General features: G+C 52.2%; 57 protein-coding genes (2 of these 57 only partly in view). 34 read left to right on the forward strand and 23 right to left on the reverse strand.

Features of this window, described 5'->3' with window-relative positions; all coding sequences use genetic code 11:
* Together ACO0LH_RS13990 and ACO0LH_RS13995 are read right to left on the reverse strand one after the other, a co-directional pair.
* On the reverse strand, positions 1-475 hold the 5' portion of the coding sequence (locus tag ACO0LH_RS13990) for a DUF1045 domain-containing protein (protein ID WP_422941715.1). Its footprint begins 209 nt before the window's first position; the window shows 475 of its 684 coding nt (coding positions 1-475); it begins with the start codon at positions 473-475; its stop codon lies beyond the left edge, outside the window.
* A gap of 22 nt (positions 476-497) precedes the next feature.
* Positions 498-1,382, reverse strand: coding sequence for an amino acid ABC transporter substrate-binding protein (locus ACO0LH_RS13995; protein WP_422941716.1), 885 nt, complete (start codon positions 1,380-1,382; stop codon positions 498-500).
* Positions 1,383-1,632: 250 nt separating this feature from the next.
* Here ACO0LH_RS13995 and ACO0LH_RS14000 point away from each other — a divergent pair, with 250 nt between their 5' ends.
* Entirely contained in the window at positions 1,633-2,793 is a 1,161-nt protein-coding gene (locus tag ACO0LH_RS14000) for an alpha-D-ribose 1-methylphosphonate 5-triphosphate diphosphatase (RefSeq protein WP_422941717.1), read from the forward strand.
* Here the strand turns inward: ACO0LH_RS14000 and ACO0LH_RS14005 are convergent, their stop codons facing one another.
* Positions 2,794-3,633, reverse strand: a complete 840-nt coding sequence (locus ACO0LH_RS14005; RefSeq protein ID WP_422941718.1) for an SIR2 family NAD-dependent protein deacylase — start codon at positions 3,631-3,633, stop codon at positions 2,794-2,796.
* Positions 3,634-3,812: 179 nt separating this feature from the next.
* Here ACO0LH_RS14005 and ACO0LH_RS14010 point away from each other — a divergent pair, with 179 nt between their 5' ends.
* The 8 genes from ACO0LH_RS14010 (at position 3,813) to ACO0LH_RS14045 (ending at position 13,456) form a co-directional block, all read left to right on the forward strand.
* Positions 3,813-5,042, forward strand: a complete 1,230-nt coding sequence (locus ACO0LH_RS14010; RefSeq protein WP_422941719.1) for an ABC transporter substrate-binding protein — start codon at positions 3,813-3,815, stop codon at positions 5,040-5,042.
* A 217-nt stretch (positions 5,043-5,259) separates the two neighbouring features.
* On the forward strand, positions 5,260-5,733 hold the full coding sequence (gene acpS / locus ACO0LH_RS14015) for a holo-ACP synthase (protein ID WP_422941720.1): 474 nt from the start codon (positions 5,260-5,262) through the stop codon (positions 5,731-5,733).
* A complete protein-coding gene (locus tag ACO0LH_RS14020) occupies positions 5,730-5,969 on the forward strand; it encodes an acyl carrier protein (RefSeq protein WP_422941721.1) in 240 nt (79 codons plus the stop codon). Before acpS ends, ACO0LH_RS14020 begins: the two co-directional genes overlap by 4 nt.
* A gap of 1 nt (position 5,970) precedes the next feature.
* A complete protein-coding gene (locus ACO0LH_RS14025) occupies positions 5,971-7,137 on the forward strand; it encodes an acyl-CoA dehydrogenase family protein (RefSeq protein ID WP_422941722.1) in 1,167 nt (388 codons plus the stop codon).
* Positions 7,138-7,148: 11 nt separating this feature from the next.
* A complete protein-coding gene (locus ACO0LH_RS14030; protein WP_422941723.1) occupies positions 7,149-8,060 on the forward strand; it encodes an amino acid--[acyl-carrier-protein] ligase in 912 nt (303 codons plus the stop codon).
* A complete protein-coding gene (locus ACO0LH_RS14035) occupies positions 8,057-9,052 on the forward strand; it encodes a DUF1839 family protein (protein ID WP_422941724.1) in 996 nt (331 codons plus the stop codon). The genes ACO0LH_RS14030 and ACO0LH_RS14035 overlap by 4 nt, the downstream gene beginning before the upstream one ends.
* Positions 9,042-11,621: a glycosyl hydrolase 2 galactose-binding domain-containing protein gene (locus ACO0LH_RS14040; RefSeq protein ID WP_422941725.1), complete on the forward strand. Its 2,580-nt coding sequence runs from the start codon at positions 9,042-9,044 to the stop codon at positions 11,619-11,621. Before ACO0LH_RS14035 ends, ACO0LH_RS14040 begins: the two co-directional genes overlap by 11 nt.
* The gene (locus tag ACO0LH_RS14045) at positions 11,621-13,456 is read left to right on the forward strand and encodes an alpha/beta fold hydrolase (protein ID WP_422941726.1); all 1,836 of its coding nucleotides are present in this window, start codon (positions 11,621-11,623) and stop codon (positions 13,454-13,456) included. Before ACO0LH_RS14040 ends, ACO0LH_RS14045 begins: the two co-directional genes overlap by 1 nt.
* Here ACO0LH_RS14045 and ACO0LH_RS14050 read toward each other — a convergent pair.
* A complete protein-coding gene (locus ACO0LH_RS14050; protein ID WP_422941727.1) occupies positions 13,425-14,708 on the reverse strand; it encodes a lipopolysaccharide biosynthesis protein in 1,284 nt (427 codons plus the stop codon). The genes ACO0LH_RS14045 and ACO0LH_RS14050 overlap by 32 nt on opposite strands.
* A gap of 156 nt (positions 14,709-14,864) precedes the next feature.
* Between ACO0LH_RS14050 and queC the strand changes: the two genes are divergently transcribed.
* The 3 genes from queC to ACO0LH_RS14065 all read left to right on the forward strand — a co-directional run bounded on the left by queC (position 14,865) and on the right by ACO0LH_RS14065 (position 17,859).
* Positions 14,865-15,581: a 7-cyano-7-deazaguanine synthase QueC gene (queC, locus tag ACO0LH_RS14055; protein ID WP_422941728.1), complete on the forward strand. Its 717-nt coding sequence runs from the start codon at positions 14,865-14,867 to the stop codon at positions 15,579-15,581.
* Positions 15,582-15,654: 73 nt separating this feature from the next.
* On the forward strand, positions 15,655-16,398 hold the full coding sequence (locus ACO0LH_RS14060) for a metallophosphoesterase family protein (RefSeq protein WP_422941729.1): 744 nt from the start codon (positions 15,655-15,657) through the stop codon (positions 16,396-16,398).
* Positions 16,399-16,416: 18 nt separating this feature from the next.
* Entirely contained in the window at positions 16,417-17,859 is a 1,443-nt protein-coding gene (locus tag ACO0LH_RS14065) for a protein kinase domain-containing protein (RefSeq protein ID WP_422941730.1), read from the forward strand.
* A 13-nt stretch (positions 17,860-17,872) separates the two neighbouring features.
* On the opposite strand, the gene ACO0LH_RS14070 is transcribed toward ACO0LH_RS14065, so the two are convergent.
* Positions 17,873-18,628, reverse strand: coding sequence for a DUF3108 domain-containing protein (locus ACO0LH_RS14070; protein WP_422941731.1), 756 nt, complete (start codon positions 18,626-18,628; stop codon positions 17,873-17,875).
* A 1-nt stretch (position 18,629) separates the two neighbouring features.
* Positions 18,630-19,772 carry a DUF3108 domain-containing protein gene (locus ACO0LH_RS14075; protein ID WP_422941732.1) on the reverse strand — a complete coding sequence of 381 codons (1,143 nt, stop codon included), beginning with the start codon at positions 19,770-19,772 and terminating at the stop codon, positions 18,630-18,632.
* Between the two features lie 129 nt (positions 19,773-19,901).
* Here ACO0LH_RS14075 and ACO0LH_RS14080 point away from each other — a divergent pair, with 129 nt between their 5' ends.
* Both ACO0LH_RS14080 and ACO0LH_RS14085 read left to right on the forward strand, forming a co-directional pair.
* Positions 19,902-21,212 (forward strand): branched-chain amino acid ABC transporter substrate-binding protein, encoded by a 1,311-nt coding sequence (locus ACO0LH_RS14080; RefSeq protein WP_422941733.1) that lies wholly within the window; start codon positions 19,902-19,904, stop codon positions 21,210-21,212.
* 62 nt (positions 21,213-21,274) lie between these two features.
* Complete coding sequence (locus tag ACO0LH_RS14085) at positions 21,275-22,159, forward strand: PhaM family polyhydroxyalkanoate granule multifunctional regulatory protein (protein ID WP_422941734.1); 885 nt, start codon at positions 21,275-21,277, stop codon at positions 22,157-22,159.
* A gap of 395 nt (positions 22,160-22,554) precedes the next feature.
* On the opposite strand, the gene ACO0LH_RS14090 is transcribed toward ACO0LH_RS14085, so the two are convergent.
* Positions 22,555-23,004: an OsmC family protein gene (locus ACO0LH_RS14090; protein WP_422941735.1), complete on the reverse strand. Its 450-nt coding sequence runs from the start codon at positions 23,002-23,004 to the stop codon at positions 22,555-22,557.
* A 448-nt stretch (positions 23,005-23,452) separates the two neighbouring features.
* Between ACO0LH_RS14090 and ACO0LH_RS14095 the strand changes: the two genes are divergently transcribed.
* A complete protein-coding gene (locus ACO0LH_RS14095; RefSeq protein ID WP_422941736.1) occupies positions 23,453-23,989 on the forward strand; it encodes a hypothetical protein in 537 nt (178 codons plus the stop codon).
* Between the two features lie 68 nt (positions 23,990-24,057).
* On the opposite strand, the gene ACO0LH_RS14100 is transcribed toward ACO0LH_RS14095, so the two are convergent.
* Positions 24,058-24,609, reverse strand: coding sequence for a PadR family transcriptional regulator (locus ACO0LH_RS14100; protein WP_422941737.1), 552 nt, complete (start codon positions 24,607-24,609; stop codon positions 24,058-24,060).
* Positions 24,610-24,776: 167 nt separating this feature from the next.
* Here ACO0LH_RS14100 and ACO0LH_RS14105 point away from each other — a divergent pair, with 167 nt between their 5' ends.
* Together ACO0LH_RS14105 and ACO0LH_RS14110 are read left to right on the forward strand one after the other, a co-directional pair.
* Positions 24,777-26,792 (forward strand): FAD-dependent oxidoreductase, encoded by a 2,016-nt coding sequence (locus ACO0LH_RS14105; protein ID WP_422941738.1) that lies wholly within the window; start codon positions 24,777-24,779, stop codon positions 26,790-26,792.
* A 37-nt stretch (positions 26,793-26,829) separates the two neighbouring features.
* Positions 26,830-27,258: a nuclear transport factor 2 family protein gene (locus ACO0LH_RS14110; RefSeq protein ID WP_422941739.1), complete on the forward strand. Its 429-nt coding sequence runs from the start codon at positions 26,830-26,832 to the stop codon at positions 27,256-27,258.
* A gap of 36 nt (positions 27,259-27,294) precedes the next feature.
* Here the strand turns inward: ACO0LH_RS14110 and ACO0LH_RS14115 are convergent, their stop codons facing one another.
* The 7 genes from ACO0LH_RS14115 to ACO0LH_RS14145 are packed head-to-tail and all read right to left on the reverse strand — an operon-like array spanning position 27,295 to position 33,095.
* Positions 27,295-27,747 carry a nuclear transport factor 2 family protein gene (locus tag ACO0LH_RS14115; protein WP_422941740.1) on the reverse strand — a complete coding sequence of 151 codons (453 nt, stop codon included), beginning with the start codon at positions 27,745-27,747 and terminating at the stop codon, positions 27,295-27,297.
* 6 nt (positions 27,748-27,753) lie between these two features.
* On the reverse strand, positions 27,754-28,521 hold the full coding sequence (locus ACO0LH_RS14120; protein WP_422941741.1) for an SDR family NAD(P)-dependent oxidoreductase: 768 nt from the start codon (positions 28,519-28,521) through the stop codon (positions 27,754-27,756).
* Positions 28,518-29,087: a DUF3833 domain-containing protein gene (locus ACO0LH_RS14125; RefSeq protein ID WP_422941742.1), complete on the reverse strand. Its 570-nt coding sequence runs from the start codon at positions 29,085-29,087 to the stop codon at positions 28,518-28,520. The genes ACO0LH_RS14120 and ACO0LH_RS14125 overlap by 4 nt, the downstream gene beginning before the upstream one ends.
* A gap of 37 nt (positions 29,088-29,124) precedes the next feature.
* Entirely contained in the window at positions 29,125-29,703 is a 579-nt protein-coding gene (locus ACO0LH_RS14130; protein ID WP_422941743.1) for a chalcone isomerase family protein, read from the reverse strand.
* The gene (locus ACO0LH_RS14135) at positions 29,700-30,962 is read right to left on the reverse strand and encodes a class I SAM-dependent methyltransferase (protein WP_422941744.1); all 1,263 of its coding nucleotides are present in this window, start codon (positions 30,960-30,962) and stop codon (positions 29,700-29,702) included. Before ACO0LH_RS14135 ends, ACO0LH_RS14130 begins: the two co-directional genes overlap by 4 nt.
* On the reverse strand, positions 30,959-31,789 hold the full coding sequence (locus tag ACO0LH_RS14140; RefSeq protein ID WP_422941745.1) for a DUF1365 domain-containing protein: 831 nt from the start codon (positions 31,787-31,789) through the stop codon (positions 30,959-30,961). The genes ACO0LH_RS14135 and ACO0LH_RS14140 overlap by 4 nt, the downstream gene beginning before the upstream one ends.
* A 4-nt stretch (positions 31,790-31,793) precedes the next feature.
* Positions 31,794-33,095 carry an NAD(P)/FAD-dependent oxidoreductase gene (locus tag ACO0LH_RS14145; RefSeq protein ID WP_422941746.1) on the reverse strand — a complete coding sequence of 434 codons (1,302 nt, stop codon included), beginning with the start codon at positions 33,093-33,095 and terminating at the stop codon, positions 31,794-31,796.
* Positions 33,096-33,331: 236 nt separating this feature from the next.
* On the opposite strand from ACO0LH_RS14145, the gene ACO0LH_RS14150 reads away from it, so the two are divergent.
* Positions 33,332-33,952, forward strand: coding sequence for a TetR/AcrR family transcriptional regulator (locus ACO0LH_RS14150; protein ID WP_422941747.1), 621 nt, complete (start codon positions 33,332-33,334; stop codon positions 33,950-33,952).
* On the opposite strand, the gene ACO0LH_RS14155 is transcribed toward ACO0LH_RS14150, so the two are convergent.
* The 3 genes from ACO0LH_RS14155 to ACO0LH_RS14165 are packed head-to-tail and all read right to left on the reverse strand — an operon-like array spanning position 33,949 to position 36,890.
* Complete coding sequence (locus ACO0LH_RS14155) at positions 33,949-34,182, reverse strand: DUF2783 domain-containing protein (protein WP_422941748.1); 234 nt, start codon at positions 34,180-34,182, stop codon at positions 33,949-33,951. The two genes, ACO0LH_RS14150 and ACO0LH_RS14155, sit on opposite strands and share 4 nt — an antisense overlap.
* 8 nt (positions 34,183-34,190) lie before the next feature.
* Positions 34,191-35,876 (reverse strand): FAD-dependent oxidoreductase, encoded by a 1,686-nt coding sequence (locus tag ACO0LH_RS14160; protein ID WP_422941749.1) that lies wholly within the window; start codon positions 35,874-35,876, stop codon positions 34,191-34,193.
* A 48-nt stretch (positions 35,877-35,924) separates the two neighbouring features.
* Positions 35,925-36,890 (reverse strand): MBL fold metallo-hydrolase, encoded by a 966-nt coding sequence (locus ACO0LH_RS14165; RefSeq protein ID WP_422941750.1) that lies wholly within the window; start codon positions 36,888-36,890, stop codon positions 35,925-35,927.
* 199 nt (positions 36,891-37,089) lie between these two features.
* Between ACO0LH_RS14165 and ACO0LH_RS14170 the strand changes: the two genes are divergently transcribed.
* Entirely contained in the window at positions 37,090-37,905 is an 816-nt protein-coding gene (locus ACO0LH_RS14170) for an IclR family transcriptional regulator (protein WP_422941751.1), read from the forward strand.
* Positions 37,906-37,914: 9 nt separating this feature from the next.
* On the opposite strand, the gene ACO0LH_RS14175 is transcribed toward ACO0LH_RS14170, so the two are convergent.
* A complete protein-coding gene (locus tag ACO0LH_RS14175; RefSeq protein ID WP_422941752.1) occupies positions 37,915-38,481 on the reverse strand; it encodes a glutathione peroxidase in 567 nt (188 codons plus the stop codon).
* Between the two features lie 287 nt (positions 38,482-38,768).
* Between ACO0LH_RS14175 and ACO0LH_RS14180 the strand changes: the two genes are divergently transcribed.
* From ACO0LH_RS14180 to rfaE2, 15 genes are all read left to right on the forward strand, one after another.
* Positions 38,769-39,779, forward strand: a complete 1,011-nt coding sequence (locus ACO0LH_RS14180; RefSeq protein ID WP_422941753.1) for a sulfate ABC transporter substrate-binding protein — start codon at positions 38,769-38,771, stop codon at positions 39,777-39,779.
* A gap of 32 nt (positions 39,780-39,811) precedes the next feature.
* A complete protein-coding gene (gene ssuE / locus ACO0LH_RS14185) occupies positions 39,812-40,390 on the forward strand; it encodes an NADPH-dependent FMN reductase (RefSeq protein ID WP_422941754.1) in 579 nt (192 codons plus the stop codon).
* A 120-nt stretch (positions 40,391-40,510) separates the two neighbouring features.
* Positions 40,511-41,512 carry a sulfonate ABC transporter substrate-binding protein gene (locus ACO0LH_RS14190; RefSeq protein WP_422941755.1) on the forward strand — a complete coding sequence of 334 codons (1,002 nt, stop codon included), beginning with the start codon at positions 40,511-40,513 and terminating at the stop codon, positions 41,510-41,512.
* 8 nt (positions 41,513-41,520) lie between these two features.
* Positions 41,521-42,501, forward strand: a complete 981-nt coding sequence (locus tag ACO0LH_RS14195; RefSeq protein ID WP_422941756.1) for a sulfonate ABC transporter substrate-binding protein — start codon at positions 41,521-41,523, stop codon at positions 42,499-42,501.
* Between the two features lie 35 nt (positions 42,502-42,536).
* Positions 42,537-43,688: an FMNH2-dependent alkanesulfonate monooxygenase gene (gene ssuD / locus ACO0LH_RS14200; RefSeq protein ID WP_422941757.1), complete on the forward strand. Its 1,152-nt coding sequence runs from the start codon at positions 42,537-42,539 to the stop codon at positions 43,686-43,688.
* Positions 43,689-43,697: 9 nt separating this feature from the next.
* Complete coding sequence (gene ssuC / locus ACO0LH_RS14205; RefSeq protein ID WP_422941758.1) at positions 43,698-44,585, forward strand: aliphatic sulfonate ABC transporter permease SsuC; 888 nt, start codon at positions 43,698-43,700, stop codon at positions 44,583-44,585.
* Positions 44,582-45,496, forward strand: a complete 915-nt coding sequence (locus ACO0LH_RS14210) for an ATP-binding cassette domain-containing protein (protein WP_422941759.1) — start codon at positions 44,582-44,584, stop codon at positions 45,494-45,496. Before ssuC ends, ACO0LH_RS14210 begins: the two co-directional genes overlap by 4 nt.
* Positions 45,497-45,538: 42 nt before the next feature.
* Positions 45,539-45,754 carry a TOBE domain-containing protein gene (locus ACO0LH_RS14215; protein WP_110256421.1) on the forward strand — a complete coding sequence of 72 codons (216 nt, stop codon included), beginning with the start codon at positions 45,539-45,541 and terminating at the stop codon, positions 45,752-45,754.
* An 88-nt stretch (positions 45,755-45,842) separates the two neighbouring features.
* On the forward strand, positions 45,843-46,673 hold the full coding sequence (locus ACO0LH_RS14220) for an EAL domain-containing protein (protein ID WP_422941760.1): 831 nt from the start codon (positions 45,843-45,845) through the stop codon (positions 46,671-46,673).
* Positions 46,674-46,811: 138 nt separating this feature from the next.
* Complete coding sequence (gene cysT / locus ACO0LH_RS14225; protein WP_422941761.1) at positions 46,812-47,666, forward strand: sulfate ABC transporter permease subunit CysT; 855 nt, start codon at positions 46,812-46,814, stop codon at positions 47,664-47,666.
* A complete protein-coding gene (gene cysW, locus ACO0LH_RS14230) occupies positions 47,666-48,559 on the forward strand; it encodes a sulfate ABC transporter permease subunit CysW (protein ID WP_422941762.1) in 894 nt (297 codons plus the stop codon). Before cysT ends, cysW begins: the two co-directional genes overlap by 1 nt.
* A gap of 28 nt (positions 48,560-48,587) precedes the next feature.
* The gene (locus ACO0LH_RS14235) at positions 48,588-49,652 is read left to right on the forward strand and encodes a sulfate/molybdate ABC transporter ATP-binding protein (protein WP_422941763.1); all 1,065 of its coding nucleotides are present in this window, start codon (positions 48,588-48,590) and stop codon (positions 49,650-49,652) included.
* A gap of 27 nt (positions 49,653-49,679) precedes the next feature.
* Positions 49,680-50,612: a CysB family HTH-type transcriptional regulator gene (locus tag ACO0LH_RS14240; RefSeq protein WP_422941764.1), complete on the forward strand. Its 933-nt coding sequence runs from the start codon at positions 49,680-49,682 to the stop codon at positions 50,610-50,612.
* A 101-nt stretch (positions 50,613-50,713) separates the two neighbouring features.
* Positions 50,714-51,577, forward strand: coding sequence for a ferritin-like domain-containing protein (locus tag ACO0LH_RS14245; protein ID WP_422941765.1), 864 nt, complete (start codon positions 50,714-50,716; stop codon positions 51,575-51,577).
* A gap of 307 nt (positions 51,578-51,884) precedes the next feature.
* Positions 51,885-52,364, forward strand: coding sequence for a D-glycero-beta-D-manno-heptose 1-phosphate adenylyltransferase (gene rfaE2 / locus ACO0LH_RS14250; RefSeq protein WP_422941766.1), 480 nt, complete (start codon positions 51,885-51,887; stop codon positions 52,362-52,364).
* Here rfaE2 and ACO0LH_RS14255 read toward each other — a convergent pair.
* The 4 genes from ACO0LH_RS14255 to ACO0LH_RS14270 form a co-directional block, all read right to left on the reverse strand.
* A complete protein-coding gene (locus ACO0LH_RS14255) occupies positions 52,353-54,371 on the reverse strand; it encodes a bifunctional diguanylate cyclase/phosphodiesterase (protein WP_422941767.1) in 2,019 nt (672 codons plus the stop codon). The two genes, rfaE2 and ACO0LH_RS14255, sit on opposite strands and share 12 nt — an antisense overlap.
* The gene (locus ACO0LH_RS14260) at positions 54,352-54,819 is read right to left on the reverse strand and encodes a PAS domain-containing protein (protein ID WP_422941768.1); all 468 of its coding nucleotides are present in this window, start codon (positions 54,817-54,819) and stop codon (positions 54,352-54,354) included. Before ACO0LH_RS14260 ends, ACO0LH_RS14255 begins: the two co-directional genes overlap by 20 nt.
* 136 nt (positions 54,820-54,955) lie before the next feature.
* Entirely contained in the window at positions 54,956-55,426 is a 471-nt protein-coding gene (trmL, locus tag ACO0LH_RS14265) for a tRNA (uridine(34)/cytosine(34)/5-carboxymethylaminomethyluridine(34)-2'-O)-methyltransferase TrmL (RefSeq protein ID WP_422941769.1), read from the reverse strand.
* A gap of 9 nt (positions 55,427-55,435) precedes the next feature.
* On the reverse strand, positions 55,436-56,029 hold the 3' portion of the coding sequence (locus ACO0LH_RS14270; protein ID WP_422941770.1) for a phosphoribosyltransferase family protein. 162 nt of this gene lie beyond the right edge of the window; 594 of the gene's 756 nt are visible here — the last part of the coding sequence; its start codon lies beyond the right edge, outside the window; the stop codon is at positions 55,436-55,438.

Raw genomic sequence — 56,029 nt, forward strand, 5'->3', positions numbered from 1 at the left:
ATTGTTGCAACAAGGCGGCCTGTCTTGGCCCGAGTTGGTGCCGCTGGCGGCGTGCCATGTCGTCCTGGTTCAGCGGTGCACGAAAGCCATCAAACTGCCGCACACAGGCAAATGCCAGATCATTCAGGGATTGCTGGTGTTCTGCCGCGCGCAGGGCAAGAAAATTACCCATCCACTGCACTTGGGGAGAGATGATGTCTATAGCTGCCTGCTGACTGCAAAAGCTCTGCAATGCCAGTCGCAGTTCCTGTTCCGTGCAGCCTTCTGCCAGCCGGAAAGGCGCTTTCAGCGTTGCGTGAAAACCATAACGACGCGCATCTCGTGTCAACTGTCTCTGCGTGTCTGCGTCAATACCGTCTATCGCTGGCTGGCTGACAGCCCGCATGGCTTCGGCATCACGCCCCAACCACTGACAACCAGCCTGCCACCAGGCACTGTCAGTTTCCGGCGCAAAATACAGGGCATAACGCTTCATGCTTCAGAAGAGTCAGCCGTCATCAATCTGCTACCTGGTCGGTAGGGAAACGCAGTGAATCACGCAACAAAAAGCCCATGGACATACCCATGTTGATGCCTTTTGGCGGAATCGGTTTCATGAACCATTTTTCGTAGATGCGATAAATTTCGCCTTCATGGATCATACGCAGCATTTCAGTATCGACGATCTTTTTGAAGGCAGGGTCATCCTTGCGCATCATGATGGAATACGGTTCTATCGACAGCGGGTCACCAACGATATTGAAGCCAGCTGGAGACTTGGATTCGGCGCGCAGGCTATACAGCAATACATCATCCATGGGGAAGGCATCGGCCTTGCCTTCTTCCACCATCTTGAAAGACTCCTGATCGCTATTACCCTCTACCAGCTTGATATTGAGGGAAATCGTATCATTCCTGTCGTTCAGCAGTTTGACGGTGGTGGTGCTTTTGGTCGTGACGACAGTGCGGTTACGCAGTTGTGGCCAGTTCTTGATGCCGCTGTCAGCCTTGACAAGCGCACGCACGCTGGAAAAGAAATGGGGGATGGTGAAAGCGACGCGTTTGCGCCTGTCCGCATTATTGGTGGTGCTACCGCATTCCAGGTCGATCTTGTCTTCCAGCAAGGCGGTAAAACGTGTGGTGGAATCGACCGAATAAAACTGCACTTTCATGTTCGGCATCTTCAGTTCTTTTTTGAGCGCTTCTGCCACTTTGAGGCAGAGGTCAACTGAATATCCTAGCGGCTGCTTGTTTTCATCCGTATAGGAAAACGGGGCAGTTTCGCGTATCCCTATCACCAGCGCCTGGTTTTTGCGGATTTTTGCAATCGTGTCTGCTGCCTGTGCATGGAGAGAAAGCGACAGGCACATCATCGTAGTAATTCCAGCCAATACTTTGCGCATTATATTTCCACCTGTTGTTATTTTGATCAACACCTAGGGATATCACCGAAGCTAACTCAATGTAACAGCCATGGTACAAGACAAAGTATGAAATTCAGTCGTCAGAACGATACAAGATTTCGTTGCAAAGTTTAAATAATGTTACCCGACGTCATCTTTGTGATTTTAAAGGCAATTCTTTTGAGGCGCTTATCACCACGTGAGAAATCATGCTAAGGTGGCAGCTGTGATTTTCTGACTTCGATTTTTTATGAATTTTTCATATTCCGACACTTCCCCATTTGCCATACGCAATGCCCGCATTGTGACTGCTGACAGTGTTTTTAGTGGTTCTTTGATGGCAGACCAAGGGCGCATCACCGTTCTGAGTACCGGTGCCGACGGCTTGGCAGGAGAAGACTGGCAAGGCGATTTCCTCTTGCCTGGCCTGGTGGAAGTGCATACCGATAATCTGGAAAAACACCTGATGCCGCGCCCCAAGGTTAGCTGGCCGGTGATGCCTGCCATTATTGCGCATGACGCACAGATCGCTGCTGCTGGTATTACCACAGTGCTGGATGCCATCTCGGTGGGAGACATCGACCCCGAGAGTGTACGCATGCAAACCCTCAATACCTGCACGCAGGGTTTGCGCGACGCTGCTGATGCCGGCTTTTTGCGGGTCAGCCATTTCCTGCATATGCGACTGGAACTGGCAGAGCCGGATTTGCTACACCTGTTTTCGCCATTTTTACAGGATGATCGCCTGAAACTGGTATCGCTGATGGACCATACACCGGGACAGCGTCAGTGGACAGACCTGGCGCATTACCGCGTCTATGTCACCGGCAAACGTGGCTGGAGCGAACAGAAAGTCGATCAGATGCTGGGGCTTTTGCATGAGCGTCAGCAACGTCATGTGCTTTCCAACCGCCAGCAAGTCATACGCCTGTGCCAGCAGCATAGCCATCCTATCCCGCTGGCTTCGCATGATGACACCACGGCAGAGCATGTGCATGAAGGCGTGGCTGAAGGTGTCAGCATTTCTGAATTTCCGACGAGTTTGCTGGCGGCACAAACGGCAAGGCAGCAAGGTCTGGCGATTGTCATGGGGGCACCCAACCGTGTGCGCAACGGCTCGCACTCCGGCAATGTGTCTGCCAGTGAACTGGCCAGACATGATTTGCTTGATATCCTGTCGTCTGATTATGTCCCGGCCAGTCTGTTACAGGCGGCATTCATGTTAGAGAAAGATGGTTACAGCTTGCCAAAGGCGATCGCCACCGTCAGCCGCACGCCGGCACAAGCGCTGGGTCTGCATGACAGGGGCGAAATTGCTATCGGGCTCCGTGCCGATTTTATCCGTGTACGCATGCTCAAAGACATGCCGGTCGTCGTGGGGGCCTGGCACGCTGGCAGGCAGGTTGCCTGATCAGTCTGTCGTATCCATCAGGGCTTGAATGGCTGTTAATGCCTCCAGCGCACCCATGGCCAGACCCAGGTCCTGCGCGAAAGTGACCTGAGGTTCACGCAAATTGATGCGCAGTAGGCGGCCCCCGTGTTCCAGCACAAGCCGCTGACTGAAATTGCGCACCGTTGGTATGGCGGTACCGGCACCCAGTTCTATCACCAGCGGACGTTTCAGCCTGCCTAACCATTCAGCTTGCCGCCTGGCTTGTTCTTGTTGTCTTCGCTCGTTCCAGTCCCAGTCACCAAACATCAGAATATTTGGCCTGGCCATGCCACCACAATGCGGGCAGGTTGGTGCCGGATTCAATAACTGGCAATTGAGTTCATCCACATCCGGAATGAATTCATCTGCTGGCCATATCGCGTCACGACAAGGCAGCAGGCATTGCAGATAGTGAATCGACCCATGACATTCGTGCATCTGCGTGGCCGCGATGCCAGCCTGTTGAAAATGCCCGTCCACATTGCTGGTAAATACACTCAGGCCATGTGGCATGGCTTGCCCCCAGCGCTTTAGCAGGGCAAACCCATCATGGGCCTGGGTTGTACGATAGAGCGCCAGCCTGTGTCCATAAAATCCCCAGGCTTGCTGTGGGCGGCGGCGAAAGGCTGCCGGACTGGCAATTTCATGAAAAGGGATAGCCTGCTGGGCAAGCGCCGGGTAAGCTTTCCAGAAACCTTCGGTACCCCGAAAATCCGGCAAGCCGGAATCCACGCCCATGCCAGCGCCAGCCGCAATCAGCAGGCCATCTGCCTGGCGTATCAGGTCAACTGCATGGTGAAGTAAGTGCGCTGGCAACATGGGATGGTGGTGGAAGGAAATATATCGCTACTGTGCCATTAGTGGCGAATCAGGGCAAGTGCACCCTATACAGCCACAAGCCTTACTCTTACAGTGCAAAAGCATGAAATCTTTGCAATTGACAGACCATTCTGGTGCAAACTATCGTCTCTACCTATTTTCCTGCAATGGAGTTTCCTATGCTGCGCATTTCTACGCTTTGGGCTGGATTGCCCGGATTGCTCATGTCGGTTTCGCTGATAACGGCAATATCACTTCCGGCGCAGGCAGAAGATGCACCAATCCGGATAGGTATCATAGGCCCGTTTACAGGTAAGTCTTCTACCGATATGGGGGAGAGCATACGTGGTGGCGCACAAGTATTTTTGCAGGACATCAACCAGATCGGCGGCGTCATGGGACGTCGCATAGAGCTGGTAGAACGTGATGACCAGGCCAAGCCGGATATTGGTGTGGCATTGGCCAAAGAACTGGTGGAAAAGGAAAAAGTGGTTGCCGTGGTTGGTTTTGCCAACACTGGCGTGGCTTTGCCGTCGGCCAAGATCTTCCAGGATGGCAAGGTCCCGCTCATCATCAGCGCTGCGACGGGAGCGGCCATCACCAAGCAGTTCATGCCGCCAGCCATGCAAAACAGCTATATCTTCCGGCTGGCTGCCAGTGACAACCTGCAACCGTCGGTGATATTGAATGATGTCATCGACAAGCGCAAACTGACACAAATCGCGGTATTGCACGATGACAGTCCTTACGGGCAGTTTGGTAAAGATAATCTGCTGGCGGAATTGCTGCGTCGCAAAATGACACCTGTCGCTGTGGAAAGTTTTAAAGTCGGTGACCAGGACATGAGCGCACAACTGGCAAAAGCCAAACAGGCTGGGGCGCAAATTGTCGTCCTGTATTGCCTGAGTACCGAAGCGGCAATGGTGGCCAATAACATGAACAAGGCCAGGATGAATATACCCCTGACAGGCTCCTGGACCCTGTCACAACGCAGCTTCATGGAGCTGGCTGGCAATAATGCTGAGGGGGCACGTATGCCTGTGACTTTCATCGAAAACGAATCCAGCAACCGCAGTAGCAGTTTTGTCAGTAACTATCTGCGTATCAACAATGTCAAATCCATTCCTTCAGCCGTCGCGGCCGCGCAAACTTATGACGCTTTGAGAATATTGACACTGGCGCTGATGCAGGCAAATTCTACCGAAGGTGAAAAGATCAGGCTGGCGCTGGAAGACATGAAATACGATGCCACTTCCACCGTCATTTCGCGCTACAAAAAACCCTTCTCTAAAACAGATCACGAAGCAGTCGCCCAGAATATGATCTTCATCGGCGAAATCCGGCGTGGGCATGTTGGTTATGCCTACAAGGAAGACGCCAACAGCAGCCTGATCGTGCGTACCAAGTAAGCAGTTTTTGGGCTGTGATCAAGGCTGTGGAATTGTGACGGGCATGACATAAAATTTCACAATATCATTTGCTTCGTAACCTGAAAACTTAACTAAATTTAACTTAGCTTTTGTTGGCATTCGGCTATGCTATTAGTTTTAAAGCATGTCAAGAATGGCTGATATGGATCGTGCAACTAGCTTACTCCCCTTTTCTATCCGTCAACGTGCGTGGAGAATGAAAGCGCGTTCCATACCGGCATCACAAGAGATCCGGGTAGGCACCGATCTGGTATGGATACCTGACATTCAGGCATCGATTGCCAACTTTGGCGACCGCTATTTGCAGCAATTGTTTTGTCCAGAAGAGTTGTATGATTGTCGTGGTGAGGAAGCCAGCCGCAATGCCAGTCTGGCGGCAAGGTTTGCTGCCAAGGAAGCCCTGATGAAGGTATTACGCCCCTCACGTGATACGGTTTTGAACTGGCAAAATATCCAGGTGCTCAAACGCAGGGATGGCAGCCCGGAACTGGTACTGCTTGCAGAAGCCTACAACCTGGCACGAAAGGCAGGCGTCCAGCAGTTGACGGTCAGTCTAAGTCATGAACACGAATATGCGAGCGCAACAGTGTTGGCAACGTGTCGGAAACCCTTAAAAAATCACCGGTCTTCAATCTCTTTGAAAGAGCGGGATCAGGAAAGTCTATTATGAGCAAAGCACAAATTCGTCAGGTATTAAAAGAGCACGGAAAATTTTCTACAGAAATCGACACTCTCGCTGATGATGCCGACCTGTATGCTGCCGGCATGACTTCACATGCCAGCGTCAACGTCATGCTGGCACTGGAAGATAGCTTCGATCTGGAATTTCCCGACCGTATGCTCAAACGCAGTGTATTTGAAAGCATCAATGCGATTGATGCTGCCATTCAAGAATTGACGGCATGATATGAGCGCCACGTCTGCACTCATCGCGGCTGCCAGGTTGCTTGCCAAAGAGCATGTCGCACCGTATGCCGATGCGATTGATCAGGAGGCACGTTTCCCGCAGGAAGCCGTGACTGCGCTCAAGCAGGCGAAATTACTGAGTGCCTATGTGCCTGCGAACCTTGGTGGTGCCGGTGCCAGCCTCAGCGAACTGGTCGACGTGTGTGAAATTCTGGCGCGTGAGTGTGCGGCCACGGCAATGATCTTTGCGATGCACCAGATACAGGTCATTACCATAGTACGTCATGCGGCAGACAATGCCTGGTATCAAAATTACCTGCGTGAACTGGTTCAGCACCAGTACCTGATCGCTTCGGTGACTTCCGAAGTTGGCGTTGGTGGTGAAATGCGTCGCAGCCAGTGCGCTATCGAACCCGATGGTGACCGCTTTCACCTGATCAAGGACGCCACCACCATTTCTTACGGTGCCCAGGCTGATGATTTGCTGGTAACGGCCAGACGTGCGCCAGACGCGGCAAACAGTGACCAGTCCCTCGTGCTGGTGCGCAAAGCTGACTACACTTTGCAGCAAAAGGGGGGGTGGGACACCATGGGCATGCGTGGTACGTGCAGCCCACCATTTTTAATGACATCGACGGGTGAACTTGCCCAGATCATCGCCATGCCGTTCGGTGATATGTCTGCTCAAACGGTAGTCCCGGTCTCGCATTTATTGTGGGGTGGTTGCTGGATGGGCTGTGCAGCAGCGGCTGTCAACAAGGCCAGGGCCTTTGTACGCGGGCAGGCACGCGCCAATCCCGGCACCGTGCCGCCGACTGCATTGCGGCTGGCAGAACTGGTCAGCATGATGCAAAGCCTGCGCACCTCCGTGCAGGCTTGCCTTACCGAATATGAAGCCCTGGCTGTGGCAGACGATGCCGCCATCGGTACACTGACTTCGATGGCTTATTCACTGAAGATGAATAATCTAAAAATTGATGCAACCCAGGCACTGCCGCTCATCGTTACCAAGGCGCTGTCCATCTGCGGCATACTGGGCTATAAAAACGACAGTAAGTTCAGCATGAGCCGCCATCTGCGTGATGCACATTCAGCTGCCATCATGGTGGGCAATGACCGCATACTGGCCACCAATGCCAATCTTTTGCTGGTGCTGAAAGACGATTAAGAAGGAACAAAATGTCTATCGATTTTTCTCCTGAGCTGCTGACAGACGATCTGGTCGCTGCCGGTCATATTATTCCCGTTGGCGTGCAGGGTATTTTTGGACGCGGACCGGTATTTGAAGATGTCTTGCGCCGCTTCGATGACTATGTCTCGCGTATCGCCATCGACGATGGGGCAACCAGAATGTCCTTTCCGCCCTGCCTTGATCGCAGCGTACTGGAACGCAGTGAATATCTGGATTCTTTCCCGCAACTGGCGGGGACGATTTTCAGCTTTACCGGTAATGAGGCGCAGCACAAGGAGTTGATAGAAAATGTCCACGAAGGACGCCCGTGGACACATTTGCAGACCATGACGGCCGTATGTCTGACCCCAGCAGCCTGTTACCCGGTGTACCCCAGCTTTACCGGCACCATCCCGGCAGAGGGCCGCCTGGTTGACATGCAAAACTGGGTGTTCAGGAATGAACCATCGGCCGAGCCTACACGCATGCAATCATTCCGGGTACGTGAATTTGTCCGTGTCGGCACGCCAGATATGGTGGTCGAATGGCGTGATATGTGGCTGCAACGTGGTCTGAATATTTTACGCTCACTGGGTTTGCCAGCAAATTCCGATGTGGCATCTGATCCCTTTTTTGGACGTGGTGGCCGCATGCTGGCCGCCAACCAGCGCGAGCAGCAACTGAAATTTGAAGTACTGGTGCCGGTGATTTCTCAAGAAAAACCGACGGCAGTATGTTCGTTCAATTACCATCAGGACCATTTCGGCAAGCTGTTTGAGATCCGCCAGCAAAATGGTGAGCTGGCCCATACTGCCTGTCTGGGTTTCGGTCTGGAGCGCATCGTCATGGCCCTATTCAAGACCCACGGCATGCGGCCAGAAAACTGGCCTCAGGCCAACCGCGATATTTTGTGGCCATGAGCCTGCATGCGCTACCTGGTTTGACGGCCAGTGCTTATCAGCCGCATGCTCTGCATGGCGCTGACCGCGCCTGGGCTGAAACCAATTGCTATATCGATGTATGGATAGAAGTATTGCATGCGCAGGGGCTGAACCCGCTGGCTTGCCTGCCCATGGTTTTTGCCAATGATTTCGACGGCGATCAATGGACCTTTTACAAGCCGCCGCATGAAGACCTGTTTGCCCTGTATGGTATCGATGTGAAGGAACTGAATGTCTGGCGTGGCCTGCTCGAAAATGCCAGTACCCAGCTCAGCCGCGGGCGGCTGGTGCTGACAGAAACCGATTCGTTTTACCTGCCCGATACGGCAGGCACGGATTACCGCACAAACCATGTCAAGACTACCATCGCGATACAGGAAATTGATCTGCCCAACCAGCGGCTCGGCTATTTCCATAACAGCAGTTATCATGAATTGCAGGGTGATGATTTTGTGCAGACCTTTCATGTCGGCATGCCTCATGACCCGGCTTTCATGCCCTTGTTTGCCGAGTTCGTGCGCCTTGATCATGTGCAGAAAAGACCCGAACCAGAACTGGCGGCCATTTCTGCCAAACTGCTACAAAAATACCTGACTCGCCGTCCCGTGGTGAACCCCGTGCACTTATTCCAGCCGGTTTTCCTGCGTGATGTCGAGCAACTGAAAAACGAGGGCATGGCTGCCTATCATGCCTATGCGTTTGCCAGCCTGCGCCAACTGGGGGCCGGTTATAGCCTGGGCGCGCATTATCTGCGCTGGTTGCAGGCATCCATGCATGTCGATTTTTCTTTGGCAGCAGCTGAATTTGAGTCCATCTCTGAAATTACCAAAACTCTGCTATTGAAAACTGCCCGTGCTGTGATGGGCAAGAAAGCAGTGGATTTATCGCCGCTGCTCGAACAGTTGGCCGGACATTGGCAACGGGGTATGGATGCGCTGGATTTCAGCACGCAAAAACTGCATGACAAATGAAGCCGGCTATCTTACCGCCATGAATACGCGTATCGCTCTCAATGCAGGCTGGCAAGTCACGCAAGTGGCCAGTGCGCAGTTCGTGTTGCCTTCGGCTTTGCAAGCCGCGAATTTGCCCTGTTTAGCCGCGCAGGTACCCGGTACGATCGCCAGTGCATTGCGCGCGGCAGGGCAGTTTGAATATGGTGCCCATCACTTCGATGATGTCGATATCTGGTTCCAGTGCAGATTGACGATCCCGGCAGATGCTGCCAGCCTGTGCTTTGACGGTCTGGCAACACATGCTGAAATTTACTGGAATGACAGCTTGCTATTGCGCAGCGAAAATATGTTCGTCGCGCATCGGATTGAGCTTGCTGAGCATGTAGTCAGCGGCGACGGGGTATTGAGTCTGCATTTTCTGGCGCTGAATCCTTTGCTTGCACAAAAACGCCCGCGGCCACGCTGGAAAACCCGCCTGGTTGAACAACAGCAAATCCGCTGGATACGTACCAGCCTGCTGGGTCGCATGCCGGGCTGGTCACCACCAGCAGCACCTGTCGGCCCTTACCGACCAATATGGCTGGAAATGCATCGGCCTGTGCGTATCATCAGCCAGCATATCGCCAGCAGACGCGATGGCGATGATGGCCTGGTCGAGGTCGAACTGCTACTGCAAAGTCAGCATCCTGTGTCTGCGGCTAGCCTGTATATTGACGACCTCGCGCAAGAACTGAGCTTGCAGATCCTGCCAGACGGCACACTGAAATCTACAGCTGTATGCCGCATACCGCAAGCCAGGAAATGGTGGCCACATACCCATGGGGAAGCGGCGTTGTACAGCCTGCAATTGCAAACAGAAAGCAATGGTCAGCTTGAAACGATAGCATTGGGGCAAACCGGTTTTCGTGATATCAGGCTTGATCAGAACAATGGTGATTTTCATCTGCATGTGAACCAGCAATCAGTATTTTGCCGTGGAGTATGCTGGACACCTGTCGATGTGTTAAGCCTGCATGCTGACTTGGCAGCGTTGCGCGCGATGTTAACGCTGGTACGCGATGCAGGCATGAACATGCTGCGTGTGGTCGGTACCATGTGTTATGAAGTTCCCGAATTTTATCGCCTGTGTGATGAAATGGGCATCCTGGTCTGGCAGGATTTCATGTTTGCGAATATGGATTACCCGGTCAGCGATGCCGCCTTTGCGACCAGCATCGCGCAGGAGGCACAACAATTTCTGGCACGTACGCAAACATCACCTTGCATGGTAGTTTTGTGTGGCAACAGTGAGATTGAACAACAGGCAGCCATGCTGGGACAGCCTGCTGGATTATGGCGCAATGTTTTTTTTGCCGATACACTGCCAGCCCTGTGTCAAAGCTGGCGGCCGGATGTCATTTACTGGCCATCCAGCCCCAGTGGCGGCGTCATGCCATTCCAGGTCGATACTGGCGTCGCCCATTATTTCGGGGTAGGCGCTTACCTGCGTCCGCTGCAAGATGCACGCCGCAGCGGTGTGCGTTTCACATCCGAGTGCCTGGGCTTTTCCAACATGCCCGATGATGAGCTGATCGACAGCATGCTGAAAAATGGCGAGACAGTCGGCCCGCATCCTGCCTGGAAGCAGGGCATACCGCGTGATAATGGCACTGCCTGGGACTTTGAAGATGTGCGCGATCACTATATGGCCAGCCTGTATCAGCTCGACCCTGTGCATTTGCGTTCAACCGACAGAGAACGTTATCTGATACTGGCCCGTACCAGCACGGGTGAAGTCATGGCCGCCAGCATCAGTGAATGGCGACGTGCGGGCTCAGCCTGCCATGGAGCGCTGGTCTGGTTCTGGCGTGACCTCCGGCCCGGTGCAGGTTGGGGTATTGTTGATGCATATGGCAAGCCCAAGGCTGCTTATTATTATCTGAAGCGTGCCATGGCTGCCTTGACGGTCCTGGTGACGGATGAGGGCCTGAATGGCCTGGCATTGCATGTCGTCAACGATACTGCAAAGGCGTTCAACGGGGAACTTGAGCTAAACCTGTTTCGTCAGGCGGGTACCAGGATTGCCCATGGTCGCATTCACATACAAGTGGATGCACATAGTAATCTTACATTGCAGGACTATGCGCTATTGCCGCATTTCATGGATACCAGCTATGCCTATCGTTTTGGCCCGCCCGGGCATGATGTGGTAGTGGTAAATTTATATCAGGCCGGTAGCGATGCACCTTTGGCAAACGCGTTTCATTTTCCGGAAGGTTTGACGCAGGGCTTGAATTTCACGCGGGAATCCGATCTCGGCCTCAAGGCAATCTGTCGTGTCGATGACGATGGGCGCCATGTATTGCATTTGAGTACGCAAAAACTGGCATTGGCAGTCGCAGTACATATGCCCGGTTTTATACCTGCCGATAATTATTTCCACCTGGCGCCTGGCAGCAGTTATCAGGTGCGTTTGCATGCTACCGGCACGGGGTCTGCACCAGCGCGGGCACAGGCGCATGCACAAGCGCAAAATGCACTTGCCAGCGTAAGGATAGAATTTGCCGATGCGCCCGCTGCCACCATCAACAATCAGGCAGAGCAATAGTGGCCGCGCAACAGTTCCCCAGCAGAGACATACTTTATTCGCCGCAAGCCTTCTGGTTCGGCGATGATGCCTGTCCCATGCTGGGTTGGCATCATCCGGCAAAGATCAGGGATGCCGGTGGCAGCCGCCAGTGCGGTGTCGTGTTATGTCCGCCATTTGGTCATGAATACATGGTCTCGTATCTGGCCTATAAACACCTTGCGGTGCAACTGGCCACAGCCGGTTTTGATGTCTGTTTTTTTGATTACAACAATACCGGTGATTCTGCCAACACCGATGGCGACAGGATCGCGCTATGGCAGGAAAACATATGTCAGGCTGCAAGGCATTTGCGTCAGCTTGCCGGGCTTGAACATATTGTTCTGGCCGGTTTGCGTCTGGGCGGTTTGCTGGCGGCCAGTGTGGCAAAGGATATTGATGCAAAAGCCTTGTTGCTGATGGCGCCTGTTATTTCTGGCCGTGCCTATGCACGGGAGATGATGGTGTTGCGCAGCATGAGTGCGTTGCAAACAGATGTCGAGCCTGATCCAAAACGCCCAGCGGCGCATGTGGTGACGGATGATGAACTGACCGGTTATGAATTCAGTGCCGATACCAGAAACAGTATGGGCAAGCTGGATTTAATGAAGATGCCTGCGCCAGGATTTCCCGTTTATATTCTGGCGCGTGATGACATCAGCGGGCAGGAAGCAAAGCTGGCAAACGCCTGGCACCATCATGACCATGCCCTGCATTTATCGACATCGGCTGGTTATGCAGCCATGATGACTGAAGATGCCCATGAAACCGAAGTGCCATTGGCCGCCTGGCAAGAAATGACAGCCTGGCTGGGGCAGTACTTCCCAATCGTACCAGCAGTCAGCAAAAATGCGTTCACAACGCAGCAACATGCCACCATACAGTTCGCGCAGACAGCGGTGCAAGAGCAGTTACTGGAATTCGAAGGCATGTTCGGCATCGTCAGCCGGGCTGAACATGCTGATGTCAGGCAATATCCAACCGTAATCCTGTGTAATATTGGTGCCAATCATCATGTTGGCAATCATCGTCTGTATGTGACACTGGCTCGCACGCTGGCCAGCCAGGGTTTTCATGTTTTGCGCTTTGATAAATCTGGCATAGGCTATAGCAAAGCCACACCTGACGGTCTGGAAAATGATGTGCATGCCGAGTCAGGTGTTGACGATGTCAGCAGCGCCATGCATTTCATGCAAGCCAGATATCATAGCCCCTCTTTTGTTCTGGCCGGATTGTGCTCAGGAGCCTACCTGTCTTACCTGACTGCGATCAGGGATAGCCGGGTCAGCGGCCTGGTGTTGATGAATCAGTTGACCTATCGCTGGCGTGAAGGTGACAGCATTGATGCACGGCGTAAAAATTCCATCAAATCCACCCATTACTATTTGCATGCGCTGGCAAAATTAGATACCTGGAAACGCCTGTTCAGCGGAAGGGTGGGTTTTCGTCAGATCGCCGGTAATATGCTGCGCCGCATCGTCAGGCGCGTGCAAACACAGTGGCAACTATTGACTACCCATCTGATCAGGAGCAATCTCTTGCTGGGCAGGGTGGCGCGCAGTTTCAGAACCATGGAGGAACGCGGCACCGAGCTTTTGCTGATCTATGATGCCAGCGACACCGCCGTGGATGTGATGACAGAACAACTGGGGCGGCATGCCCGCCTGTTAGGTGACAGCGAACGAATACATCTGGAAATATTCAGTGGCGCTGACCATACGTTTACCCCGCGCTGGGCACAGACCGCCTTGGCCAAACTGATCAGCAGCCATTTGCAAAAACGTTTCAGCTCTGCTTCTGCAAACGCGGTAAAATAAATTTCCAGACCACGATCAGTTCAAAAATTTCGACGATGATCAATGCCAGTATCGCACCCTGCGCGCCCAGGCGCGGTATGCTGACATAGGTAATCAGCATCACCAGGGCCAGCGTGACACTGCCCAGGAAAAACATCTCTTTATAGGCACCGCCACTTGACAGCCATGAAGTGCCAACCCAGCGTGCGGCATTGATGGCGAAATAGCCACCCCACAGCATGACCATGGGATCAAGCCCGCTGTATTTGGCGCTGATGACGTGGGCTTCCAGCCACGGTAAGGCAGCCAGCAAAACCAGCACATAGGCAATCACCACCAGTTCTATGCCAGCAATCGAAAAAAGCGTCAGGCGGCGCAGTCCACTCCAGTTGCTGGCAGCCATCAGGCGGCTGGCTTCTGGCCTGGCCACGCGCGACCAAGCAGCTACTGCCAGCGGTATAGGCATGAGTATCAGGCGCGAGGCGTTCAGGTCGGCAATGGCCGCCACTCCCAGCCAGGCACCTGACAGATACACATAGCTGTAATTTGACAGCCAACCCACAATGGCCCCTGAAACTGCCCAGCGGCCATGACCACTGATGGTTTCCTGATGATCTACCAGGGCTTGACGGATTTCTTCTTCTGCATGGGCTTCAACCTCAGCTTCGGTATGTGCCAGGAAATGCTGACGGCTGACCAGAGTACACAGGAAAGAGGAGATCGCCAGTGCAGTGAAAACTGTCACCAGATCAAAATGCTGACTGAAGTAGAGGGCCGCCAGGCCGCCGGCCACCAGGCAGACATACAATACATCTTGCCGCAGTACCGAAATGATATCGGCCTGGATGAAGCCGACGGTACGGCCATATTCGCGTATACCATTGCCAAATAGATAGGCAAAAAAGGCCGCGCCCAATAGCCAGTACTTGTTGCTGTAATGCGTCGCGGCCGGGAAAAATTCCACAATCGCGAAAGCCAGTGCACCCATGCCCAGCGTCCAGATGACTTGCTTGTACCAGTAGTGACGCAATAATGATTTTCGCGTGTCACCCATCACCGAACTGGCGACCGTGGTCAGCGGGCCGGCGATCCATGAGTCCACCACCAGACCCACCAGCAGGCCACCTGCATATAATTGCACATATAAACCATAGTCATCTTTCGCCACCAGATTCATGAGCAAAATGCCAATGGCAAAATTCAGGGCGCTAAGCAAGCCCTGGTCAATGACTGACAAAATCGAAGACGACAAAAATTTTTTATGGAAACTCATGAGCTTGCGCGGGATAGTGATGGCATATCATGCAGGGATGCGTATCATATGCCAAGACTTTCTGAGATATTTTCAGCTGCACCTTACCATTAAGCCCCTATGATGTACAAAGTTTTGCACACTTTTACAATGCCTTAACCTGAATTTGCGATTTTTATGAATAATTTAACACTCAATGACCGCGCCCTGGTTCTTTTCAGTGGCGGCCAGGATTCTGCCACTTGTCTGGCCTGGGCACTGTCCCGTTATCAGCATGTGGAAACCATAGGCTTTGATTACGGTCAGCGCCATGCCATCGAGTTGAGTGTACGCCCTGTGCTGATAGAAAAAATGCGGGAGTTATCCCCAGAATGGCAAGCGCGCCTTGGCGAAGATCACATGATAGACCTGTCGCTGATTTCGCAGTTGTCGCACACTGCAATGACAGAAGATATCGCTATAGAAATGCAGGAAAACGGTTTGCCCAACACTTTCGTACCGGGCCGTAATCTGATGTTCATGATGACCGCTGCCACTCTGGCTTACCGCCGTGGCCTGAACGTGCTGGTCGGCGGCATGTGCGAAACCGATTTTTCCGGCTATCCCGATTGCCGTGACGACACCATGAAAGCGCTGCAAGTAGCGCTGAACCTGGGTATGAATACACGCCTGAAACTGGAAACACCGCTGATGTGGATCAACAAGGCGCAAACCTGGAAACTGGCAGAACAACTGGGCGGTACGGCCCTGGTGGATCTGATTTGCGCTGACACCCATACCTGTTACCTGGGGCAAAGGGGCGACATGCACCCGTGGGGACATGGCTGCGGCACTTGCCCGGCCTGCGCCTTGCGCGCCCGCGGCTATGAACAATACCGTGCTGGGGAGTATTGATACCGCTTCGACTGTCATGCAGTTGTTAGTTTATTGGCCTACAATGAAGTAAATTGTCTGCTTGAATGCCCTGATGCTAATTGCCATCCTCACTGATTTACACGCAAATCGCGAAGCTGTTACGGCCTGTCTGGCGCATGCCGCGCAAAAAAAAGCTGGCCGTTATGCTTTTCTTGGCGACCTGGTTGGTTACGGCGCAGACCCAGGCTGGGTGATTGATACCGTGATGGATTATGTCAGGCAGGGGGCCTGGGCACTGATTGGCAATCATGATGCGGGTTTGCTGCAGGGTGACGGCCAGAGCATGAACCCGGTTGCACGCCAGGTGGTGGACTGGACCCGTGCACACCTGATGCCAGAACAATCGGCTTTTATCAGCCAGCTTCCCTATCGTATTGAATGGGAAGACTTGCTGTTCGTCCATGCCAATGCCTGGGCTCCGGAAAAATGGGAATATATCGATGGCGTCATGGAAGCCACACGCAGCATGCACGCCACCAAGGCAGCGATCACTTTTTGCGGGCATGTGCATATGCCCACCTTGTTCCATATGAGTCTGACTGGCAAGACCGGTGAGTTCATGCCCACGCCGGAAACCAGTATTCCCTTAAACAGGCAGAGGCGCTGGCTGGTGATACCTGGTTCTTGCGGCCAGCCACGCGACGGCAATCCTGCGGCCTGCTACGCCACTTTTAATACCGAGACACGCGACCTGACCTATTACCGTATTCCTTATGATGCCGAAGCAGCCTGCAAGAAAATCATTGATGCCGGTTTGCACCCCAGCCTGGGGCGGCGGCTGCTGACAGGCAATTGACATAGCCAGGGAACAGCGATGAGCGTAGTCCGTCATCACAGTCTGCAAAGCGGTATGGAATTCGATGGCTACCGCCTCGAAGAAAAACTGCATACCGGTGGCATGGCCGCGCTGTGGCGTATCACCGATTTGCAGCAACGTCATGACTCTGGCGAACAAGCTGGCCAGGACGGGCCTGCGCTGATCATGAAAGTTCCATTACTGTATTCCAGTGAAGACCCGACTGCGATTGTCGCGTTTGAAGTTGAGCAGATGATCATGCCCAAACTCAGGGGCAGGCATGTGCCCCATTATTTTGGTGCTGGTGATTTTGATGCCCAGCCCTATATCGTGATGGAGCATATTGCCGGAGACTCTTTACGCAGCCGTTTTGAGAAAGCACCGCTGCCTATTGATGAAGTCGTCGATATTGGCACCAGGATTGCCCATGCCCTGCAAGACCTGCACAGGCAACACGTGATCCATCTCGATATCAAACCCAGCAATATCATGTTCCGGTCAGATGGTACGGCAGTGCTGATCGATTTCGGCTTGTCACGACATGATCGCCTGCCAGATTTACTGGATGAAGAATTTCGCCTGCCCATGGGCACCGGCCCCTATATCTCGCCAGAGCAAGTGCTGGGAGTGCGCAATGAGCCGCGCAGCGATTTGTTCTCACTTGGTGTACTGTTGTATCACCTGGCAACAGGTGAACGGCCGTTTGGTCACCCGACGACCATTTCGGGCCTGAAAAAACGTTTGTACCGCGACCCCATCCCGCCGCGCAACCATCGTGCTGTTCTGCCTGCCTGGTTACAGGAAATCATCCTGCGCTGTCTTGAGGTCATGCCACAGGCGCGTTTTGATACCGCCGCCCAACTGGCTTTCCTGCTACAAAATCCTGAGCAATTACAACTGACGGCAAGGGCCGACAAGCATACGCAAGATGGATTTTTATCTGTCGTGAAGCGACGCTTTCAGGTCGGCGGTGCCGAACCGGCCTTATTGCACAGCGTGTCTGAACAATTGGCAAAAGCACCGATTATTGTTGCTGCGCTGGATTTGGCCAGTGGCTCTGAAGCATTGGCAGAAAGTCTGCGTCATATCACACGACGCATGTTGCAGACTGAACCGGGTGCGCGCCTGGCCTGCCTGACCATACGCAAGGTCAGCCGCATAGGCATGGATGACAGTTTGATACAGCAAGGTGAAAACATTCATGTCAAACAACTGGTCGATCTCAAGCACTGGGCGCGCCCGCTTGATGTCGATCCTGACAAGATCACCTTCCATGTGCTGGAAGCCCCCGACCCTGCGGCAGCCATCATCGACTATGCACATAACAACAGGGTTGATCACATCATCATCGGTTCACGCGGCAGCTCGGCGCTGCGCCGCTACCTCGGTAGTGTATCGGCACAAGTGGTGGCCGAGGCTGCATGTACGGTCACCGTCGTCAAGGCGCAGGAAAAAGAATAAGGCAAATGCCTTCTTAATTTTTCTTGACGCTTTCCAAAACCTGATCAACAAAATCGCCATCGGCATCACTGAATTTCAATCTGACCGGATACCATTCCAGGCTGGGTGCCAGCCATAACTCCAGTTGCTGGTCTTTGGAATCCGCTGGCGGCGCCTTGGTGATATGGATGACGGCCAGGTCCCCCATCGGGGTCTTGATGTTGGCAGGACCTATGACCTTGAATGTCCAGGGATCGGCATCGCGGCGGCCAGCAACAAACATTTTCCACTCACTGCCAGGCTTGAAATTGTCGCCAGCTGCACGGGCGATGGCAATCAACTGCCAGCTTGCGCTGGTCCTGTCCTGCTCCCCGCCTTTGAGGGTATAGGTTTCAGCAGATGCACTAAAGCGCAGTGTCTTGCTGTCACGCTCAAAACTGGTGGTCGTGGCGGGTTTGTTAAAACGCTTTTCTATGAATTTTTCTGGCGCGAGCCCATATTCATCAATGCTGCCGTGGCTGCTGGCATCGAGAATTTTACCTACCAGCATGGCGCGGGTTTCCGTGACGATACTGTATTTCTGGTCGCTGCCAACTTGCCATTTGACGAAGGCTGAACCACTCAATGGCAGGCCGCTTTGTTTGGCCTTGATGCTATATTGCAGTTCAGCCGAAGGCGGTAATTTAAATGCGTTCTTGACCGCGGCCTCATTCGTCGCTGCCAGACTGCCCGCTGAAGCGCTGATGGCGACAGCGGCCAGCAGAGATGTGATATTGGAAATCATGCGCATATTATCTTCCTGTATTGGTTGAATTGCCGGTATTTGTGCCTGCGATTTTAGTCATGGTCTGCGTAGTAACGGCACCATTGCTTTCGGTATTGCGTATCTGCACCGGGAACCAGTAATACTCAGGTGCCAGCCAGACTTCCAGCCTGGAATTGTAAGAGCCGGGACGCGGCGGTCTCACCACATGCCAGGCCTTGACCATGCCCGACTTGGTGTCGATTTCTTCGAGACCGCTGACGACAAAAGTGAAGGTGTTGAGATCACGTTCTTCTGCTACCTGTAATGTGATTTCCCGCCCTGCCTGGAATTTTTCTGGTTCGGCATAGGCAATTGCCGCCAGTTGCATCAGGACGCTGGCTTTATCCTGCACCCCTTTTTCCACCGCGGCGGTTTTATTTGAAGATGAAAAACTCACGGTTTTCGCTTCATGGTCAAAATGAGTGGCGGTTTCACTGCGGTTGCGCCGGGCTTCGGTACTGATAGCGGGTGTGATTCCGTACAGGCCAATTGTGCCTTCACTTTGCAATTTATACAGGTTCAGCGAAGTCACCAGCAAATTCAGTGCGGCGCTTACAGTCATCTTGTAATGCGTACCCTGCAAATCCCAGATGATTTCACCTTCGCCATAAGTCGGATTGCGGTTATTCTCCGTGCGAACGATACGCATGCTAATTTGCCCCGATGGCGGCGGGCGAAGGACATAGGCTGGCGCTTCGTTGGTGGGGAGCGCAACAGGATCAGCTTGTTGTTCTGGTGCTTGTGCAACTTTTATTTCCGTGGATGCCGCTGCCAGCATCTCGTCTGCTTGTGAGATGGCAGAAGGGTTTTGATACGATGAGCCTTCCAGCGATGCAAGTTCCTGAGTGATAACTGACTTGTCTGCATTTCTCATTATTGATGGCGGCATAGGTATTTTCGAGACCACTTTGGCCTCGCTGTGCTGCTGGCTGGTCTGGATTTCAGGCTGGGCCATGATTTCCCGCAGTTGCACTGCGATGGCAGATTCTTTGATGCGTGGTTTTTCTTCTACCCGACTGGTATCAAGGCCATATAGCACGAGCATATGCAGAACGAGCGCAAACGCAAAGAACAGCAGGCCTTGGCGGCTGATGATAGTGCTGGCAACAGGGATAGCAGAAGAATTCATCACGTTAGTGTAAACGCAGCAGCAAAAATTTGGATGACTGTCGCGTGAATACAAGAGAGTAAAATGCCATTTTTACAGCATGCAACCAGGCTCAGCCTGCAACATGCTGATCAATACAGGAAAGTTCAGATGTTAAAAACCATAAGACTCAAGTGTAGCGGTCTGGCAAAGACTGTGCTCATGGCCGGTATGCTTGGTATTTTAAGCCAGTTACAGGCTGCGGATCCAGGTAGCCTGCCGAAGCCGGGAGGCGCTCCGATACGTATTGGCATGATAGAAGGCATGAGCGGAGCCTTCAGCAATGCGGGTGAAGCCGTGCAAAGGAATTTGCAAATGGCCATAGACAATGTCAATGCCCGTGGTGGCGTGCGTTTGCCGGATGGCCGCCATCCCCTTGTACTGAATATTTTTGACAACAAGCAGGGTGTGGAAGAATCACTGACGGCGTTAAAACACCTGACCGATCAGCATATCCCTTTTGTCGTGCAAGGCAATAGCTCAGCCGTAGCCCTGGCGCTGGTCGATGCCATCAACAAACATAATCAGAGGACGCCGGATAATCGCGTGCTGTTCCTGAATTATTCTGCCGTTGACCCCATGCTGACCAATGAAAAATGCAGTTACTGGCATTTCCGTTTTGATGCCCATGCCGACATGCGCATGCATGTACTGACAGAGGTGATCAGGGATGACAGCCGCGCCAAAAAAGTCTATCTCATCGGTCAGGATTACAGTTTTGGTCGCCAGGTAGCCAAATCAGCACGCAGCATGCTGGCTGAAAAACGCCCCGACATCAGCATAGTTGGTGAGGACCTGCATCCCATAGGCAAAATCAAGGATTTTGCACCCTATGTGGCAAAGATCAAAGCCAGCGGTGCGGATACCGTCATCACCGGTAACTGGGGTAATGACCTGAGCCTGCTTGTAAAGGCTGCCAAAGACGCTGGCTTGAACGTGAAGTTTTACACTTTTTACGGCAATGGCCTGGGTGCGCCTGCTGCCATTGCAGACGCCGGCCTCGGCAAAGTACGTGCCGTGGCAGAATGGCATCCCAATGCCGGTGGTGCTGAAAGCGATTTGTTTTATGCACAGTTTCATCAGCGCTATCCTGAGCCCAGGGATGACTACGTCCATCTGCGCATGCATGTCATGATAGAAATGCTGGCTGCCGCCATGGAAAAAGCCAAAAGCACGGAAGCCGCAACTGTAGCGCATGCGATGGAAGGTGCACGCTACAAAAACGGTTTTCATGACGCCCTCATGCGTAGCGAAGATCATCAGTTGATACAACCGCTGTATGTATCCGTGATGCAAAAAAAGGGTGAAAATGGCGTGCGCTTTGATAATGAAGGCAGCGGCTATGGCTTTAAAACCGAGCGATATTTCGATGCACGATTGACGGCACTGCCGACCTCATGCAAGATGCAGAGAATACCATGATGCAAAAAGTATAAGTACCTTGTACAGGTCAATTTCGGTGTAACAATTTAAGGAGCGATGTCATGAGCAATCCGTTTTCTGGTACTGAAATTCCTGGTATGAATGCCATGGGCGATACCCTTTCCTTCGTCAAGAAACTATGGGGCGGCATGCAGGTACCAGGCATGGTTGCGCCCCCCATGTCGGTTGATGAGCTGGATAAAAAAATCACCGATTTGAAAACGGTTGAATCCTGGCTGACCGTCAACATGAACATGCTGCGTGGCACGATACAGGCGCTGGAGGTGCAACGCGCCACCATCGCTACCCTGCAATCGCTGGGTGAAAGCTTTGCCCAGCATGCGCAGCAGGCGACAGCGATGGCTGAACAGGCTACTTCTTCTTTTTCTTCCGCACCTGCTGCTGCAGCGACACCGGCAGCGAGCGGCAATGCCGACTGGCCCATGCATCCGGCAACCGCCAAGATGGCAGAACCCGAACCTGACCCGGATGAAGAAATCGATGAAGAAACCGACGATATGCCACCAGACGCCAATGCCGCGCAGGCAGAAGTAGAAACTGCGGCAAAGATGACTAATAAGACAGCAGGTAAAACTGTCGAACCATCAGAAGCAAGTACCCAATTCGTCAACCCCGCAGCGTGGTGGGGCTTGTTGCAGGAACAGTTCAAGCAAGCTGTCAGCAAGGCGCTGGAAGGGGAGCAAATCAAGGCAGCGACAGAAACAGTGCCAGAAAAAAAGATGGCAGCAAAGAAAACGGATACCAAGCCAGCAGCACCCAAGTCGACCAGCAAGGCACCCGCGGTAAAAACGGCGAAAGCTGCAAAGCCAGCAAGTAAAGCGAAACCAGCCGCTAGCAGCACATCGGCCAAAGCAGGCACCAAAAAGACAACCCGGCCTGCGGCAAAATCTGTTGCCACGGCTGTAAAGACAAGCAAGGGAAAATGAAGTTACCCGGCGAGAATGCTTAATGAACAGGCATGCACTCAGTCTGTATGCGTACATGCGCGGGCCTTCAGTGAAAACCCCAAAACGAGACCCGGTTGACATCAAAAAGGCATGGGGTTCCGATGTCCCGAAAGCATTTTTACGATCTGTAGTGAGTGTGTGTCAGCGGGGCGAGGACAGCATTCACGGCAACATCAGCGTAGCGCAAAAAGTGAAATGTACTCCGGTACATAAGCATGTTGCGCAGAACACGAGCCCGACCAGACGCGCTTAAGATCGCGAACAGCTTCTTGGTCGTGTTCATTCCTTCCCATGAAGGAAGTACGCTGATGGTTGTAGTCAATGTAACAGGCCTGCCTGAGTAGCTGGCAATGGTCCCTGAATCATTCAGTCTTTCAAGGCGTCGTATCAAGTCGTAGCGTTGCCGTCAGCACGATCTCGGGAACACTGGCAAGTGCCTTCGACAAGGGGCAGTCACGCTTTGCCGCGGCGGCAATTTCCTGAAATTGTTCTTCGCTGATACCCGCCACTGTCGCTTCCATTATCAGGGCGATACGATCGATAACGAAACCTTCGCCTTGTTTGGTTAAACTGACACTTGCTTTGGTATCGATATCGGTAGTTTTCACACCCGCTTTTTCACAGGCAAAAGAAAACGCCATCGTGAAACAGGCCGCATGGGCAGCACCCAGCAATTCTTCCGGATTACTGCCGCGTCTGTCATCTTCAAAGCGGCTGGCAAAGCCATAAGGATAAGCTTTCAGTGCACCGGTTTCGGTGCTGATAGCGCCGACAGCAGTTTTCCCAGAGCCTTCCCAATGTACGCTGGCGATTTTTTCACTCATGATGATTATCCTGTTTTGTTGTTGAAAATAAGGGTAAATGGTTTGCGCATTGCTTTGCGCATGTACAGCAAGTATGTGAGCCGCGCGACCGCAAACCGTATCTAATGGCACGTCAGGCGGTCACGGATTTTTGATGATCTGGTTAGAGACTATGCTTGTACATAGTTCTCATCTGTACGTTGGCACACGGAACAGATAGTGATGGCATGTGAACATATTTTCCGAGGAGCATTATCTCGGGACAACTATCTTTTTATACCGGAAATTTTTCTGGCAAACCTTCCCATTTTCGTACGATAGCGTACAGATCATGGCCAGGCTACGTATTAACATAAGCCATAGTTTAAAAACGCCCGTTTTTCGCACTATTGCCCACTCGGTATGTCTGGATGTAGTGCCTCTTCGCAGATCTAAGTGCCTATATCAACCCATATCACTGGGGAAAAAAATGAATGCGTATCTTCATCATGTATCCGAGATGTTATCAGAGCTATTTTTCGAACTGTTTACAAACCGGTCTAAAACTGAAAAAAATGCCGACATATTGTCTGTAAGAGGCTTATCGTATGAATACCAGCAGCAACCGCATGGTGATCTGCCCAAGCAGCCAGCCGTGGACACCGGTGACTGGCACTTGAAATACATACTCGTCAATGGAGTGACAGGTACTGCTGTTGGCACAGCTGTGGCGGCCTTGACAGAAATGGTTCTGGCCGTAGCCAACGCTTTTCTTGCGGTAAGCAGTCCCTTTATTGCGCCCTTCGTCATTATGGGCTGGGGCGCCAGTATTGGCGCGCTTTTAGGTATAGCGCAAGCGGTCGTGGGGCAAGATGCGGTTAATACATCTGCTGCTCAAGCCGGGGCGAGAAAAGAAGAAAATGAAGATACGCAAGGCTGGTTGTCTGGGTTGATAGATGATGCCATCGCCACAGGGCAGTCGGTACTGTCGGTACCAGCCGACACCGACCAAAAACATTATTCTTAACGCTTGATTCTGAGGGCTTGAATTGATTGAGGCTTGCGCTGGTCTGCCAATGTGGTTTGCTTGCCTGCTTAGTTGTTTGCCTCGATACTTGTATTAGCGCGCAAAACCTGCAAGGCTTCTTTGGTCCACTGGACTCGGTTTTCTTCAAAGCTGATCCCGGCTTTTAAAATCAGGTAGCGTAATTGCGCTTCGCGCGGCAGCGGCAGGTTGCTGAAGTCGCGTTGTTCTATCTGTCTGTAGGTTTGTAATTCCTGCTCATGCAGGTGCAGGCGACGTTCGAATTCTTCTACCAGACCGAGCGGGCCGATGGCAGCGTCAGCACGCAGTTTGACCATCATGTCGTCGCGCAATTTCATGGGCGCACTGCTTTCACTGGCCCAGCGCCGCAATTCTTCCGTACCGGCGGGTAAGACCCTGAACTGTTTTTTGCCAGCACGCCCCCCTTCCACTTCTGTTGATATGACCCAGCCCTGGGTTTCCATGCGTGCCAGTTCGCGGTAAATCTGTTGATGCGTCGCATGCCAGAAATAGCCTATCGACTTGTCAAAACGTCGCGCCAGCTCATAGCCGGAGCTGGGTTTTTCAGCGATGGAAGTCAGCAGTGCGTGAGGCAAAGACATGATTAGAGGACATATTCGAGGTGAATTTCAGACATTTTATATGCAACTGGTTGCATAAATAAAGCAATTTCGCTATTCTTCTTATGCACTCAGTTGCATAAGATGTTTTATGCCTGCGGAATTTACGTCTACGGATTTCAGCCATACCTCATACCTAAGGAAAAGCCATGTCATTTTATCCACACCTGACAAAGCCACTTGATCTGGGCTTTACCAGCCTGCCTAACCGCCTCTTGATGGGTTCCATGCACGTAGGGCTGGAAGAAGTCGATAATGGTTTTGAGCGCATGGCTGCCTTTTATGCAGAACGTGCACGCGGCGGTGTGGCGCTGATCGTCACCGGTGGTATCGCGCCAAATGAAAGAGCGCGCCCCATGCATGGCGGCGCCATGCTGACGACGCCTGAAGAAGCCGAACATCACAAACAGATTACTGAAGCCGTGCACAAGGAAGGCGGCAAGATCGCCATGCAGATTCTGCATTTCGGCCGCTATTCTTATCAGCCTACGCTGGTGGCACCCAGCGCCATCAAGGCACCGATCAATCCCTTCAAGCCGCATGCATTGACGACAGAAGAAGTGGAGGAAACCATTTCTGATTTTGTCCGTTGTGCGGGCCTGGCACAATCTGCGGGTTACGACGGTGTCGAAGTGATGGGTTCAGAAGGCTATCTGATCAATGAATTCATCGCCCAGCGCACCAACCAGCGTGATGATGAATGGGGTGGAGAATATAAAAACCGTATCCGCTTCCCGATAGAGATCGTGCGTCGCATCCGTGAAAAAGTCGGCACCAATTTCATCATCATTTATCGCCTGTCCATGATAGACCTGGTCGAGGGCGGCTCGACACTAGACGAAGTGATAGAACTGGCGCGAGCCATAGAAGCAGCCGGCGCCACCATCATCAATACCGGTATAGGCTGGCATGAAGCACGCATACCAACGATAGCCACCAAAGTGCCGCGCGCTGCTTTTGCCTGGGTAACCAAAAAACTCAAAGGCCATGTCAAGATCCCGCTGGTGGCAACGAACCGTATCAACACCCCGGAAATTGCCGAGCAACTGCTGGCTGAAGATTATTGCGACATGGTGTCGATGGCGCGCCCGTTGCTGGCTGATCCCTTATTCATGCGCAAGGCTGAACAAGGCAAGGCTGATGAAATCAATACCTGCATCGGTTGCAACCAGGCCTGCCTTGATCATACTTTTGGTGGCAAGGTCACTTCCTGTCTGGTCAATCCGCGTGCCTGCCATGAGACTGAACTGATCGACGCGCCTTTGGAAAAAGCCAAACGCATTGCCGTCGTCGGCGCAGGCCCGGCTGGTTTGAGCTTTGCCACGACCGCCGCCAAGCGTGGCCATGCAGTCACCCTGTTTGATGCGGCATCTGAAATTGGCGGTCAGTTTAATATTGCCAAGCAGGTACCCGGCAAGGAAGAGTTTTATGAAACCCTGCGTTATTTTGGCAAACAGATAGACCTGACCGGCGTACACCTGAAACTCAATACCAAAGTCAGTGCCGCAGACCTGCAGGAATTTGATGAAGTCGTACTGGCAACCGGCATCAGCCCGCGTACCCCGGCCATCGATGGCGTGGATCATCCCAAGGTATTGAATTACCTGGATGTACTGCGCGACAAAAAACCGGTAGGCAAACTGGTCGCCATCATCGGTGCTGGTGGTATCGGTTTTGACGTGGCGGAATACCTTTGCCACAGCGGCACCAGCGCCAGTCTCGATGCAAAAAAATTCTTTGCTGAGTGGGGTGTCGACACCGACTATAAAAACGTCGGCGGCCTGTGTGAAGCAGAAGTCGAAGCACCAGCACGTCAGATTTTCCTGTTACAGCGCAAAACTTCCAAGGTTGGAGATGGCCTGGGTAAAACCACAGGCTGGATACACCGCACCGGTTTGAAGAATCGCCATGTGCAAATGATTGCCGGTGTGACCTATGACAAGGTAGATGATGCCGGTTTGCATATCACCGTTGGTGGTGAGCAAAAATTGATCCCTGCTGACAATGTGATCCTGTGTGCAGGGCAAGAACCGAAACGGGATTTGCAGGCAGCGCTGGAAGCAGCAGGTAAGCCGGTACACCTGATCGGCGGTGCGGATGTAGCGGCAGAGCTCGATGCTAAACGCGCCATCAACCAGGGTACCCGCCTGGCAGCAGTCATTTAAAGACATTGAAGTCTGTTCAAACTGTTCAAGGATAATCATGAAAAATGTACCTGACGCCGTTGCCACCTCCTTGCAAACCTGGCATCAGATGATTGCCAGTCGTGACCTGGCGGCCTTGCCGTCCATCGTTCATTCTGAAGCCGTGTTCCGCTCGCCGATGGCGCATCAACCTTACGCCAGTGCGCAAGCGGTTGTGCTGATTTTATCTACCGTTGTCCAGGTATTTGAAAACTTTACTTATCATCGTGAACTGGCGTCTGATGATGGCTTGAATATTGTGCTTGAATTCAGCGCCACGGTCGGTGACAAGCAGTTGAAAGGTATAGACATGATACGTTTCGACGAAGCCGGAAAAATCGTCGACTTCGAAGTCATGGTCAGGCCCATGAGTGGCTTGCAGGCACTGGGACAGGAAATGGGCGCAAGACTGGCGCAGTATTTGCCTGCCTACAAAGCGGCGAAATAGGGCGGCAAGTAAGCTGACAAAAAGGCGCGCATCTTCTTATTGGCGCGCCTGCCGTTTCAGAAAACGCATGAGGCTTCCCAGCACGGGCAGTTTTTCATACAGTTCTTCAGCAGCATCCCAATAATCACGGTGAAAACTGACGCGGCCATCAGCTGCAAAGCGGATATGGGTTGCACCGCGTATGCATTGTTCTTCATTGTTGAAACGTTTCATGCTGAATAGAAAATCCCAGCAAATGAAGGCGCTGTCATCTTGCAACACCGATGAAGTTACCCGAAAACGTGGTGCGCTAACCTGTACAAACATATGCTGGAAAACCTGGTTGATCGCCTTGATGCCACGCAGTTCATTGAACGGGTCCTTGAAATAAGCGTCTTCCGTATACACGCCAGATAAATCCTGGCAGGACAGCGGCGATATATTTTCAAAAAAATTGATCAGGCTTTTGAGACTGGCCTGGTGATCTTTTCCATTGGATATGGTAGTCATGCTTATTTATAAACCAGTGATTTTATGAACCAGACGAAAATAGAGAGGGTACGGCAATAGCCTTGCCAGCCTCAGCCAGTTCGTAAAGCGTTTTGGGAAGTGTATGTGAAAGTCGCCGCGCTCCATACCCTTGACTACGGCCTGCGCCGCGTCAGGTGCACTCATCAGGGCGGGCATTTTAAAATCATTTCCCTCAGTCATCGGTGTTTCTACGAAACCGGGATTGATCATGTAGACCGCGATATCTTTTGGGCGCAAATCCAGGAATAGTGATTCGCATAAATTGATGATTGCTGCCTTGGTCGGTCCATAGACCAGGGCCTTGGGTAGGCCCGATAAACCCGCAACTGAGCCGACGATACCGATGCCACCATCGCCTTGCCTCAGCAATGTAGGCAAAATGACGTCAAGACATTGATAGACGCCGCGCAAATTGACATCAATCAGTTTCTGGGCCGCATGCAGATCAAAGCTGTCTGCACGCATTTCATTGTAGGCACCGGCTACGATGAGTACCAGGTCGATTTTTCCCCAGCTATGCACTAACAAATCGCGACTGCGTACCAGTGTGTCATGCTCAGTAATATCGAGTGGCGCGACAATTGCCTGCGGATAGGCATGGGCAAGGGTTTCAAGCTGAGTCTGGTTTCTGGCAGACAGGGCAACCCTGGCACCATTTTGCAAAAGCAGACGCGCAGTTTCTGCACCTATACCGGTCGAAGCCCCAATGACCCAGACATGCTTGCCTTCCCAGCTTTTTATTTTGGGATTCATGGCATGGCATTACTGCGTTTGGTAAACGACAGGGTAATGCTACCCAGCTCCACCCCCAGCTTGCGCATGATGGCGCGGTTGAGCATGACCTTGTCACTCATCAGCACCATGGTGTCATCGAAATTGACGTTATAAACGCTGCCATTGACAGGCAAAGCCAATACATAATTCCAGTGCAGGGTATTGCCTGAGACGACCCCCTGGGCTTCACCGACTACATCAGCTGCGGTACCTATAAAACGGTCTGCCGCTACTTTTTTTAGTGTCCAGACGCGTTTTTGCTTTGTCCCATCAGAATAACTAAAATCTTCGTCCAGTGTGCCGGTGTCACCGTTCCAGTGGCATTGCATGACGACGGTGAAGCGCTTGACGATAGTACCCGATCTGTCCTGAAACATGCCCCATGCGTCGACTGAGCCGTTGAAATAGGTTTGCAAATCCAGCCTGGGTTGTTCGTTCATATAACGGGCCGGGTCATAGCTGCCTGCGCAGGACGCCAGAAACACGCAGGCACTGAGCAGGCCAATTCGGCATATGGACTCAAATAATCTAGATAACTGCTTCATAGTCTGCTTTCATAAATTTGACGCACATTGATAAGACTTAATTCGTGCTGGATTTTGATCCGAGCAAATTTTTTCTCAGTTCTGGCGCTGAAGTTTTTTTGTCCAGCCAGATGGCAAAGAAAGCGTGGGCAAATTCAGCGTCGCGGATTTCACCCAATAATTTTCCGTTGAAATAAAATCGCGCGGCTTCATTGGGTATATAAATACCCGTGATGTGATTACCTTCTTTCACGTCGGGGAACAAGGCTTTCATCTGTGCCAGCCAGTGCTGGCGTTTTTCAGCTGTACCCAGTTTCAGCTTTTCGATTTCTTCTATGCTGGCCTCGGCGATTTTTTTCCCATACAGCGTACGTGCATAGTGAAGATCCAGTGCAAAACGCGCTGTTTTGCCACCATCGGGGGTATACGCTTCCGGCCCCGTCCACAAGGCAGCATCGTAAATATGCAGACCAAACCAGCGAAAGCTGCCGCTGCCTTGCAGGCTGGCTTGCGGTATTTCTTCGCGTACATGCGGTGGTGCGACGGTATTCGTTGACTGCGCTGCTGCGAAGCCACTGCATATCAGCAGTACAGCAAGAGCTGAACGAAAGTACATCACGGCTTTGCCTGAAGTCATTTTTTTCTCAGCGTGAATTGCGCGACATTGATGCTGTCTGCACGGAAACCGGCTTCGCAGTAAGCCAGATAAAATTCCCAGGTACGTAAGAATTCGTCATCAAATCCCTGGGCTTTGACTTCGGCCAGTTTTTCCATGAAGGCCTGACGCCATTCCAGCAGCGTACGTGCATAATCCAAGCCAAAGGTGAAGGTATCCAGCACTTCCAGACCATACTGCGCTGCCATCTGATGAAATCTTTCTATCGAAGGCAACATCCCACCGGGGAAAATGTATTGCTGGATGAAATCCGTGCCCTTGCGATAGCGTTCAAACAGTTCATCGGCAATGACAATGCTTTGTATGCAGGCACGGCCACCCTGTTTCAGGTTGCGCTGTATACATTCAAAATAGCTGGGCCAGTAGGCTTCACCAACGGCTTCAAACATTTCTATCGAAGCAATCGCGTCATAGTCGCCATGGGCGTCGCGGTAATCCTGTATCTGTAACTGGCTTTGCGCATGCAGGCCCGCGTTTTGCAAACGTGCCTGGGCAAACGTCAATTGTTCGGTGGATAAGGTTAGACCCGTGACATGGGCGTTTGCATCGCGTGCAGCCATTTCGGCAAAACCGCCCCAGCCACAACCTATTTCCAATACCTTTGCCTGTTCCGGCAAGGCCAGTTGCTGCAGGATGCGGCGATATTTCTTTAATTGTGCGTCGTGCAGGCTTTCCACCTGGTCACCTGAAAAGATCGCACTTGAATACGTCATAGACGGGTCCAGCCACAGACGGTAAAAGTCATTACCTATGTCATAGTGGGCATGAATGTTCTTCTTGCTGCCTGTGCGTGAATTGCGGTTCAGCAGGTGTTTGATGCGATAGAGGAGATTGCCCCACCAGGTACCATAAATGACAGATTCCAATTGCTGGCGGTTGCGTGAAATCAGCTCTATCAAACCAGGCAGGCTGCTACTGGTCCAGTGACCGGCAATATAACTTTCGGCAAACCCGATATCACCGGATTTTAAAACCGAACGGTATAGCTGCCAGTTTCTCAGGTTCAGCGTGATATGGCGGTTACCGTCATCAGCACGGCCAAAAGTGGCGGTCTGCCCATCGGGAAACTGTATGCTCAGACTGCCATGTTCCAGCCTGTTGAGCAAAGTCAGCACAAACCTGGCTTCTGCCGGAAAGTGCGCGGTATCCAGTTGGGTCTTCTGCATAGTGCCCGATGTACTGGACGTGGCAGGTGCAAGAGTGGGGTGTAGGCTGCTCATCGACTTAGCTCTTCAGATGGGGGAAGTGGTTTGGAAAAAAAAGGTACGCGTTTAAACCATAAACGCAGTGCCTGTAGATGAATGCGTAACATCACGCCTATCGTCATGAAGGGGTAACGCAACATGACTTTTAAAATCCTGCTGTCGGACATTTCGGTTTCTGTACCGCAGACACTTGTCAGCAATAAGGGGCCCAGCGCATCGTCATAATCGATCCTGGCCAGATACTTCATTTTTGTTTGCTCACCAACTTCCTGTCTGGCCTGCATGAAACGGAAGCGATATCCGCCTTCAACATTGCAGAAAGGCGAGACATGAAAGATTTTTTTTGCATGTAGCTCCGTACCAAAACCCAGGGTGTCGCCGTTTTCCAACAAGTAAAGATGCTTTTCACCAAAGGTATTGCGTACTTCGCAAACTATGGCACGCAGGCTGCCGTCTGCACGGTGGCAAAACCAGAATGCGACGGGATTGAATACATAAGCCAATACGCGCGGAAAACATTGGAGCCAGACTTCGCCGTCGGCATCATGGATATTTTCTTTATGGAGCAAATTGTCCAGCCATTGTTTCAGTGGCTGTTGGCCATCACCATGATCGCGCTCGTGGAAGGACAGCAGATTAAAACGGTTCAGCGAAAAGAAGCGCAATCCCTTGCCAGTTGTCTGGTCCTGCAAACTGTGCAAGGGTACGCGGATGAAGAATACCCCGTAGCGAAAAGCATTTTTTGCCGGACGCAAACGTTTATGCTTGACTTCACCACAGCACAATACTGTAGCTGGCTTGGCCACATCGGCTTGTTTTTGTGATTCGAGTGAAGTATCCATAATGTCAGGCGGCTCTGATTCTTTGTTCTTGTTTGGCGTCTGCACAGGCCAGTATGCTTTCGGCAACGCGCATGCCTGACTTCAAGCCATCCTCGTGGAAGCCGTAGCCTGTCCAGGCACCGGCAAACCAGATATTGCGCCTGCCCTGGATATTCGCCAGTTGCGTTTGTGCTCTGACGGCATTGGCATCAAACACCGGATGCGCATAATCAAAACTGGCGATCACGCTCTCTGGTGAAGCCTCCTCTATCGGGTTCAAAGTCACGATGACTGGCGTCTGGAATGGCAGGGGTTGTAACTGATTGATCAGGTAGTGCACGCAGACGCGGGCCTCATTACCACTTTCACTTTGATAATTCCATGCTGACCAGGCTTTTTTATTGACTGGCAGGAAGCTGGCATCGGTATGCAGCACCGCACGGTTCGGCTGATAAGTGACTGCTGACAGCAGGTGGCGTTCAGCAGTGGTGGAGTCAGCCAGCAACTTGAGGCTCTGGTCGCTGTGCGTAGCAAGTACCACGTGTTCAAAATTTTGTGCACCTTGTGCAGTCTGGATTTCGATTACTCCGCGCGATTTCTCCCGCACGGTCAATACTGGCGTGTTCAGATAGGTATGCGCGATCAGTGGCAATATCTTTTCGACATATTGCCTTGCGCCTCCCTTGACGGTTTGCCATTGCGGCCTGTCATTGACTTGTAAGAGCCCGTGGTTATGGCAGAAATTGACGAAAGACGATAGCGGAAATGCCATCATGGTTTCTGTCGGGCACGACCAGATGCAGGCAGCCATGGGCAATAAATACCACTGGCGAAATTCTTTGCTGTAATGATGTTGGTCAAGAAAACTGCCCAGTGCTTGCTGGAAATCCTTGTGTGCCTGCGAATTTGCCAGTGCGGTCGTTTGCTTATTGAAACGAAGGATGTCGCGCAACATGCGTATGAATGCTGGGCTGAACAGATTACGCCGCTGTGCGAAGACTGTATCCAGATTGGCACCGGCCCATTCCATCACACGCTTGCCAGATTGACCTATCGGCATTTTTACCGAGAAAGACATATCGGTTGCTACGGTAGCGATATCCAGTTGCCTGAACAGCTTGACCAGGTTGGGGTAGGTCTTGTTGTTGAATACCAGGAAACCGGTATCAACGCCATAAGTCTGGCCTTCCAGTGTCACGTCAATAGTATGGGTATGTCCGCCAAAATAATCATTGGCTTCAAACAGGCTGACCTCGTGGCCAGCCCGGGACAAATCATAAGCACAAGACAGACCGGAGATGCCGGAACCGATGACGGCGATTTTCATGGGCAGGTATTGTTAAGTTTATAAAATAGGTCGCGACAAACAATTTGACGCTCTCTTACATAAATACGTATTCAAGCCAGCTTTGGATTCAGCACCAGCCCTGATTTTTTTGCAAATTCACAGTGAAATAGTTAGTTTCGATGCCTTACCTGGGCTAGAATGTGACTATCAATTTCAATTTGTGACTGATCAGTCACAAAATATACTACAAAGTTTTTATTTGTACAGAAAAAATTATGGAAATCAGAATTCCCTTTAAAAAACAACAGTTTGATGCGCGGGAAGAAGCCATCATTGACGCGGTCAACCGTCTTTTGTCAGAAAAGGGATATGACCTGATGACCATGGATGATGTGGCCGACGCGGTAGGTATTGCCAAAGGCAGCCTGTACAAGCACTTTTCTTCCAAAGAGAAACTGGCCGCCGCCGCCTTGACGCGCTTGCTGAAAGCAACGCTGGCAGAGCTTGATACATTGGCAGAAGATATGCGGGCGATCGACAAGATCAGGCACGTCCTGGCGTGGTCACTGCGATTGCGACTGCAAGGTGGTGTTCCGCATCTGCCATCGACCAGCCTGGCATTGCAGCGCAGCCTGATGCTCAATCTTGATTATGTGATGGTGGCTTTGCGCGTCAACAAACGTTTCTATGCGCTGGTGGGCAAGGCGCGCGAGCAGGGTGCTTTGACGCCGCAAGTGCCGGATGATGTCTTGGTATATACGCTGTATTCACGCGCCTGTGACCCGACGATGGAATTCCTGCTGCGCGACAAGCGCCTCACGCATGAGCAAATTGTTGATTCCATGGTGCATGCGACCATAGGCGGATTTTTGTCTGACCAGGCCAGGGCGCTTTAAATGGCTTGGGTGCTGCTGCCAGCCAGGCTTAAAGCCTGTTTCAATACCTCGATATCCCCGATATGATTTGCCAGCAGCAAGATCAGTTTGGCGTTCAGTGCGGCACTGTCTGCCTCGTTTAAATCGCGGTGGGCATCGATCAGCATCTGGTAGAAATCATCGCCCGCCGAATAATCGCGCAGGCTGGGCTGCGCTGCATGGTGGAAATTGGCTTGCAGATTGAGTTGCATGATTGTCCTTAAGATGAGGTATCTGCCACCGGTGCATCAGCAATGGCGCGACGCAAGCCAGCTTTAACTCTTGTCAGATTAAATTCACGCCAGCGTGCAGCGAGGTGCTGATCGGGGCGTGCCAGATAATAACTGCCATTATGCGCATCGTAACGCTGTACCAGCAAACCCTTCACGTCATGCAGCACCGGTAGATTTTCCTGGCCGCTAAGGCCTGTGGCAATGATGATGGTGTGAACAGGAATGACTTGTTTTTCCAGCGCTGCAAAATCTTGCAGCAGCTGTTCGGATAGATGCGCCACATCATCGCAAAAATACAGACCATAAAACTGGTGCTGTAAAAAATCCAGCAGATAGCCAGCCTTGCCATTACAGATAACTGGCCCGTCTTCCATCGGTGCACCGGCTTGCAGGCTGCCGGCAAAGGTATCCGTGTCTGGCGTATTCAAACGCGAAGTATGTAATACCGTGGGTACGGACAAGCGTCCTGAATTCACCAGTTTGCGTGCAAACGGATGTTGCTGTGCCAACTCAAGTACGGCATTGCGAAAGCATTTGCTGACCGTGCTTTTAGGTGTGATGAAATCGGTAGAGCGGGTGGAATTCAAGAGGTTTTCATCGGCGGCAAACACCCGCTCTTCCGAATAACTGTCCAGCAATGCCGTGCTGGCTTTGCCATCGGTGACCAGCTTCAGTTTCCAGACCAGGTTGTCGGCATCCTGTATGCCGGAATTGGCACCACGGGCACCAAAGGGCGATACTTGATGGGCGGCGTCACCGGCAAACAACACGCGACCATGGCGGAATTTTTCCATACGACGACACTGGAAGGTGTATACGCTGACCCATTCGAGTTCGAATTCCCTGTCGTCGCCCAGCATGGCCTGGATGCGTGGGATGACGTTCTCTGGCTTGCGTTCTTCTACCGGATCAGCATCCCAGCCTAGCTGGAAATCAATGCGCCAGACATTGTCGGCTTCGCGGTGCAGCAGTACCGATTGGTTGGGGTGAAATGGCGGGTCAAACCAGAACCAGCGCTCTGCCGGAAAATCTGCTTTCATGATGACGTCAGCAATCAGAAAGCGGTCCATGAACACCTTGCCTTCGACTTCCAGCCCCAGCATCTGCCTGACCGGGCTGCGTGCGCCGTCACAGGCGATCAGCCATTCAGCCTGTAATTGATAACTGCCATCAGCAGTTTCTATCGTCAGCGTGCAAAAGTCATGGTTTTGTTCTGCACCTGTGACCCTGTTTTTCCAGCGTAGTTCCACGCCCAGTTCCGTGGCACGCCGCACGAGAAAATCTTCGAGATAGTATTGCTGCAAATTCACCATGCCGGGGCGCTTGTGGTCTGGCGCTGGCAAGAGATTGAAATTGAACACCTCATCCTTGCGAAAGAAGGTGCGGCCTACATTCCACTCAACCCCTTTGCCAACCACGGCATCACCGACGCCCAGCCGGTCAAGTATCTCCAGCGTGCGCTTGGCGTAACACAGACCGCGCGAGCCGACTGACACGGTATCGTCATCGTCGATGAGCAGCACATCCAGCCCCTGCAATTGGCAATCTATTGCTGCCGCCAACCCGACTGGTCCGGCACCAATAATGACCACCTTGCGCCGCTTGATTTCTCTGGATTGCAATTCCGGCGGTGTCTGGTAAGAGAACTTTTGATATTGATAAGTGCTAAGCAAAACCTGGCTCCATAGGTGCGTTCCGTGCGGCGATACCTTTCAGTCAAATCAACCTTCCAGGCTCTTCCACATCTCAACGTCACGCTCAGCGGTCCACACACGTGGGTCAACATGCCCTGATGCTTCGTCAAAAGCGCGTGTCACGTCAAACGGCAGGCAGTGATCAAAGATGACCCAGTGACCATATTTAGGCTTCAGCGCCGCATAGGTATTTTTATATATGGTATTCAAGTCATGTTGCTGTTGTTGGCCCGCCTGGACGCTGGCATACAGGTCGCTGATGAAAGAGCGGGTTTCGGTCAGGCCCGCTGCTACCAGTTCCGGGGATGTCAGTGCGGCACCGCGGCCGGGTACCAGTTTTTCAGCCTGGAAGGCTTCGAGATTGCTGAGGGTTTGTGGCCAGTCAGAATAATAAGCATCACCAGCATAGGGTGTCGCCCCAAACTCTACCAGGTCGCCAGAGAACAGGACTTTTTCCGAAGGCAGCCAGACGATGGTGTCACCCTTGGTATGGCCACGCCCTACCTGCATGATCCTGACTTCGAGCTTGCCCAGCCATAAGGACATTTCACCCTTGAAGGTCATCGTTGGCCATGTCAGGCCAGGCACACTTTCGACTGCCTGGAACAGGCGCGGGAAGCGGCCTATCTCGCTTTTCATATCCGCTTCGCCACGCTCGACAATCAGGTCATAGGTATCGCGGCTGGCAATGATGTGCTCCAGGCCTTGCGCCACATAGCCGCTGGCACCCAGTACCCGCACGGCATGGTAATGCGACATTACAACGTATTTGATAGGCTTGTCCGTGATTTCGCGTATGCGGCGCACTACATCTTGCGCCATGACAGGCGTGGCTTGCGTGTCGATGACCATGACGGCATCGTCACCGATGATGATGCCGGTATTTGGGTCGCCTTCTGCTGTATACGCATAGGCATGCTCAGACAATTGCTGGAAGCTGACTTTCTTTTCTTCCAGATCAGCGTGGGAGGCGAATTTTTTTGTAGTGCTCATTGTTTATCCTTCAACATTGCTGCTGTTTTACTATCTGCTTGTTATTTTGCTTATTATTTGATTTTTAATGCATTCTTATGATCTGCCCAAAAATTGCGCAAATCAAGCCAGATAAGCATAGTCATAAATTCGTTATTTGTAAATGCATTTGTTAATAGTAAAATTAAGTGCCGTTGTAAAAGATACCGGAGAGTTGCAAATGACTGACAAGACCAAGAAAGCCAAAGAAAGACGCGGCATCGGTGCCATCGAAGTCGGTGGCCTGTTATTGAATGCCATGGTGACCTCTGGTAGGGCGATGTCACTCGGTGACCTAGCGAGAGAAAGCGGCATGCCCGCATCGAAGGCGCATGCCTATCTGGTCAGTTTCGGCAAACTGGGTCTGGTGGAGCAGGATGGCGCTACCGGCATGTATCAGCTTGGGCCTTTCGCCCTGCAAATGGGCCTGGTCAGCCTGCAACAGATTACCCCGGTCAAACTGGCCATACCCGAAGTCACGCGGCTGGCTGCCAGCATAGACCAGACCGTGGCCCTCGCAGTCTGGGGCAGTCATGGCCCCACGGTGATCTATATTGCAGAATCAACGCGACCCATTCATGTCAACATGCATGCGGGGTCGGTCATGTCCATGCTCGGTACTGCCACAGGTCTGGTGTTTTCTGCTTTTTTGCCAGAAAAGCTGGTGGACAAGTATATTGCCAGGGAATTGAAGGATGAAATGGTGATAGGCCAGGCGGGTGCGCAATATACGCAAAAAGACCTTGCTGCGGTATTGCTGGAAGTGCGCGAACAAGGTTTGGCAAGGGCTCAGGGTTTGCCCATACCTGGCATCAACGCGCTCAGTGCGCCAGTGTTTAACCATGCGCATGCACTAAGCCTGGTGATTACGGCGACGGGTACAAGAGGTAGTTTTGATACCGACTGGGATGGTGAAATCGCCGGTGCCTTGCGTGCCAGTGCGACATTATTGTCGCACCAGCTAGGCTATATGCCTGCCATGCCGGTGCAAAAATAAGCCTGCAAATTATTGTGCCAGCGCTTTTTCTACATCGGCCACCAGTTTCTTATCGTCCGGTGTGGTGACGCTGGAATAGGCCGCGACCACATTGCCCTTGCGGTCTATCAGGTATTTATAGAAATTCCATTTTGGCGTTGTGCCTGTTGCCTTGATCAATTGTGCATGCAGCGGGTTGACGTCTTTGCCCATCACCGATGACTTGCTGAACATGGGAAATTTCACGCCATAGGTATTGAAGCAGAAATCAGCGATCTGCTTGTCATTACCCGGCTCCTGCTTGCCAAAATCATTGGACGGAAAACCCAATACCACCAGCCCTTTTTCGCTGTATTTGGCATACATCGCTTCCAGCCCTTCATATTGGCTGGTGAAGCCGCAATAACTGGCTGTGTTGACCACAAGGGCAACCTTGCCCTTGTACTGGCAAAGATCTTGCGGCGTATCATCCTGCAAACGCTTGAACTTGTGGTTGAGTACAGCCGGGCAGGCGTCTGTGCTATCGGCCCATGCGCCTGCTGAACAAGTGACCAGGCCAAGAAATACGGCAAGTTGAATCGGGGTGCGTCGCAACATGATGAACTCCTGAACAATAGAAGCTCATCTTAGCCCAGACATAAAAAAATATGTAGATTTAACATGCGTGCCGACACAATATCCGTTCATTTAAAGAGGAAAAAGTATAGTCGGCCCAATATTAAAAACGCAATCATGTGTTTTTAATAAAAATGTATTGCATTCAGTCCCTGCATTTTACTTATGCGTAAAACATATATAAAACATCGAAACTCTTCGTTTTAATTTATAAGGCCGCGTTCTATTCTCTACTCCTCATAAAAATTATTACTTTTCAGGATGTATAGATGAATATCAAGAAATTGCTTCTCGCTGCTTCCCTGGCATTTGCCGGTACGCTAGCAACCGCACATGCAGCCGATATCACCCTGCTCAACGTATCGTATGATCCTACCCGTGAACTGTATCAGGACGTCAACCAGGCATTTGCCAAGCAATGGAAAGCCAAGACAGGCGACAATGTCACCATCAAGCAGTCGCATGGTGGTTCAGGCAAGCAGGCGCGCGCGGTCATCGATGGCCTCGATGCCGATGTCGTCACCTTGGCACTGGCATATGATACCGATGCACTGGCCGAAAAAAACCTGCTCGACAAAGCTTGGCAAAAACGCTTGCCACATAATGCGTCCCCTTACTCTTCCACCATCGTATTTCTAGTACGCAAGGGCAATCCCAAAGGCATCAAGGACTGGGCAGACGTCGTCAAGCCAGGTGTAGCGGTTATCACACCTAATCCAAAAACATCGGGCGGTGCACGCTGGAATCATCTGGCCGCCTGGGGTTATGCACTGAAACAACCAGGTGGCAATGAAGCGACTGCCAAAGAGTTCCTGGCCAAACTGTATAAAAACGTGCCTGTGCTGGATTCTGGTGCACGTGGCGCAACCACCACCTTTGTTGAACGCGGCATTGGTGATGTGTTGCTGGCCTGGGAAAACGAAGCCCTGCTGGCAATCAAGGAGCTGGGTCCGGACAAGGTAGAAATCGTTGCCCCGTCTACCAGTATCCTGGCGGAGCCTTCTGTTTCTATCGTTGACAAGGTGGTTGACCGCCGCGGCACCCGCAAAGTGGCAGAAGCCTACCTGAACTATCTGTACACAGATGAAGGCCAGGACATTATCGCCAAGAATTACTATCGCCCGACCACGGAAAAAGCCTCGAAAAAATACGCAGCGCAGTTCCCCAAAGTGAAATTGTTCAATATTGACGATACTTTCGGCGGCTGGACAAAAGCGCAAAAAGAACATTTTGCTGATGGCGGTATTTTTGACCAGATCTATCAGCCAGGCAAAAAATAAGTACAGCCAGAAATGAATGGAAAGACACGATCATGACCGTATTGCTGCTCTCAGGAAGCCCATCTTCGCCCTCTCGCTCTGCCAGGTTGTTGCATGCGGTAGGTGAGAAACTTCATCAACTGGGGCAGCAAACGCTGAGCCTGCATGTCAGGGACTTGCCAGCGCAAGCCCTGCTACATGCTGATTTTTCTGACCCTGAATTGCAAGCCGCCAAGGCACTGGTGGCACAGGCCGATGTGATCGTGGTTGCTACCCCCATCTACAAGGCTGCGTATAGCGGCTTATTGAAAAGCTTTCTCGACATTCTGCCGCAAGATGGTCTGGATGGAAAAATCATCCTGCCACTGGCAACGGGTGGCAGCCAGTCACATATGCTGGCAATAGATTATGGCTTGCGCCCGGTATTGGCATCCCTGTCGGCGCGCCATGTTTTGCCGGGTATTTACGCCACTGATGCCCAGGTGGTCTGGACTGATTTGCATGGTCTGCAAATTGATGGCGCGATACAAAAACGCATACAGGATGCGACAAGCTTATTGCTTGACAGCCTGCACGGGTTGCGCAGGCCACAGCCCAGCAAGGCACCAGTACTAAGCGTAGCACATTGTTGAAACTGTATTCCCGCATGCGCTGAACCCAGGCGCATTTTTTTAAGCATCACTCTGAACTCCCGAATATGCCTCTTAAAGCGGCAGGGGCGGACTTTTGTCAAAATTTATAGGAAGTAAATCATGAGTAGCAATGATGGTGTCAATAAAAAACGTACAGCCAGGCGACGTGCACTGACGAAATTATCTGCATTGACCGCCGCCGCATTGAGCGTGGTGTTGCCGAAAGCGTTTGCGCAAGCCAGGCCCGCCATTACTCCCGGTGCATTTCGTATCGGTTATCAGAAATATGGCACGCTGACCTTGTTGAAGGGTACTGGCGCGCTCGACAAACGTCTGGCAGCTTTGGGTGTGGAAGTGAAATGGACAGAATTTCCAGCGGGCCCGCAATTACTCGAGGGTCTGAATGTAGGCAGCATAGATTTTGGTACCACTGGCGAAGCACCACCGATTTTTGCCCAGGCTGCCGGCGCGGATTTATTGTATGTCGGTAACGAGCCGCCCGCACCTGCCGGTGAAGCTGTCATCGTGCCGAAAAACTCCACCCTCAAAACAGCTGCCGACCTCAAAGGTAAAAAAATCGTTTTGAACAAAGGTTCGAACGTACATTACCTGCTGGTGAAAGTATTGGAAAAAGCAGGCCTGGCCTATAAAGATGTCGAAGTCGTCTTCTTGCCACCGGCCGATGCCCGTGCTGCTTTTGAGCGTGGCAGTGTCGATGCCTGGGCAATCTGGGACCCATTCCTGGCGGCTGCCGAAAAGCAATTGGGTGCGCGGGTACTGGTCGATGGCAAGGGCGCTGTCAGCAATCATCAATTTTATCTGGCTGCTCGTCCCTACACGCAAAAGAATCCGGAAGTATTACGCATTGCACTAGAAGAACTGGTCAAGCTGGATGACTGGAGTACCAAAAACCTGAAAGAAGTCACCAATATATTGTCTGCCCAAATCGGGCTGGATACCAGCATCGTTGAGTTGTCGACAGGACGTTTTGGTTTTGGCGTGAAGCCCTTGTCGGAAGCCGTTATCAAGGAACAGCAAAACATTGCCGACACTTTTGCCGACCTGAAGTTGATACCCAAGCGTATCAATATCAGGGACGCGGTATTTTCGCTAAAGCTTTGAGGCCACAGATGAATTTCTCTTCTGTCCGTCGTCGATTCCTGGGGTTTGCCCTGGCGGTTCTTTCCTCCTCAGTCAGCATGGTCACCACGGCTGCGCCAGCGACGAATGACTTGCCAAAAGAACTGAGGATAGGTTTTCAGAAAAGCTCGGTGAACCTGACTTTACTGAAACACAGGCAGGCACTGGAACAGCAACTGAAAGGCGTGAAAATCAGCTGGTTTGAATTCACCGCCGGCCCGCAAATGCTGGAGGCTTTATCAGCAGGCAGCATAGACTTTGCCACCACCGGTGAACCGCCACCAGTGTTTGCGCAGGCGGCGGGCAGTAATCTCGTCTACGTTGGTGCTGAGCCGGCCAAACCCGGTGTCAGTGCAATTCTGGTAAAACCGGAATCCAGCATCAAAACCCTGACCGACCTGAAGGGCAAGAAGATCGCTTTCCAGAAAGGTTCCAGCGCGCACTACCATGTATTGCGCGCTATCCAGCAGGCAGGTTTGCAATGGGCAGACATCACGCCGATTTATCTCGCACCTGCCGATGCGCGTGCTGCGTTTGAGCGTGGCAGCGTTGATGTCTGGGCAATCTGGGACCCCTACTGGGCCGCGATAGAACAAAACACCCAGGTACGTGTACTGGCGACTGGCAAGGGCCTGGTCAATAATCTTTCGCATTATTTGTCTGCCCGCAGCTTTGCCGATAGATACCCAAAAATCATACAACTGCTGTTTGAAGAACTGACACGCAGCGACACCTTTGTACAAAAAAACCGCGAAGAAGCGATTGCCGTTATCGCTGCCAGCACGGGGCTGGATAAGCCTACCATCGCCAGCTTCCTCGAACGCAGGCCGCGCTCGCCAGTGGTCTACCTGACGCAGAGCATTATCGATGAACAGCAAAGGGTTGCAGACAATTTCTATCAACAGAAACTGATACCAAAATCCGTCTCTATCAGGGATGCAGTGTGGCTGCCACCGGGCAGCAAACTGTAGCGTGAATTGACAACATGACTTAGCAAGGAGAAATGATGAGCTTAAATATTTTCTGGTTTATCCCTACGCATGGTGACAGCCGTTATCTGGGCACCAGCCAGGGTGCGCGCCAGGTCAATTACGATTACCTGCGCCAGATCGCTGTTGCCGCAGATACCCAGGGTTATGACGGTGTATTGTTACCTACCGGACGTTCTTGCGAAGACGCCTGGGTCGTGGCTTCCAGCCTCATCGGCGCGACTACCAATCTTAAATTCCTGGTGGCGATACGCCCTGGCTTGAGCAGCCCGGGTTTGTCGGTGCGCATGGCAGCCACTTTTGACCGCTTGTCCAAAGGTCGTTTGCTGATCAATGTTGTCACTGGCGGCGACCAGGGTGAACTGGAAGCGGACGGTGTCTTTGCCGATCATGAAAAACGCTATGAAATCACTGAAGAATTCTTGCGTATCTGGCGTGCTTCGCTATCAGGCGAAGGCGGTGATGCAGGCTATGATTTTGAAGGCAAGCACTTGACTGTCAAAGGTGCAAAGACCCTGTACCCGGCGGTGCAAAAACCTTATCCCCCTCTGTATTTTGGTGGTTCTTCAGAACCGGCACATGAACTGGCGGCAGACCAGGTCGATGTCTACCTGACCTGGGGCGAACCACCGGCAGCCGTTGCCGCCAAGATCGCCGACATGCGTGCCCGTGCTGCCAGGCGTGGGCGGACATTGCGCTTTGGCATACGCCTGCATGTCATCGTGCGCGAAACCAATGATGAAGCCTGGAAAGCAGCAGAAGACCTGATACGTTATGTCGATGATGAAGTGATCGCCCGCGCCCAGAAAGCTTTTGCCAAGATGGATTCAGTCGGCCAGCGGCGTATGGTGGCCCTGCATGGTGGCAAGCGCGACAAGCTGGAAGTGTCGCCTAATCTGTGGGCTGGTGTGGGCCTGGTACGCGGCGGTGCAGGGACGGCCCTGGTTGGCGACCCGGAAACCGTGGCAGCCCGCATCAAGGAATATGCCGACCTCGGTATTGATACCTTTATTTTCTCAGGCTATCCGCATCTGGAAGAGTCTTACCGTTTTTCGGAACTGGTATTCCCGCTGATAGGCAAATCGGTGCCTGGTGTCGAAGCCAGTTTGACCGGGCCGTTTGGCGAGATCATGGCAAACGGTATCACACCGAAGGTGTCACAAAGTTAGGAGGGCAACATGGGACCGCTTATCACTGAAGTCAGCGAACTGGCTGGCGAATTTGTCGCCAGCCGTGGCAGTCAGCCAGATCATTTCAACAGCTTCATCACAGCCACGGTTATCCGTCGTGCAGGCTTGCAATTGCTGAAAAAATTCTTGCCCTGGGCGGTACCTGCTGCATTGATCATTTTTTGGCAGATCGCTGCCCAGACAGGCTGGTTGTCAAGCCGTATCCTGCCAGAACCATGGGCAGTCGCCCAGGCATTCTGGAAGCTGACAGTTTCAGGTGAAATCTGGGTGCATGCCAAGACCAGTCTGTGGCGGGCGATTTCAGGTTTTGCTGTGGGCGGTGGCCTGGGTTTGTTATTGGGTTTGCTGACAGGCAGTTTCCGCTTTGCTGAAACCCTGCTTGATACCACACTGCAAATGGTCAGGAATATCCCGGCACTGGCACTGATTCCCCTGGTCATACTGTGGTTCGGGATTGATGAGTCGGCCAAATTGTTTCTGGTATCGGTGGGCGTGTTTTTCCCCGTGTATCTGAATACCTTTCATGGCATACGCTCAGTTGACAAGGGTTTGATAGAAATGGCGCGCAGTTACGGCTTGTCAGGCTGGGCACTTTATCGTGATGTGATCTTGCCTGGGGCATTACCGTCTATCCTGGTAGGCGTACGCTTTTCACTGGGCCTGGTCTGGGTATTGCTGATCGTGGCAGAGACAATCTCTGCCCAGGCAGGTATTGGTTACATGACCATGAATGCGCGTGAATTTTTACAAACCGATGTGGTGCTGGTGGGCATCTTGTTATACGCGCTGCTGGGCAAACTGGCCGATGTCTTGTCGCGGGCTGTCGAGCATTATTGCCTGCGCTGGCATCCTGGTTATCAAAGGAGGGCAACATGATGCGACAGTTTACTGAATTTCCCCTGAGTGCCGTGGCAGAGATAGCGGCACTGCGTAATGAGCTCGATGACGGCTGGGATAACACCACTGTTGGCGAATGGAATCAGGCCGTTGAAGATGGCAAAGGCGCATCCGTGGATTTGCGCAGCGTGCAAAAATCTTATCAGGGACGGCAGGTATTGAAGTCACTGAACCTGCAAGTCGAGGCGGGTGAATTTGTCGCAGTCATTGGCCGTAGTGGTTGCGGTAAAAGTACTTTGCTGCGCCTGATTGCCGGGCTGGAAAAAGCCGACAGCGGCAGTCTGGAATTTGATGCTGGCGGCAAGCCGATAGAAACCCGCGTGATGTTCCAGGATTCGCGCTTGTTACCGTGGAAGTCAGTCATCGACAATGTTGCGCTGGGGCAGGGCAGTGACAAGCGCAAAGCCAGGCAGGCGCTGGAAAAGGTGGCACTGGCAGAGCGCGCTGACGAGTGGCCATCTGTATTGTCAGGTGGCCAGCGTCAGCGCGTTGCGCTGGCCAGGGCTCTGGTGCATGAACCTGCTTTACTGCTGCTGGATGAACCACTGGGTGCACTCGATGCACTGACGCGCATAGAAATGCAAAGCCTGATCGAAGAATTATGGCAGCAACGCGGTTTTACTGCCGTACTGGTGACGCATGATGTGCAGGAAGCTGTCGCCCTTGCTGACCGCGTCATTCTCATTGAAGAGGGACAGATTACGCTGGATGTACAGGTTGATCTGCCACGTCCTCGCGCACGGGGCAATCCTGCCTTCGCCGCACTCGAGGAACGCATTCTGACGAGGGTCTTGAAACGCCCTTCGGTGACACAGGATAGTGAAGTAGACAGGGAACCGGGAGACGTGTCCTTGCAACGCACTGTCAACCAGGTGGCCTGGGCAATTTGATTACCCCCGGTTTTTTTATATTTCATATTTTAAGGAAGCATCATGAGCATACAGGCAATCAATGTCCGCAATCAGTTCCGCGGCAAAATCAAGGCCATCATCGAGGGTTCAGTGGTCTCTGAAGTCGATGTCGAAACACCGGCTGGTATCGTTACTTCTGTCATCACCACACGTTCCATCAAGGACTTGAATCTGGTCATCGGCTCGGAAGTGGTGGCCCTGGTCAAGGCGACCGAAGTTTCCATCGCCAAGTTATAAATCAAGGTCAGACAGAAACTGTTGCGCAATCAGCTTGGCAAGGCCAGGCCGATTTCGTTACAGCGTCGATGACGAAGTGAGGAAAACCATGCACTATCCTGCATTGCAAAACTACCTGAGCCGCCTGCACAGTTCGCTCGCCAGCAGCAATCTGTGGCTGGATGAACAGGGCCGTGCACGTGGGCGCTATTTCAACTCCACCCTTAGTACGGCTTTCCAGGCCATACGATCTGGTGACGATGAGCGCATTGTTGCCTATGAAGCCTATGCGCGCAGTTATGCAGCAGATGACCAGGGCCTGAGTATCTGGAAGCTACTGGAAAATGCCGCCAATGACGATGAGTCGGTGGAACTGGACAGGCTGTGCCGCTTATTGCATACCCTGAATTTCTACCGCCAGCCAGAATCGGTCAATCTGGATTTATACCTGAGCGTACACAGCCGTTTGCTGGCGGCGGTCGAAGGCAATCATGGCATGGCTTTTCGCCGCATACTGGATCTGCTCGAAGTGCCGCACCAGCAAGTCGTGCTGCAATTGCCATTGATCAGCGCCAGCCAGCGCTGGGTATTGACCCATGTGGCAGAAAATTACCGGCGTAACGGCTTTCGCATCGGCCTGCACGCCAGCAGCCTGGAACAGGCCAGTGACATGCTGGAACGCATACGGCCTTCCAGTATCAAGGTTGATATCAGCCTGGCCAATGATGCACACGCGCAAGTTCGCCTGCTGGAACAGGCCGAGCGAGGCAATTGCCATATCATTTTCCGACGTATAGAAAACCAGAAGAGTTTGCTGAATCTGCGGGCTGCCAACCAAACCGCCAGCCCGTATCTGGTGCAAGGTTTCTTGTTTGATTTGCCACGTGCCAATTTGCTGAATCAGCAAAAACGTCAGCCTGTGCTGGCTTACACCTACTAATTGGTGTCGAATTACTATGCTTAGTTTGTATTCTATATGCGAAAAACGCATTAAGGAATAAGAAAAAATTCGTTTTCTATATAACTAATTCCTGCCAAGATCACTGTTCCATAGTCATATCTGTAATAAAGGCTGCGTATGGCACAGTTGTTTGGCAAGAAATTAACAGCAAGAAGAGTGATACCGGGGTTTCATCTATCCTTGGGTTTTACCTTGTTTTATCTGGGGCTGATCGTCTTATTGCCGCTGTCTGCGGTGTTTTTGAAAACTTTCACCATGACCTGGGAAGCGTTCTGGAATACCGTCACATCGGACAGGGTGATTGCCTCTTATAAACTGACCTTTGGCGCCTCGTTCCTGGGGGCCCTGATCAATGTGCTGTTTGGCGGTATTGTTGCCTGGGTACTGGTGCGTTATAAATTCCCTGGCAAACGCCTGATTGATGCCCTTGTCGACCTGCCTTTTGCCCTGCCTACTGCCGTTGCCGGTATTACCCTGGCGACTCTGTATGCACCGAATGGCTGGCTAGGTAAATTATTGACGCCTCTGGGTGTCAAGGTGGCATACACCCCGCTCGGCATATTGGTTGCACTAACGTTTATTGGTCTGCCCTTTGTTGTGCGCACTGTACAGCCCGTACTGGAAGAAGCCGAAAAAGAACTGGAAGAAGCCGCCGCCAGCCTGGGCGCCAGTCATTTCCAGACCTTTGCCCGCGTCATCTTCCCCAGTATCCTGCCGGCCCTGCTGACCGGTTTTGCACTCGCATTCGCACGTGCTACGGGTGAATATGGCTCGGTCATTTTCATTGCCGGCAATATGCCCATGGTGTCTGAAATTACACCCTTATTCATGATTACCAAACTTGAACAATATGACTATGCCGGTGCCACAGCCATCGCTGTTGTCATGCTGCTGCTGTCTTTCAGCCTGCTGCTGGCAATTAATGGCCTGCAGGCATGGACGCGCAGCAAGCAAAATGCGGGGAGAGAATAATGACTGCCGTTGCACTCAACACGCCAATCGTCGGGCGACGCCATGAACCGGTGATCACCCCGGCGGCGACTGTGGAACCTTTATGGGTACGCATTACATTGTCACTGGTAGCACTGGTTTTTCTGACGCTGTTCCTGTTCATCCCGCTGGCTGCGGTATTTGCCGAAGCCTTAAAAAAGGGCTGGCAAGTCTATCTGGCCGCCATCATAGAACCTGATGCCCTGTCAGCCATCAAGCTGACCCTGATTGCGGCCGGTATTGCTGTTCCCCTGAATCTGGTATTTGGTGTAGCGGCGGCCTGGACCATCGCCAAATTTGAATTCCGCGGCAAGAATGTTTTGCTGACGCTGATTGACCTGCCGTTTTCTGTGTCGCCAGTCATATCGGGTTTGATCTATGTCTTGCTGTTTGGTGCGCAAGGATGGTTCGGCGAATGGTTGCGTGAGCATGAAATCAAGATTTTGTTTGCCGTACCTGGTATCGTGCTTGCTACCATTTTCGTGACTTTTCCTTTCGTTGCGCGTGAACTGATACCGCTGATGCAGGCACAGGGTAGTGAAGAAGAAGAGGCCGCACTGGTGCTGGGTGCATCAGGCTGGAAAACTTTCTGGTATGTGACCCTGCCCAATATCAAATGGGGTTTGCTGTATGGCGTGATTTTATGTAATGCCCGTGCCATGGGTGAGTTTGGTGCCGTGTCGGTGGTGTCTGGCCATATACGCGGCGAAACCAATACCATGCCCTTGCAGGTGGAAATTTTATATAACGAATATAACTTCACCGCTGCCTTCGCCGTGGCATCCCTGCTGACTTTGCTGGCCTTGCTCACGCTGGCCCTGAAATCGCTGGTTGAATGGCGCACCAATGAAAATCGCCAGCCACCTGAAGAATGATAAGACGATAGGATAAACGGAGCACATCATGAGTATCGCTGTTAATCAATTACAAAAACGCTTTGGCAATTTCACTGCCCTTGATCAGGTATCGCTGGATTTCCCGAATGGTGAGCTGACGGCTTTGCTGGGCCCCTCGGGTTGTGGCAAAACCACCTTGCTGCGCATCATCGCCGGTCTCGAATATGCTGACAGTGGCCAGGTTTTGCTCGATGGGCAAGATGCCTCGGCCCAGCATGTGCGTGAACGCCAGGTGGGCTTTGTGTTCCAGCATTATGCGCTGTTCAAACACATGACCATCTTTGAAAACATTGCCTTCGGCCTGCGCGTCAAACCGCGTCATCTGCGTCCGTCTGAAAGCGTGATCAAAGAGAAAGTCACCAAACTGCTGGAGCTGGTGCAACTGGACTGGCTGGCTGACCGTTATCCACCACAGTTGTCTGGTGGACAGCGCCAGCGTATTGCCCTGGCACGTGCCTTGGCAGTAGAGCCGCGTGTGCTGCTGCTCGACGAGCCCTTTGGTGCGCTTGACGCCAAGGTACGCAAGGAATTGCGCCGCTGGTTGCGCCGCCTGCATGATGAATTGCATGTCACCAGTATTTTTGTTACCCATGACCAGGAAGAAGCACTGGAAGTGGCTGACAGAATCGTATTGATGAATCATGGCAAGGTGGAACAGGTAGGTGCACCGGCCGAGGTCTATCACCATCCGGCGACACCGTTTGTGTATGGCTTCCTGGGCAATGTAAATCTGTTCCGTGGCCGCATCCATGAAGGCATGCTTGATGCGGATGGAGTTGCCTTTGAAGCGCCCGGTCATGCAGAAACCCGCGATGCCTTTGGCACAGGTTATGTGCGCCCGCATGAGCTCGAAATTGACCGGTATTCGCCCGGTGCCACAGGCTTGCTGGTGCAATTGCGCCGTGTGCACAGCATAGGCCCGCTGGCCCAGCTGGAACTGGAACGCGATGACAATGGTGAACTGGTCGAAGCCATGATTTCCACCGAGCGTTACGAACAGCTTAGATTGAAAGTGGGCGAAGCTTTGGTGGTACGCCCCAAACGCCTGCATGTGTTTGTCGATGCACAATAATTATAAAGAATACAAAAAGGAATAATCATGAACTTCCAGCAATTACGCTCCATCCGTGAAGCTTCGCGCCGCGGTTACAACCTCACTGAAGTGGCCAACGTCCTGTTTACTTCCCAGCCTGGCGTCAGCCGTCAGATCCGTGAACTGGAAGAAGAATTGGGTGTCGATATTTTCGAGCGCAACGGCAAGCGTCTGACAGGCCTGACCGACCCGGGCCGTGACATCCTGCCCATCATAGAAAGGCTGTTGCTGGAAGCAGAAAACCTGCGCCAGGCCGGTGAGGATTTTTCTGACCAGAGCAAGGGTACGCTGACGATTGCTACTACGCATACCCAGGCACGTTATGTCTTGCCGAAAGTAGTGCAAGTCTTCCGTCAGGCTTTTCCTGACGTGCGCATCGCCCTGCAACAAAGTTCGCCTGAGCATATTGCTGAATGGGTCTTGTCCGGCAAGGCTGATATTGGCATCGCCACTGAAGGTTTGTCACAATTCAAGGATCTGGCGTCGTTCGCCTGCTATGAATGGAATCACGTTGTGGTCGTGCCAGAAGATCACCCACTATTGCGCAAAGACGTGCTGACACTGGAAGATTTATCGAATTACCCCCTGATTACCTATGATGTTGGTTTCACAGGCCGTGGCCATATCGATGATGCTTTCCGTCAGGCAGGTTTGCGTACTGATATCGTATTGACAGCGATGGATTCTGATGTGATCCAGCAATACGTGGCGCTGGGTCTGGGTGTGGGCCTGGTGGCATCAATGGCTATCGAAGTGCAAAGAGCACACGGCTTGCGCACTATTTCTGCAAGCCATCTGTTTGCCTCAAATGTCACCCGTCTGGCAGTGCGGCGCGGTGCGTATTTGCGCAGCTATACCTATGAATTCATACAGCAGTTTGCCCCTAGCCTGGACCGTGATGAGGTGCGCAAGACGGTGAATGACAGTGAAGATGCGTGACATCTTCGCATCAAACTGGGTACTGTCGTGAAGTAGTCACATCTCTCTGGTAAAATTAGGCAAAAGATTCTAAATTTTGCAATTTTTATCAGAGGTTCATCATGCTTTACCCTGAGTTGTTTAAGTCTTTGGAACAAGTGCGCTGGAATATGGAAACCGATATTCCCTGGGATCAATATGACGCCAGCAAGCTGACGCCAGAACAGGCGCAAACCATCAAGATGAATGCCATCACTGAATGGTCGGCGCTGCCTGCAACAGAAATGTTTTTGCGTGACAACCGTGGCGACAGTGATTTTTCAGCCTTCATGTCGATCTGGTTTTTTGAAGAACAAAAACATTCCCTGGTATTGATGGAATACCTGCGCCGCTTCCAGCCTGAGTTGGTGCCGACTGAAAAAGAACTCGATAATGTACGCTTCGAGTTCGATCCGGCACCACCGCTGGAAACCCTGATGCTGCATTTCTGCGGTGAAATACGCCTGAATCACTGGTATCGCTGCGCCGCGGACTGGCATACTGAGCCTGTCATCAAGCATATCTACAAAATCATCAGCCAGGATGAAGCACGTCATGGCGGCGCTTACCTGCGTTACATGAAGAAATCGCTGGCAGAAATGGGTGATGTGGCGCGTGCGGCTTTTTCCAAGATAGGTGTCCTGATGGCGTCAGCCAGACGTACTGAAAAACCATTGCACCCGACCAATCTGCATGTGAACCAGAACCTGTTCCCTAACGACACCATACAATCACGTTTGCCTGACCCTGACTGGCTGGAGCGCTGGCTCGATGGTCAGATCAAATTCGACGGCATCTGGGAAAAGAAAGTTGTTGACCGTATCCTGCACAATATGTCGCTGCTGTTTGAGCGCACTTTCGAGACGGTGCAAGACTTGAACCGTTATCGCAAGGAAGTGGCACAAAGACTGGTTATTTTGCCTGGCAGCTTGCCTAGTGCTGCATAAACCTGGTTCGAGCATGTACAATCGCCGCTAATCATTAGCGGCGTTTTTGTTTATAAATTCAAGACCGTTCAATACAGGGGCACAGAGGGGCATAGAGGAAAATCGCGTGGTTTTCCGTAGGTTGGGCTACGATTTACCAGCCCAACACTGTGCCTTTGATAAACGAATACGTTATTTATACGCCGAGTGTTGGGCTGATGAAACGTAGCCTAGGGAGGCCCGGCCCAGCCTACAATAAATTACGATTACGATTTTCCCCGTGCCTCTGTGGTGAGCGGTTTTTCCGTAAATTACCAAACCTATATTCATGCCTGAATTCGAAAAAAAACTCACTACCCGCGAGCAATTGGCGGAACGTGTACGCGAGCTACCCAAACCTGTGGTCATGACCAACGGCGTATTCGATATCCTGCACCGCGGTCACGTCAGCTATCTCGCTGATGCACGTGAATTTGGTGCTTCGCTGGTGGTGGCGGTGAACACCGATGCCTCGGTCAGGCGCCTGGGCAAGGGCGATGACCGCCCGGTGAATGCCTGTGAAGACCGCATGGCTGTGCTGGCAGCGCTGGAAGCCGTCAGCCTGGTTGTGGAATTTGATGAAGACACGGCACTCGAAGCTGTGCTGGCAGCGCATCCGGATATCTATGTCAAAGGCGGCGATTACGATATGGCAACGATACCGGAAGGGCAGGCCGTGCTGGCCTATGGTGGACAAGTGGCGGCCATCGTTTTTGAGCATGACCGCTCCACCAGTAAATTGCTGGCCAAGGTCAGGTCAGGCAGCTGAATAATTTTTTAGCAGACGTTCAAAATCTTCCGGTGGCAGCGGTTTGGAAAACAGGTAACCCTGGGCAAAATCGCAGCTCGCCTGTTTCAGTAAATCTCTTTGCTGTGTTGTTTCCACGCCTTCTGCCACCACTTTCAGGCCCAGTTTGTGAGCCATCATGATGATGGCTTCTGACAAGGCAATATCGCTGGAATCCGGTGCCAGGTTGCGGATAAAGGACTGGTCTATTTTCAGGTAATCGATATCGAACTTCTTCAGGTACGACAACGACGAATAGCCAGTTCCAAAATCATCCAGCGCCACCTGTATGCCGGCATCGCGGAATTGCAAGAGCTTGCTGGTGATTTTGTGGCTGGCATCAAGCAGCAGGCCTTCGGTAATTTCAACGATAATCGCCTGGCCAGGCAGATTTTGGCTGGCCAGATAGCTGAACCAGTTGATATAGAGCTCCTGATCACCCTGAAATTCCATCGGTGATTGATTCACACTGATTTGAAAATCCGCCTGATAGTGTTCGCGCCATTTTTTCACCCAGCGCACGGCTTCTTTAAACACCAGGTCGCCAATGGCAACGATCAGGCCACTGGTTTCGGCAATGGGAATAAATTCCATAGGGCTGATAAAACCCAGTTGCGGGTGTTGCCAGCGTACCAGCGCTTCTGCCTTCTGTATGCGACCGGTGAGCAAATTGACGATGGGCTGGAAATACACCTGCAACTTGTTGTCAGCAATGGCTGCGCGTAGATCATTGGTCATGCGCAGACGGGCGATTGCCGCAGTTTGCAGGCTGGGGGTGAAGTAACTGAAGCGGTTACGACCATGGCCTTTGGCTGCATACATGGCCTGGTCGGCATGTTTGATGAGGTCTTCCAGATTGTCGGCATCCCGCGGATAAATCGTAATGCCTATACTGGCTGAAAGATAGATTTCTTCACCGCCTATTTGAAACGGCGTAGCCATGCTGCGGATGATATTTTGCGCGATATTTTCTGATCTTTGCTGGTCGCGCATTTCTGGCAGGGAGACGGTAAATTCATCGCCACCGAGCCGGGCCACGGTATCGCTTTCCCTGACGCAGGCACGCAGACGGTTGGCCGCTTCTATCAACAAGGTATCGCCGGTGGCATGCCCGAGGGTGTCATTGACTTCCTTGAAATAATCAAGATCAATGAACAGCACGGCCAGCGGCAGTTGATTACGCTTGCTGAGTTTGATGTCATGATCCAGCCGGTCATAGAACATGCGCCGGTTAGGCAGACCGGTCAGCGTGTCTATGTTGGCCTGTTGCCAGATCAGTGCCTCGGTTTTCTTTCTTTCCGTGATGTCCAGCACGGTACCCAGCATGCGCAGCGGCTTGCCGGTGCTGTCCCACTCCACCAGCGCACCCACCGACAATATCCAGCCCCATTCACCATTGGCTTTCTTTTGCCTGAATTCAACACGAAATTCTTTTGACTTGCCTTCCAGATGCTGAGCGAACGCACGTTCGACCAAAGGGAAATCTTCAGGATGTGAGCGCGCTATCCAGCTTTCTCTGGTTTCACGAAAACCGGCATGCGCATGGCCCAGCATGGCAGCGTATTCGGCGCTGACGATAGCATCGCCAGTCTGCACGTTCAGGTCATACAGACCCTGATGGGTGGCAGACAGTGCCATGCGCAGGCGTTCTTCGCTTTCACCCAGGGCGACTTCAGCCTGTTTCCTCTCTGAAATATCGGTATGGGTCCCCACTACGCGTATCGGCTTGCCTTCGGCGTTTCTTTGTATGACCGTGCCGCGCGTTAATATCCATTTCCAGCGGCCATCTTTGCATTGTACCCGGTGTTCATTCATGTAGATGGGCGTCAGTCCGTCGAAATGTGCCTGTCTGTCCAGCCGCATTTGCTTCAGGTCTGCAGGATGGGTACGCCGGTCCAGTTCATCTGACAGGTCAGGGATTTCATCTTTGCCGTATCCGTATATTTCTTTAAGGCGGTCAGACAGGATTTCACCAGTCCCAGACGCCATCTCCCGATGCCTCCAGCGCCAGTTGCCAGCGTTCTTCGTTGATATGTAATTGCTGCTGATCGCGTTTGCGCTGGCTGATGTCAACGATCATCGCATAGCAGCCTTTTACGGTGCCATCGCTGGAAAATACCGGCAGGATCTGTGCTGCAATATCGCGCGCACCGCCGTGCAAGTAAGGCACGGTAGTTTCATAGGCGATCGACTGCCCGCTCAATGCCTGTTCTACATGGAATTTCACATGCTCAAAGGCCGCTTCGCCAATGACTTCGGCCATGTGTTTGCCTATGACCTCAGCTTTGCTGATACCAAACCAGTTGATATACACCTGGTTGATGAACTGGTAGCGGTACTCATTATCAACATAGGAAATGCAGACGGGCAGGGCATCGACCAGATGACGCAGGTCCTGAAGATTGTCTTCGAATTGTCCTTTTATAGGATTGCTCACAATCTGGCCTTGCCCTTTCGTAGCGTGACGATAATGAATGCCTGTCAGCATTCATCAACGGGATGGTTTTGTAATCCTAAATGATTTAGCCCTATTCTATGCAGAATTCCCTTTCCTTCGTGGTAATTTGTGTTGCTTAACTGCCGCCGGCAAAACCATTTTGTCGCCACGCTTCGTAGACAACCACGGCAACCGTGTTCGACAGATTCAGGCTGCGGTTATCAGGCCGCATTGGCAGACGTATGCGCTGACCGGGTGGAAATGATTCGCGCAGTTCAACGGCCAGGCCGCGGGTTTCGGCTCCAAATACAAAATAATCGCCGGGCTGAAAAGCCAGCGTAGCAAAAGTAGACGAACCATGGGTAGTCATGGCAAACATGCGTTGCGGATCTGGTTGTTCAGCCGCACAGAATGCTTCCCAGTTCTTGTGTACCTTCATGGTCGCATAATCATGATAGTCAAGACCGGCGCGTTTCATTTTACTGTCATCAAGCGGGAAGCCCAATGGCTCGATCAAATGCAATTGCACACCGGTGTTTGCACACAGGCGGATGACATTGCCTGTATTCGGTGGTATTTCAGGTTCAACCAGAACAACGTGGAACAAGGTATTTCCTTAGTTAATATGGGGAAGGGTGCGGGCAAACACATAGGTGCTGACGGTGGCTGCACCGAAACGTTTCAGCATTGTAGCGATTTCATGCATGGTCATGCCAGTGGTCATTACATCGTCGACAACGCCCACATGCTGGCCGCGTATCGCGTCGATCTGGTTTTCATCCATGCTGAAGGCATTTTTGACATTGCGCGCACGGGCGTCGGTGGGCAGGCTGCTCTGCATTGCGGTTTCCCGGCTGCGATGAAATAGTTGGGTAGTGAGCGGCACACCCAGTTGTTGTGACAAGGGGCGGGCAATTTCTATGGCCTGGTTAAAGCCACGCTCGCTCAACCTTTGCGCACCCAGAGGGACGGCGCATAACAACTGCGGTAATTCGAAGCTGGTTTGTCGCAGGATGCTCTCCGTCAGCATGCTGGCAAACCAGGGTGCCAGTGCGAGTTGATGGCCGAATTTAAGCGCCAGCAGCAATTGATCTTGCGGTGCTGCATAGTCGCAAACGGCGACCGCCATATCAAAGGCCGGCGGATTGCGCAGGCAATCACCGCAGCGCGGGCTCTCCGCTCCGGGTGGTAAAGGCAGGGCACATTGCCG

Source organism: Undibacterium sp. TJN19 (assembly GCF_049339485.1).
Lineage (GTDB): Bacteria > Pseudomonadota > Gammaproteobacteria > Burkholderiales > Burkholderiaceae_D > Undibacterium.

What these genes read in the sequence shown, in the direction of transcription:
- ACO0LH_RS13995 (WP_422941716.1), bottom strand. Translation starts at nt 1,382, where the DNA reads ATGCGCAAAGTATTGGCTGGAATTACTACGATGATGTGCCTGTCGCTT.
- ACO0LH_RS14000 (WP_422941717.1), top strand. Translation starts at nt 1,633, where the DNA reads ATGAATTTTTCATATTCCGACACTTCCCCATTTGCCATACGCAATGCC.
- ACO0LH_RS14005 (WP_422941718.1), bottom strand. Translation starts at nt 3,633, where the DNA reads ATGTTGCCAGCGCACTTACTTCACCATGCAGTTGACCTGATACGCCAG.
- ACO0LH_RS14010 (WP_422941719.1), top strand. Translation starts at nt 3,813, where the DNA reads ATGCTGCGCATTTCTACGCTTTGGGCTGGATTGCCCGGATTGCTCATG.
- acpS (WP_422941720.1), top strand. Translation starts at nt 5,260, where the DNA reads ATGAAAGCGCGTTCCATACCGGCATCACAAGAGATCCGGGTAGGCACC.
- ACO0LH_RS14020 (WP_422941721.1), top strand. Translation starts at nt 5,730, where the DNA reads ATGAGCAAAGCACAAATTCGTCAGGTATTAAAAGAGCACGGAAAATTT.
- ACO0LH_RS14025 (WP_422941722.1), top strand. Translation starts at nt 5,971, where the DNA reads ATGAGCGCCACGTCTGCACTCATCGCGGCTGCCAGGTTGCTTGCCAAA.
- ACO0LH_RS14030 (WP_422941723.1), top strand. Translation starts at nt 7,149, where the DNA reads ATGTCTATCGATTTTTCTCCTGAGCTGCTGACAGACGATCTGGTCGCT.
- ACO0LH_RS14035 (WP_422941724.1), top strand. Translation starts at nt 8,057, where the DNA reads ATGAGCCTGCATGCGCTACCTGGTTTGACGGCCAGTGCTTATCAGCCG.
- ACO0LH_RS14040 (WP_422941725.1), top strand. Translation starts at nt 9,042, where the DNA reads ATGACAAATGAAGCCGGCTATCTTACCGCCATGAATACGCGTATCGCT.
- ACO0LH_RS14050 (WP_422941727.1), bottom strand. Translation starts at nt 14,708, where the DNA reads ATGAGTTTCCATAAAAAATTTTTGTCGTCTTCGATTTTGTCAGTCATT.
- queC (WP_422941728.1), top strand. Translation starts at nt 14,865, where the DNA reads ATGAATAATTTAACACTCAATGACCGCGCCCTGGTTCTTTTCAGTGGC.
- ACO0LH_RS14060 (WP_422941729.1), top strand. Translation starts at nt 15,655, where the DNA reads ATGCTAATTGCCATCCTCACTGATTTACACGCAAATCGCGAAGCTGTT.
- ACO0LH_RS14065 (WP_422941730.1), top strand. Translation starts at nt 16,417, where the DNA reads ATGAGCGTAGTCCGTCATCACAGTCTGCAAAGCGGTATGGAATTCGAT.
- ACO0LH_RS14070 (WP_422941731.1), bottom strand. Translation starts at nt 18,628, where the DNA reads ATGCGCATGATTTCCAATATCACATCTCTGCTGGCCGCTGTCGCCATC.
- ACO0LH_RS14075 (WP_422941732.1), bottom strand. Translation starts at nt 19,772, where the DNA reads ATGAATTCTTCTGCTATCCCTGTTGCCAGCACTATCATCAGCCGCCAA.
- ACO0LH_RS14080 (WP_422941733.1), top strand. Translation starts at nt 19,902, where the DNA reads ATGTTAAAAACCATAAGACTCAAGTGTAGCGGTCTGGCAAAGACTGTG.
- ACO0LH_RS14085 (WP_422941734.1), top strand. Translation starts at nt 21,275, where the DNA reads ATGAGCAATCCGTTTTCTGGTACTGAAATTCCTGGTATGAATGCCATG.
- ACO0LH_RS14090 (WP_422941735.1), bottom strand. Translation starts at nt 23,004, where the DNA reads ATGAGTGAAAAAATCGCCAGCGTACATTGGGAAGGCTCTGGGAAAACT.
- ACO0LH_RS14095 (WP_422941736.1), top strand. Translation starts at nt 23,453, where the DNA reads ATGAATGCGTATCTTCATCATGTATCCGAGATGTTATCAGAGCTATTT.
- ACO0LH_RS14100 (WP_422941737.1), bottom strand. Translation starts at nt 24,609, where the DNA reads ATGTCTTTGCCTCACGCACTGCTGACTTCCATCGCTGAAAAACCCAGC.
- ACO0LH_RS14105 (WP_422941738.1), top strand. Translation starts at nt 24,777, where the DNA reads ATGTCATTTTATCCACACCTGACAAAGCCACTTGATCTGGGCTTTACC.
- ACO0LH_RS14110 (WP_422941739.1), top strand. Translation starts at nt 26,830, where the DNA reads ATGAAAAATGTACCTGACGCCGTTGCCACCTCCTTGCAAACCTGGCAT.
- ACO0LH_RS14115 (WP_422941740.1), bottom strand. Translation starts at nt 27,747, where the DNA reads ATGACTACCATATCCAATGGAAAAGATCACCAGGCCAGTCTCAAAAGC.
- ACO0LH_RS14120 (WP_422941741.1), bottom strand. Translation starts at nt 28,521, where the DNA reads ATGAATCCCAAAATAAAAAGCTGGGAAGGCAAGCATGTCTGGGTCATT.
- ACO0LH_RS14125 (WP_422941742.1), bottom strand. Translation starts at nt 29,087, where the DNA reads ATGAAGCAGTTATCTAGATTATTTGAGTCCATATGCCGAATTGGCCTG.
- ACO0LH_RS14130 (WP_422941743.1), bottom strand. Translation starts at nt 29,703, where the DNA reads ATGACTTCAGGCAAAGCCGTGATGTACTTTCGTTCAGCTCTTGCTGTA.
- ACO0LH_RS14135 (WP_422941744.1), bottom strand. Translation starts at nt 30,962, where the DNA reads ATGAGCAGCCTACACCCCACTCTTGCACCTGCCACGTCCAGTACATCG.
- ACO0LH_RS14140 (WP_422941745.1), bottom strand. Translation starts at nt 31,789, where the DNA reads ATGGATACTTCACTCGAATCACAAAAACAAGCCGATGTGGCCAAGCCA.
- ACO0LH_RS14145 (WP_422941746.1), bottom strand. Translation starts at nt 33,095, where the DNA reads ATGAAAATCGCCGTCATCGGTTCCGGCATCTCCGGTCTGTCTTGTGCT.
- ACO0LH_RS14150 (WP_422941747.1), top strand. Translation starts at nt 33,332, where the DNA reads ATGGAAATCAGAATTCCCTTTAAAAAACAACAGTTTGATGCGCGGGAA.
- ACO0LH_RS14155 (WP_422941748.1), bottom strand. Translation starts at nt 34,182, where the DNA reads ATGCAACTCAATCTGCAAGCCAATTTCCACCATGCAGCGCAGCCCAGC.
- ACO0LH_RS14165 (WP_422941750.1), bottom strand. Translation starts at nt 36,890, where the DNA reads ATGAGCACTACAAAAAAATTCGCCTCCCACGCTGATCTGGAAGAAAAG.
- ACO0LH_RS14170 (WP_422941751.1), top strand. Translation starts at nt 37,090, where the DNA reads ATGACTGACAAGACCAAGAAAGCCAAAGAAAGACGCGGCATCGGTGCC.
- ACO0LH_RS14175 (WP_422941752.1), bottom strand. Translation starts at nt 38,481, where the DNA reads ATGTTGCGACGCACCCCGATTCAACTTGCCGTATTTCTTGGCCTGGTC.
- ACO0LH_RS14180 (WP_422941753.1), top strand. Translation starts at nt 38,769, where the DNA reads ATGAATATCAAGAAATTGCTTCTCGCTGCTTCCCTGGCATTTGCCGGT.
- ssuE (WP_422941754.1), top strand. Translation starts at nt 39,812, where the DNA reads ATGACCGTATTGCTGCTCTCAGGAAGCCCATCTTCGCCCTCTCGCTCT.
- ACO0LH_RS14190 (WP_422941755.1), top strand. Translation starts at nt 40,511, where the DNA reads ATGAGTAGCAATGATGGTGTCAATAAAAAACGTACAGCCAGGCGACGT.
- ACO0LH_RS14195 (WP_422941756.1), top strand. Translation starts at nt 41,521, where the DNA reads ATGAATTTCTCTTCTGTCCGTCGTCGATTCCTGGGGTTTGCCCTGGCG.
- ssuD (WP_422941757.1), top strand. Translation starts at nt 42,537, where the DNA reads ATGAGCTTAAATATTTTCTGGTTTATCCCTACGCATGGTGACAGCCGT.
- ssuC (WP_422941758.1), top strand. Translation starts at nt 43,698, where the DNA reads ATGGGACCGCTTATCACTGAAGTCAGCGAACTGGCTGGCGAATTTGTC.
- ACO0LH_RS14210 (WP_422941759.1), top strand. Translation starts at nt 44,582, where the DNA reads ATGATGCGACAGTTTACTGAATTTCCCCTGAGTGCCGTGGCAGAGATA.
- ACO0LH_RS14215 (WP_110256421.1), top strand. Translation starts at nt 45,539, where the DNA reads ATGAGCATACAGGCAATCAATGTCCGCAATCAGTTCCGCGGCAAAATC.
- ACO0LH_RS14220 (WP_422941760.1), top strand. Translation starts at nt 45,843, where the DNA reads ATGCACTATCCTGCATTGCAAAACTACCTGAGCCGCCTGCACAGTTCG.
- cysT (WP_422941761.1), top strand. Translation starts at nt 46,812, where the DNA reads ATGGCACAGTTGTTTGGCAAGAAATTAACAGCAAGAAGAGTGATACCG.
- cysW (WP_422941762.1), top strand. Translation starts at nt 47,666, where the DNA reads ATGACTGCCGTTGCACTCAACACGCCAATCGTCGGGCGACGCCATGAA.
- ACO0LH_RS14235 (WP_422941763.1), top strand. Translation starts at nt 48,588, where the DNA reads ATGAGTATCGCTGTTAATCAATTACAAAAACGCTTTGGCAATTTCACT.
- ACO0LH_RS14240 (WP_422941764.1), top strand. Translation starts at nt 49,680, where the DNA reads ATGAACTTCCAGCAATTACGCTCCATCCGTGAAGCTTCGCGCCGCGGT.
- ACO0LH_RS14245 (WP_422941765.1), top strand. Translation starts at nt 50,714, where the DNA reads ATGCTTTACCCTGAGTTGTTTAAGTCTTTGGAACAAGTGCGCTGGAAT.
- rfaE2 (WP_422941766.1), top strand. Translation starts at nt 51,885, where the DNA reads ATGCCTGAATTCGAAAAAAAACTCACTACCCGCGAGCAATTGGCGGAA.
- ACO0LH_RS14255 (WP_422941767.1), bottom strand. Translation starts at nt 54,371, where the DNA reads ATGGCGTCTGGGACTGGTGAAATCCTGTCTGACCGCCTTAAAGAAATA.